Genomic DNA, 56,474 nt, shown 5'->3' with positions numbered 1-56,474 from the left:
TTGCGCTCATTGTACGGAGACCCTTTTCCAACTGGGTTTGTGCCTTTACTATGTGATTATCGTTTTGGAATCCCATCTTACATTCAATGATCTTAATGTGAATGTTCAGATTTTGTGCAGGGTCAAGATTATGCGCGGTTTTGGGAATTTCAATAAGCATAAAATCGGGACGCTTATTGTCCTTACTAAGTTCATCATCTTCGGCAAACCAGTGTTTATAAGAATCTAGACTTATAAGTGCTCTGACAGCATAATTATCATTGGCTTCTGTAAGGCCAAGCATCTGCATGGTGAGAATATACGCAAGGAAACTATGAATCTCGTAGTCATAGGGATTCAGCGCTTTGAGAATACGGCTACCGTCCATATACTTTGACAACTCTTCTACACAGTATTCTGCCGCCTTTTCCAGACGATCTTCATCCCAATTTGAAAACTTCTCTTTTATGCGCTTCTGAAGCATATGCTTAATATCAACAAGAATATCCTTTCTTGCAGAAACGGTTACATTCAGTTCGCCATAGTTTCCCTCACCAGTAGTGAAACCAATAATCCTACTTTTTGAGTTTTCGAGCATTTTCCGGTCAATTGCCGGGTCAACACACACAACCCATTTGCACGCATTGTGAGAAAGCTCAATAATGTGATTTTGAATATCCGTAAGTTCAAGTGTTCTGAAGGTGCGATATATACCTTCCTGGCTATAAGGATTCGTAACAATAAAGTTTGCTTGCGTCTGCTCCTTGGCTGCAAGGAATTGGAACTGCGAAATACTTACTTTTCGAGACATTCCATGTGTTGCAGATATCGTATCTGGCGTGAAGGTCATAGGGAATTTAGCTTGTTCCTTATCAATGATTTCGTCGCCAGTTCTGTCAAACCAAATATCCGCAGCTTTGAGAATATCGTAATTGAAACACAGATCACAATCTTGCAACACCTTTTCAAGTGCTTCTGTATCAGATTTGTCCGTAATTGTAATATTGCGCAAAAATGTGTTTACGGTTACACTGCGCTCATCGTCGAAATAACTATCCAGCCATCTTTTGAGATAAGTTGCAGAATTTTTCTTGCTATTTAAGCAAACGATTCTAAGGTTTATCGTTGCTGATGTGTCATTACTTTCTAACTGCTTTGCAATAGAGTGGATAGCCGCAACAATATGTTGCATATTAGATGGGGCAATGAATGCAACATTAAGACCGTCTACTCTTGCAGGGAAGGTTCGAATATAGTCCATCACATTGCGCACAACAATTCCAGAAATTGGTGTTGCATGAAGCATTGCAGATGCATCCTCATCATCTGTTACAATGTTGCTGCTGAAGGCATTTCCGGAAATCAGATCGCTGGATGTATCCGAACCAAAATAGACACCAAAATACTCCCACATGCTCTTACATGTGAGATTCTTAGAAGAACGCTTAATTACAAAATCTGCACCCTGAGTGATGGAGGACAACTGAACAAGGTTTGCGAGTTTACCAATAACTTTCTCATGCCGAGTATTGCTTTCTATTTTTGACGTTGCAAGTTCAGCAAAACCATCGCGAAGAAACAGCTGCTGTGCGTCAATCTTTTCAAGCATAACGGGATGATATGCAGGGAACAAGACTTCACCCATATCACATTTTTCAATCACATCTGAATTAGATGCAATTGTAAAACTATTAAGCAATAGAATGATTTTTTCCTTTTGGACATCAGTGAAGTTGCTATAGTTTGAATGGATATACTGCATTAAATCAGTATATGTTTTTACAAGTATGCGCAAGGAATCCAGCGCCGAGTACATTCCATGGTCTGTAAGTGTGATAGCAAAATTCTTAAAATCACTACACAGCTTGTCAAAGATTGCTTCGGCCTTATCGCCAGAGAAATACTTGTGAACCGCTCTGACATGTTCTTGCTGCCGCACTTCATCATCTATTTGATTCAGTTGCGCATAAAACTCGTCTTCGCTTTCACACCGCAAATAATCCTGAATGTTCTTACAGTGGACCAATGTTGGCAGAGTATAAATATCGCCCTGTCGGAACAAAACATCTCCAAGATAAGAAAAAGCGTTTAACCAGGGAGCATACGGAGAAAATGCCCACTTAAATTCGTAACTGTGAGCCTTATCGTCATTTGATGCCTTTACAGTAAAATGAATTTTGCAAGGGTCTCCCCATTTTCCGGTGCTACGAACCCTATCAATCACATACTTGTGATTAGTGAAATCAAAGGGATCCATATCATTTTCATATGAGAAGGTCACCTGGCTTCCTTCATTTACTAAATTGCAACTGTCAAAAAAAGCTAAGATACCCCCAAGGAAATTGCATACATTTCTAAATGTTTCTTCTTTTTGCTCATCAATGCAGTCAGACAGCGAAATTCTATCTACCCGAACACAGAAATGTGTAGGATATGAACTGTAGGTATTATGAAATAGATTTGCAATATCCAAAAAAATTCGAGAATACGCATCCATTGGAGCTCCGGTTACTACTGGAGCTTTTTCAGAAGTTTTTGCTGGCAATTTTGTTCCAATTATTTGTTCAATAATTGCATAATCAACAGCAAGTAACTTTGTACGGTTTGTCTTCAAATCCATTCCGCACATAAAATTAATAACGCAATCCTCAAAGTCGTTGTAATCGGGAAAAAGTGCTGTATCTGTTGGGAAAGGCGCGGTATAATCAATATCCTTGTCGAGTGCATACTTTTCAAACTTCTCTTTAATTTTTTTCAAAGCAGACGCTGAAGGTATGTCATCCGCTCTCTCAATAAACTTAATAGCACTTGTAATTATTTTTGCAGAAGTAAGGTTTCCTTTGCTAAGGTTACTCGCCTTTGGAACATATTTTGTAGAAACTATACTTGGTACGCCCCAGACTACATTAAGCGTTTCACAAATATAGCCGATCAGCTCCTGGCACGATGCAAAGCGCATGTTATGCAAGCTATCAATAAATTCGCTGAGCTTAAAAATGTTAATATTAATGCAGCTAAAAAGAGCGCGGTATAGCGTGTGAATCGCCTTACGAGATTCATCATTATCGAACGAGTTTTCAGCAAGAATGTCTGCAAACCAATCACTATAATTTGCGTTCAGCAGTGCAATGATTTCTCGAGGGGAAATAACAAAGGTTGTATCTTTCAAACTACCTGCATCGTCAGGTGCTGCCTCCGTGCCCATCAATAGGATAAGAGAAGTCTGATTTTCTGGCATGTTGGGAGATTCATTTCTCCATTTTGTAATTGCCTGCTCGAAATCCACATAACTATTTTGAGCGTAGATGGCCGGATGATTTTCATCGTAAACCATGTTTGTGCCCTTGTGGAGGTACATAAGCGCCTGCATCCAGTTTGCATTTTCAGCAGCTAAAAATTGATTATATTTTTCAAGTGTAAGCTTTGCCACAAAGTTAGAGACTTTGGCACTTACTCGAAGGGTATCACATACTGATTTATAAATAATTGGATTATCAAAGCTTTCCAAACGAACCATATTTATTTCGTTTGTTTTGATCTGATGGAGGATCTGATTTGTTATTACTGTAATCAACTGTCTCATTTAGCTGAATCCTCCTTTTCATAAGGATTTTCTACGATAGCTGTAGCATCAGATAAATCGCGTAAGAAGCCACAGTCTTTTAGTTTTTGCCCAAAAGCATCAAGGTTAGCTTTAAGGAATGAATAATCCCCCACATCCGCAACAGAACCTATTGTTATTTCGGCTTTATATTGTTCAGGCCCTATAACCATACCGAAATGGATATATAGTTGATGAACAAATTCATCTAATGTAATCATCTGCTTCGGTGGAATAATAGATAAAACCAAGAACTTAATGATGTCTTCCGACAAAGAGAATCGCATTCCTTTGCCGGTATTGGGAATAATGACTCCTATCATTTTGCCGAGTTTCCGGAACAGTCGGTAGGAATCGTTTGCAGCATCCTTTATAATAGCCTGGTCATCCTTTTTATCGTCCAAGAGATCTCGATATTCCTCAAGCCCATGGTACAGATAAGTGCTGATAACTTCCTCATTATGCTTGAATGCAGCGATAGCCCGTTTCTTTGCCTCGATGTTTTCGTGACCAGCGCAGTTGACATCAATCACCCAGCAGTTACTTTCGTTATCAGTGGCTGCAGCAAGGTACATCATTCTCATTATTTGTAAAATAATTCCATTTGCTAGGGTCTCCATTTTTTCAAATGGGTGGGACTTGCTGTTCAAGAAATTCTGGAGTTCGCTAAGTGTCTGCTCATTTCTTTTGGCAAACGAGGTAGGGATAATGCCAAGTCTTTTTTCAACTGTTTTTACCTCTTTGCTAGCCACATAGTATTCTTCCCAATTCCCTTGCACAAAATTACAAAGATAAGAGAATTGAGGAAAACTTGTGATCATTTCGTTTAAGCGTAATTCAATTACCGTTTTGTATTCAGGGTGCTCTGCAATAGCATTGAGAAGATGCAAGTAGTACACTTCTCCGCCACGGCACATATAGGTATATTTGTGATAATCAAATTTTTCGTCGACCTCTGGATCATTCACATTAAACTGCAGTTTCTGACGCCAACTTTTGATTCCCATTCCTTCGGGTAAAATTACTTCGGGACAAATTGGCAATACATTCTGATCAAACCATGACCGGCTTTGGTTGACTGCACTAAATCCAGTAAGCAAATTTTGAATAATAGTAATGCTATTTTTCTTTTTCGTAGCATTACCACCGGTTATTTGAGATTCGAGAACTTTTACGCATTCTTTGTAAGCGTCTTTGTCTACCTCAGCTTTACCATCAAGTTTGCTCTTAGGTAGGAAAATAAAGCGTTTCAAACCAATTCTTAACTTTGGTAGGTATCGAAACTGTCCATCTGCAGCCTGCGAAATGGGAAACATTTCTGTTGTGGTGAAGGTAGGAGCCTCTAATGGTTTGTTTGCTCCTCGCTTTTCAGCAATTGCAACCTGTAGAAATTCAATAAGATACTCGTACTTTGTCTGACTGGGCTGGATGCGATGTCCAAAGAGAATGCTTTGAAGAGGATATTCCTTTTTGCCAATTTTAACATCCGGATACATTTTCACACCCAATCCCTCCTTACTGAATGCTCAATTTTTTGTTTTCAAAGGCAAACCTCTCGATCTCTTGCCCCTTTGCTGTATTAATAATTACTGTCAATTCGCAATCTTCTTCTGTTTCTGGAGGTTCTTCACCAAATTGCTCAAGCAAAAGTGCATCAAGCTGGGCTATTCCGTGGGTAAGCGCTGGATTGTTATTTGAAGAAATTGCACCATCAATCAGATTATTAAAATATGTAATCATCGGAAGCGAAAGCTTAAATTTCTTGTCTCCAAGTTTCAAGTACAGATCAAACTTATTATCTACATCTTCAAATTGATTTGTTGACCGTTCTTGAATTACTTTTAGATCGCTTTTACCGACTTCTCCCAGGACAATCATAACATTTTGGAATACATCACCTTCTCGACGTAGGGTAAGTGGCAAATTAGTTTTACTCTCAGGTAAGTAACCTGTATTTTTAATATAAAGGGCTTCAAAAACAATTCCTTGCATGTTCCTAAGCGTGAGATTAGATTGTTTGCTTGAAATTAGTTTTCTATAATCGGCATAAGACTTGCCGAAAATTTGATTCATTACATGATCTACATCGTCATCTGATTCGCACAGACTGAAAAGAAGGTAAAATCGCCTAACAGCTCCACGAAGCCTGAGCTCTTCTTCGTGTTTCTTTTCATCAAGGAGTTGCTCTTCGTCAGTGATTTGATAGTGCTTTCGATATCTTTGCGTAAGAGCAGTTAACTCTTTTTGGATTTTAGGCATAAAACAGGAATAGTCATTGCGAACAAACAATGAATAATCTATATCAAGTGATATTCTATCCAATTCAAGGTTTTGAATCTGTTCAACACCTTTAATTTGAGCCGCATCCTTTGCTCTTTTGGAGCCGTTATACCCAAAGAACAGATTTGCAAAGTTATAGATAAAGAAAGGTTCTTTCAAGTGTCTACTTTCGATATAGTCACAAGTGAGGTTGCCAGTCAACGCATAACTAATTTGCCCTACCATCTGCCGAATCGTCATTCGCTTGTCATTTTCGTAAAGAAAACGATAATAATTTTCTATAAATTGAGCTACACGGTCAAATTGGGCGGTAATAAGTTCATAGTTGTTTTTGATTGGGCAATGATCAGCACACGAGCATATTGTGCAGGGAACCCACAGTTGAGGAGCAAGTATCTTCTTAAGAATGCGGACTGCAAAAGGTACATTATCTACCCGAGCAATATTTACAAGAACAAACTCATATCCCTCGATCTTGAGACTTTGGTCCTCGTTAATATCTAATTGAGTCAGAAGTTTCGACTGTAATTCCATACGGTCGCCATCAGAGAACTGCTGACCACTGGTTTCCTTTTTTTCCCGTATTAAGGCCTCAAACGCTTTCAATAACGGTCCAGTGTTACTAATTAACAGGCTGGTCATTCCTCTTTCAGGTGCTGTTACTGTCGCTTTGAGCGCTTCTACTTGCTTTTCTGCAGCAATTTCGCTCATATCTTTGTAGTACAGAAAATCATCATATTCTTTTTGTACACACAAACCTTCACATTCCTGTAACCGACCAAGACTTTTCAAAACTTGGACCAAAATACTGGTTTTTCCGTCACCTGCATGACCGGTAAGAATGAACGCCTTGTGATTCCCAGATTTCACACAATCAGTAATATAGATACCCAGTTTCCGGTCAACCTTCACAGCGTCATAATAGCTACTCTTGACTTGTGTTTCGGCGAGGGAGCCGGTGGAATTGCCGCCAACATTGTTTGTCGAGTTCAAATAATTTATAAAGTCATTCATATTTGATCCCCCATAATATCTGTTACAGCGGCTATAAGGGCGTCGATATCAGCCTCTGTGTTAAAGTATCCTACACTTACCCTTACAGTACCGTGAGTATTAAGTGTGCCTATCAACTCATGAATATAAGGGGCACAGTGAAAACCAGCACGTACCGCAATGTCAAAATCCTCGTTCAGGATTGACCCCACCTCATTGGGCTCATACCCGGGGATGTTGAACGAAACAACGCTGGTATGTTTTGCATCGCCAGATGGTAAATACACTGTTGCTCCTGCCTCAAGCAATCCACATTTCAACTTTTGGGTAAGACTGTTTTTCTTTTCTTCGATGCAATTGATGCCCACCTTGTTTAGCCATTTTAGTGACTCATTCAAACTTGCAATAGCAATAATATTAGGGCTGCCTAATTCAAATCCGTTTGGATAAGTGTTGGACATTTTGAGATTTAATGAATCCGATCCCGTTCCTCCTGCAAGGACAGGGTGAATCTTATAGTTTGTATTTGCAATAAAACCACCAATTCCCCAAGATGAATATAAGTTTTTATGCCCGGCAAAAATGAGAAAATCAATATCTGTTTCTTTTAAATTGAGCGGAAGGATACCAATAGATTGAGAACCATCGACAATAACCACAGATGAGTATTCTTTCGCTTTTTCTGCGATAGTTCTAATTGGTATAATCGCCCCCGTTACATTGCTAACATGATTTATAAAAACATAATCGGGAGGATTCAGAGCAAAAGTCTGCTCAAGAGCGACCATATCAATAGACTGTGTTTGAGAATCAAAAGGCAATAATCGAACTTTTACTCCGTACCGCTCACTTATCGTATTCAAAGGGCGTGCAATGGCATTGTGTTCAAAAGGGGTTATATAGACATTTTTGTACGAATCCCATTCCAGACCGTAAATTATTTCGTTTGCTGCAATAGTAGCAGATGGGGTGAAGACAACACATTCCGGACTCACTGCTCCCACAAACGTTGCCATAAGTACCCTGGTTTCATCTACGATGTGCATTGCTTCAGAGGCGACACTATACCCACCACGTCCGACATTGACGGCAATAGTGCGTTGAATAGTATTTACTTTGTCATACACACATTCTGGCTTTGGAAATGTGGTAGCAGCGTTGTCCAGATAAATCATATTGGGTACTCCTTAGTGGATTATTTCTCCGATTAACTTCGCAAGAATTGCAAGCTGCTCATCGGGTTCAAGGGCATCATTATACTCTTCGAAAATGGATTTCAAATTGTTAAATGCTGTTTTGCCAAGCGGGGAAATCGCCTCTGCTGTGAATGTTTTTTCGACTTGAACGCCATCTATAGTAATAAGTAGTCGGCTGTCGTCCTGGCCATTGCACTTGGATTCAACATACTCGTTAATCCGTCCGATGGCGTCAGAGATATTTTTAATAAAACCTTCTGCAGAATTATCATTCCAGTCCTCAATGGCGATAGCTGCAAAAATGGAAACGAGAGTGTCTAACAAGTCATCATCATTATAAGAATCTATCGTTCCAGCAGTGGTGAGTAGTGCGTTTGCATCCGCATCAAAAACATGTGTCTTGGTGGCTTCTGGCAATTTTTTATACCAAGCAATCATTGCACGAGAAAGCCCCCCTTGATACCCAGGCATGAACATTGCAGTTAGCTTTTTGTTGAGTTCCATTCTATACGTGCGTAGATGTGCGTCGAGCAACTCCTTTGCACCTTTAACCACTGCAAAACACTCATCTAAGTTTTCATTGGTGCTTAGTTTGGAAAGCCATGTTCCGAATATCAACTCTTGGGAATTGATCTCAAAGCGAAGCAGATCATTACGAACAGTTTCAATACCAGTGTCAAGTGTCTTCTCTTCACCATTATCTAGATAGTGCTTAAACTTTTTGGTGTATTCAGGAAGAGAACGTGCCCAATTTTGCATGCTCTTCACAATCGTATAAACACGATTGATGCTGGGAGTTCTGGCATCAGTGTGTTTTTCGAAAAGTTGCTGAAGCTTATTCAGATAGTTGTCTCGATCTTCCGTACCAGTTTCTATAAGAATCTCATAATCTGCAGGACTGTCATTTAGCCCGCTAAGGGCACTTGCAGAAAGTTCAATTTCCTTCCCTTTGAAGTACAAAACGATGCTTTCCTTGTATTGGCGCATAGTGTAGGCAATATATAGGGGAATGATGCCTCTACGCATACCATAGGGAGCAGACATCAGTATCTGATACAACATATGGAAATTACATTTCTTTTTCTCGCTTCCTCTAATGAACTCATCGATCTTTCTGAGGACTTCATTCATTCCGGGATCATCGACAGTCGCTGCAATATCTAATCCAGTTTTCTTAAAGGCAGACTTATAGATGCTAACCTCAGGGCCTGAACCTTCCATGCAAGGAATAAAATTATCGTCTGCATGTTGAAGAATCCATGCAATTACCAGATCCCTTGCTTTGGTGTTTTGCGTATTAAGTTTCCGTTTGTTAACCATTTCATTGTTTACAACCGGAGTCATGTTATAACATTTGCTACAAATATTGGAAATTGCGTGGTTTAACTCTACCTGTCGACTAATATCCAAACTACCATTACAAGTCCAGTACGTGCTGTATTCGCTGGACGGAGAATACATCGTATAAACAGCATTCTGAATGCGTTTTTGAATATCTTCTCCGAATATTTCCAATTCCTCAATAAAGTGAGGATCTTCGCTGTTTTCCAGCAGTTTCTTAACTGCTTCGTACTGCTTGAGAAGGCTCTCATACATAAATGGGTGAGTTGTAGTGCAAATTACAATCTGAGGAGTTGAAGCAAAACTTTGGATTCGTTTAATTGCTTTTTCCATTGCAGAAGATTCTGAGCTGACAATATTAATGATTAAACCGTCATACGGATTATCACTCAGCAAAGAATTCCCATTTTTACATTGAGCAAATGCATTGGCGTCCATGTAAATTGTCTTGAAGCAACGAAGCATACTGTACTTATCGTTATATTCACGAGGCATAACATAACCAAGTTCGCAGGCATTGGATAAGGTTTCGCAAACATTGATTTTGGATAAAAAAGAGGTCTTCACATAGTTGTCCACACTACGCTGGACGTCTACACCATTGGCAGTTAGAAGAACAAATTCAGATGAATCACGCTGTGACAGAATATGCTTCTTTAACAATTCACGAGTACCCTTTTCAAAGTCTTCGTCCTTTATGAGGAGCGCAGCTTTAATGTGGGCGGGAACCGGCTTGAGTCTTTCGTCGCCAATTATGTTGATTATAGCTATCGCTTTCAATATCCTAAGTTGAGTTTGATTGGATACTTGTCTAATGGCTGAATCCGTTTTTGCCCATACGCCATGCACGGAAGCGTTAAAGACTTCTTTTTTAAAAAGTTCCTCGAAATAGTCATAAATATAGTCAACAGTAATCCATTGAAGATTTTCGTGCTCTCTTCCGATAAAATCTCTGAATGTATACTTGTCCTGCTGCGCCAAAAACGTAAATAAAGTTCGTTCATTTTGTCCGACCAATTCGCTAACATGCAATAAAGCAAAGGAACTCAACGGAGACAATGGGAAGCATCCGTAAACTAATTTATCGTTATATGTTTCAGACGACAAGTCTGAAAAAAGGCTCGTCATAGCAGAACTGTCTGCCACATGCTTGAAGACGTCTGCGTGAACGGCTTTGAACTCTGTAAAAGGTTCTTTCTTAATGATAGCATTAGCAATAAGTTCGTAACTTTGCTCAGAAGAAGCTACAAAGCGAATCTTCTTAAAACGACCCTCAACTGTTTTGAAACTGTCACTCGAAGAATAGTCAAGGATATCTTTATGTGTAATACATGTAAAATGAAGTTGCGCTTCTTTGCTACGTGATGCAGCTTCAGCCATATCTTGGATGATTTTGAAATTAAGCATTTTGCTTTTTTCAAGGTTCGCTTCCAAAAACTTACTAAATTCGTCAAAGATAATCGTAATTCCACAATAAGAAGTTTGTTCATTAAGAGCCGTTGTTACAGCCATATAGAGCTTTACAACATCCATGTTCGTTAATGGATTAAATTCTGTTCCTGCAGCGACCTCAGGATAGCATTTGCAAAAAAGACGATACGACTTTTGATTAAATTGCTTAAGTCCAATACGAAGTTCTTCCACAGTAGTTTTTCTACGCTTAAGTTCTTTTTTGAGCTTTGTGTAAGCGTCAGGGAAACTAGTTGCCCATTTATCCATCATAGTAATAGCTGAGTCAAAATATGTGGTGGGCAGCAGTTGCTGCAAGTCCGCTTGGACAAGAGCGTCGTTAATCGCCACAAGGAACGACTGATTTATATCTGTAGAATTACTGTTAATAATTACGGGCAAAGTTCTAATTTTAGATTCGACAATTGCTTTTGATAGTGCGCCAACTTCTTTATCCACCCGCTCAATTTTTTCGCAGAGTTCCATCTGAATTTCATGTGCCTTTTTTCTTTCTTTAGCTGTACGGGCACGAAGATCCAAAGATGTTAGTGCAGATAGAACTAACAAAAGGTGCGATTTTCCCCTACCGTAAGGGCCAATCAGAACAGTTGCTCTATCTTGAGTTTCCGCATTAAAATAATACGAACGCAAGAAGGCTCCAAGAACTTTTACAGACTGCTCTGTAGGGATATAACTCTGGACTTTTCCGGTTTTATTAAGGTCATATTCAAGATTGACTGAAGCTTGAAAACCTTGTTTGACCTCAATTAATTCATCATATTTCATAGTTTATCGCACCTGTGCCTTCTTATAATACTCCGTTATAATGTCTTCAGGTTTCATCATGGTCTCAACATACACCATGTCCAATCCTGCAGTTCGGTTGATAGTGAGATAACCAGCAATCCGCAACTGATCCAAATACTCATTAATAGCAACTCTGGATAAGTTAAAAACTCTGCCAATATTGTTGGGAGCATTTAACAGATCATCAATGCTAACTGAGTTTTTTTCTTTGCTGATATTTTGAGCGATCACATATAACACTGCAAGTTTATCCAAAGCGCCATGTGTAGGCATAGACTTAACGAATGCTCCTTTAGTTTTTGTGCTTTTTTGGATCAAACCCAATTCGACCAAAGGGCAGTCAAGACTTTCCTCAGGATGTGTATCAACAATGCTGTTTTTAGAAATCTGTTCTCCAGCCCGAGAGTTCATGTACATTTTTATGATGCTTGAACAGTCGTCAATAAAGGAACTTTCGGAATAGGTACATCCTTCATCCATTTTTTTATCTAGGAACACCTTACAAGCATTAATCATGTCCTCTTTGGTAAAGTCCTGACCGTCGTACTCGTTGAAGAAAATATTCCACGCAATACACAATGATGCATTTGAAACAATGTGGTAATGTATGAGAAACAATGTAAATAGGTCATCAAAATATGGATCATATTTTGCGATAATGACTCCGAAGTCTTCTGTAATAAATTGAGAGCGACTTCTTCCAGAATTGGTGTATCGTTCTTCGGTAAGATGTGTTGCCTGAAGCCAAAATCGGATGGATTTCACCATTTTACTACCTACACCTAACCGCTCCATGACATCATCTTGAGAGAAAAGGTTCTCGTTTTCTGCAACACACCGCATACCTTTGCGCAGCCAGCCTTCCCGGAAATTAAATGACTCATTACCTTTTAGTTTGACTTTTTTCAATTTCTCATTCATTTTTCAGAATATCCTTTCCCTCTGGGCAGTAGAACTCTGCGCATATAGCAGCCACCAGTATAATGGTTGATACATTCAAAACAATGTACGCATTTTGACTCATCGATTTCGTAACGATAATCGGTATCTGATGGTCCAGATTTTATGAGTTTGATTGCATTATGCTTGCAAGCATTTTCACACGCATGGCAACCAGCACACAACTGATACTTTGTGATTTGACACTTAAATTTTAACTCAATTTCAACCGTTTTGGTTCTAGCTGCAATTGGTGTGTTGAGGATCGAAATTCGTAATTCTTTATTCCCAACGCGACCCTGTAATTTCATAATTGGTTGATTCGTTTTGCTATCTAAAATATAAACCTCCCCTAAGCGCGCCTTTCCCATATCAAAGTTGAGGATTCCAAACGGCTTAAAGAACTCATACATCTCCGGAGTAATAGGCTTGTTGAGCACATAGTTAAATGTCTTTGCATCTGTGGCGCAAGGCTTGAAATCTATAGCAACATTTTGGCTCAATTCCATACCAGCACCACCTTGACGTGCTTTCCAGCCTCCGTCCCTGACATATTCTTCAGGATCTTGTTTGCCCATTTTCTTTGCAAAATTCAGCAGAATCTCATTGAAACGTTTAGATAATTCAGGAATATATATTGCAGATAAAAACTGCGCCCAGTATGTATTGTTGGGACACAGCCAACATCCAACCCTCGTATAACCCAGACGATATGCGTAGTTGAAATCAATCCCTGTTGTCAGTAAATAAAGCCAAATATCATAATCAATCCAGTCGATAATCGGAGAGGCCACCAATTGTTTGCTGATTTTTCTTCCTTCCGAAGACCTTTCATAGGAATTTCGACTGGTTGATTCACTTCTACGAATACCATAAAAAGTTAAAACTGTTTTCTTGTCCCCAAAAGTGCGCTTAATTTTTTCTCCGATAAAACCTGTTTTGAAAATAGTACAACACCATCTCAATGATCTACTGGGCGGCCCAAATGTTTCGCAGAGATTAAAGAAGTCTTGCTCTTTATTTTCGGCGCGAAGCATAGGAGTTTTTCGATTGTCTTTTTTGAAACGCTCAATATATTTGTATGTTTCAGGAAACTCTAATGTGGTATTTCCGAATATGTGAATAATATCTGGTTTCGACAGTGCCTTTCTCACTAGATCACTTACAACCGTAGAGTCCTTGCCACCAGAAAAAGAAACAAACATTGCGCAAGTATCATCATTCTCATATCTTGCAGCTTTGTGCTGTATGTATTCTCGTGCTTCATCGTTAATGTGATGATACCGACCTTCGTTTGCCAAAACCCACCGAGACATTTCTTCATTAAAGACCCCATAGTAATCTTTCGGGTCATACTTATCCATCTCTGCTTTCACGGCTTCTGGATCCACTTTTTTTATAGACGTAAGCGAAAACGGAAGTCTCTTTCCATTAACATAGTAACGATTTCCGGTTCCATTCCAAACTGATTCCGTCATATACGCCAGCGGTTTCTTAAGAAGCACACCAAGTAGCAGTCTTTCTTCCGGAAATACGGGTCTTGCATCAGAGGTAAAAGTATTTCCATGTGTACCACAGTTGGGGCAAACACAATCGTATATAGGGACATTACAAGTGGGGCACCAAAATAATTCACTGTGCATTTCAGCTCTTTTCCCACAATATGGGCAGTTGCTGTCTCTACCTTGTAGATCATCCGGAGAGTATTCTTTTTGACACTCTTTACAAAAATATTTAATCATATGTATTCCTCGTGTCGATGCGTTGAAGTACTATTCATTTTCCCAAATCAATTCCATTATTTCGCCAATATCACAATGGAATACCTTACAAATTCTCATCAACGCCTCCAAAGGAACCGGTTCATTTTTATTAAGTTTTGTGGCGGTATATCCACTTATATCTGCAGCTTTATACAAATCACTCTTTTTCATTTGGTTATCCACAAGTAATTTCCAGAGTTTTTTGTAACTAATTTCCACAAAGCCGTCCCCCTTAGATCAAACGAACACTCTTGCAAATGAATATAACTATACTTACATAGCATAGCACATGTACTGTAGAATTTCAACGATTTATAGGTTCTTCATCTCGAATTTCAAATGCTTGTGTCGTTTTTTTGCTCATAAGATAGTGGGAAAGCATTTTAAAAATGCATCTTTGATTTGAAATATTTACCTTTACTGTTCAGCCACTTCCGCATATTACAAAGCAAAGTCTCATCTATGAGTAATGTGTAAACATAAAACTTGCCTGATTAGATATTTCTCGTTATAATAGCGGCAGGAAGGGGGGGTGATGGATGGCAAACATTCGATGCCCGTACTGCGGCAGTCCTGTGATGATCCAGGGCAGCCGGTGGGAGTGCGGCTGGTGCGGCGATTTTGGCAGCATCTCCTCGCTCCATCCCTCGGAGAAAGCCAAGTTGATACAGGCAGCCTCACCTACTATCCAGGTCACTGTTACGGTGACAGATACCTCCGCCGAGGAGGCTCTACGGAGTTTTTCCCGGACTGAGCTGGAGGATATGGTGCGCCGATGGGATTTTTCCGAAAATGAGTGGGCATGCCGGGATTTGCTCATTGCCGCCTTTCCGGAGGCGGTTAGGCATTGGTCAACAGAGGAACTGTCCGAGATGGATGCCATGGATCTTTTGGTGGAGACTTGTGAGCACGATCCAGAAACCGCGATTCAGATGATGAAACTCTTGCTGGACACAGCAGAGAGTCATCTTCAGGATCCAGAGGCAGCATATTTTCTACTGGGAAACGAACTGTATGATCTCTGCCTGTCCGGATACATTCGCCCCAGGCTGCTGGATCACCTTAAGACAGATGATCGTCTGGCTCGACAACTTTTTCAAAGTGCCTATGTGGGCAGCCCTCAGGAAGACATTCTCCTGTCCTGCTCTCAGATGGGTGAAAGGGACCTTCGACAGAAGCTATTGGATCTTCTGGCCTGCAATCCATTCCCCCATGACGAGATCGAGTTGGAGACAGACGAGGAATAACTGGGGCGATTCCTCCAGGCCGTATTCTTTGTATAGGCGTGTTAAAATTTGATACGCCTGACTCGAAAAAACCTCTTGCTTCTCGGCCTCTGCAGAGGTACAATACCCCAAACCTGAACATGAAAAAGAGCCCTTCTGAACAGGCTACGGCAGCTATGCCGCGCTTGGTCAAGAAGGGCTCTTTGACCACATGTTTGACCACAGACAGCGCCGGAGCACTCGGAAACAGTGGAATTAAGAGCGTCAAAGAGTGAGTGAAATGTAGCGGAAAGGGTTAAAACCAATTAGAAATAACTACAAAAAATTTAGTTCAACCGTTTGGGTTCAAGAGACCGGGCGTTCGAGTCGCCCCACTCGGACCAGTTTTCTTTGTTTAGCGCTCAGATTGGGACGCATTGTATCATGGAAATCCCACCTGCTGAGATCTATGGATTTCAGCAGGTGGGATTTTTTTCACCTATTGCTTTTGTCATATGTTAGATTTACTATATTAAAATCATAATGTTTTGTACTTCCCTCGGCTGGCTGGTACCAAAGGCTGCTTTGCCCCGGTAAAACAGCTGATCGACAGGGATGCGGAACGGAGGCTATGCCATGTTGCTTAGAGAAGCTTGAATATCAATTTGACCGAGGAAACATAACGTACTATCATTTATGGTGTACATTTACAAGCGCTCAGTAATATGCAAAGAGGAGAACTTGGATGAAGATTGTCTGTTTTGGCGATTCTAACACCTATGGCTATGATCCACGCTCTTGGTTGGCGGGCGGTATGATGTGGACAGCCGGTGGGTGGATATCCTGGCCTCAGAAACCGGTTGGGAAGTCTGCAACATGGGAGAGAATGGTCGGGAGATTCCCAGGTCAGCGCCTGACCTTCCAGCGGACACCGACCTGCTGATTTTCATGCTGGGTACCAACGATCTGCTCCAAGGATGCAGTCCTGAGCAGGCTGCCGGCAAACTGAAGCACGTCCTCTCCCAACTGTCGCTGAAACCGAATCAAATTTTGTTGATCGTACCGCCGCCCATGGCTCCGGGGCAGTGGGTGCCCAGTCAGCAGCTGATTGACCATTCCCGCACTTTTGCAGGGTGTTGCCGCAGACTTGCCCAGCAGCTTGGTATCCGCTTTGCCGATGCCGGGGAATGGAATATTTCCCTTGCTTATGATGGAGTCCATTTTACAGAGCAGGGCCACAGAGCCTTTGCAGCGAACCTTTTGGAGGTACTCAGATGAAACGAATTTTCTCGATCTGGGGCCGTTTTGCTCCCGGTACCAGTGCCTGCGCTGTATCAACGAATGCCCCCAGCAGGTGATCAGTCCACAACTGGGCGACGTCGCTACACCATCCGGGCGCATCTGCCCCGGAATGAGCAATGAGGTGATTCATCCATGCAAACAAAGCGAATGCCCCGACATAAAAAATGGCTCATCGCTGGAGGAATCGTTCTTCTGATCCTGGCCATTCTGACGGGGCTATTTTTCTGGTATGTGTCCGACTATTATCCAGCGGACGAAACTGCCCTGGAGGTGATGTCCCAGGACAGCGGCATCACGGTACAGGACAATCTGACGATCTTATCCCCGACTTATCCCACGGACACCGCCATCATTTTCTATCCCGGCGCCAAAGTGGAGGCAGAGGCTTACCTGCCTCTGCTGGATCAGATCCGACAGACCGGGGTTACTTGTATTTTGGTACATATGCCTTTTAATATGGCAATATTTGATGCCAATGCGGCAGAAGTGGTGATTGCCCAGTTTCCTGAGGTCCAGCACTGGTATATGGCCGGCCACTCTATGGGCGGCGCCATGGCGTCCAAGTATGCCTCGGACCATCCCGACCAGGTAGAAGGGCTTATCCTGATGGGTGCCTATATCTACGGTGATTATCCGGATGAAAAGACGCTCACCATCTACGGCTCCCTCAACCAGAGTGTGGAGGACCATATCGACTACACGGAGAACATTGTGGAGATCGAAGGGGGCAACCACGCTCAGTTCGGCAACTACGGACCCCAGAAAGGCGATCCCCCGGCCACTATTTCCGCCCAGGAGCAGCAGGCTCAGACGGTAGCTGCCATAAAAGCGTTTCTGTGGCCGGCTGATGCTCAGAATTGAGGAGGGGGCACCGGATGTTTTTCAAGAAAAAGCAGGAGAAGCGTACCTATGACCAGGAAAACCAGAAGCCGGTGATCCGCTCCAGCATCTGTACTGGGGAAAAGGTAGCAGGATTTCAGGACATCCACACCGGGAAATTTACCGAGGTCATGCTGATCCGCACCTCCGGCGACCTGGAGGAATTTTGCCGCCTCTATGGTATCGGTGCGGGTGAGATCTCTACGCACTATTGATTTTGAGCGGAAATACAGGGAGCTTCCCGGCAGAAAAGCAGAAATGCCTTGTCGGAATAGCGGTAAATAGAAAATGAGCATTTTACATTCCTGCGTGTCGGATTTACAATGAGGGCAGAAGATGCGTAAGGAGGTTGTTCGTATGAACGCATTGGTTGCTTATTTTTCCGCTACCGGCACTACCGCCAAAGCGGCAAAGGCTCTGGCAAACGCTGTGGGAGGGGAACTCTATGAGATCAAACCTGCTGTGCCCTACACCAGCGCCGATCTGAACTGGATGGACAAAGGTTCCCGCTCCAGCGTGGAGATGAAGGACACCCGTTCGCGCCCTGCTCTGGCCGACACCAACGCCCCGGTGGCAGAACACGATGTGATCTTCCTGGGCTTCCCCGTGTGGTGGTATGTGGCTCCCACCATTCTCAACACCTTCCTGGAGGCCTATGATTTCACCGGAAAAACCATTGTTCTCTTCGCCACCTCTGGCGGCAGTGGTTTGGGCAAGTCGGCGGCTGGGCTTCAGGTCAGCGCCCCCGGCGCCAAGATTATGGATGGCCGGATGCTCAATGGCCGCCTGAACGAGGCGGAGCTGAAGACCTGGGTGGACGGGCTGAAGCTGTAATACATCCCAAATGTTGAAAAAGTGGAGTGTCCCAATGGACACTCCACTTTTTATAGCTCTCTTTGAAGGTACACCATATCCACCAACTGAACACCGCACTCATAGATAGGGTGGTCGTAATAGTCGGTGAAAAAGTTCTTGACCAGGTGATGCCTGTAAAAGCCGCAGGATTCGTAAAACGGAACGGTGGAGGGGCTGTCCCCAGTACCCACCTGCAGCACCGTATACTGTCCTGTGTAGGTTCGGATGAGGAAGTCCACTATGGCCTTCCCATACCCCCTGCCCTGACAGTCCGGTTTTACGGCAATGTTTTTCAGTTCCAGAACCCCATCCCCCTCGTCGGCCACCACGCATTCAGCCTTGACCCCGCCGTCTTCCAGCACATACATGGTCCCACGCTCCAGATAGCGGTCAATCATGTCCTCCTGCTCGTCTGCCAGCAGCAGTAAATCCAGGTATCTCTTTTTGTCCGTTTCCACTTTTCTGATTTCCATGGGATGGTCCACCTTTGCCTGGCAGTCTTGATTGGACTTATGATACCACAACTATGTGTACCGCTGCAATGCGCTGAGAAACATGACAGACAGTTGTCGCGTTCCTATGATATAATGCAGGAAAAGAGGGAAGGGGAGTCCTGTATGAAAATGGAGCGGCTCATCGGCATCCTGTCCATCCTGCTCCAGCGGGAAAAGGTCACCGCTCCGGAGCTGGCGGAGCAGTTTGAGGTATCCCGCCGGACCATTCAGCGGGACATCGAGTCCTTGTGCCGGGCGGGAATTCCCATTTCCACTGTCCAGGGTGCGGGGGGAGGCATTTCCATTATGGAGGGCTACCGGGTGGACCGCACTGTGCTCACCGATCCGGAGATGCAGGCAATCCTGGCAGGACTGCGGAGCCTGGACAGTGTCAGCGGCACCCGGCGCTATGCCCAGCTGATGGAAAAGCTGTCCGCGGGAACGGGCGGACTGGTACCCGGCGGTGCCCATATGCTCATTGACCTCTCCTCCTGGTACAAAACCAGCCTGCCGCCCAAGATTGAGCTCATTCAGGGAGCCATCGAGCAGCACCGCACCATCCACTTTATCTATTACTCCCCCAAAGGAGAATCGGTGCGCACCGTAGAGCCCTATTATCTGGTGTTTCACTGGTCCACCTGGTATGTGTGGGGCTGGTGCCGGATGCGGAAGGATTTCCGCCTCTTTAAGCTCAACCGCATGACGGAGTTCACCACCGGAGAGCCGTTTGCCCCTCGTTCTGCGCCGCTGCCTGACTTGGAGCCAGAGCGGGTCTTTCCGGTAAAATATCAAGTCACCGTTCTCTTTGATCCCACCTGCCGCTGGCGGCTGGTGGAGGAGTACGGTGCGGACCGCTTTACCGTAGAGCCGGACGGCAAACTGTGCTTTACCGGCGGTTTCCCCGATGCGGACAGCGTCCTGAGCTGGATTTTGACCTTCGGAGACAAGGCGGAACTACTGGAACCGGAAGAATTACGGGAACAGTTGAGGAAACTGACCGAAACACTGGCCCGCCGTTACCGAAAGGGGGATTCGCATGGCCTCTCATAAGGATTTTGTGGACTATGTGGCCGAACAGCTGCGGGAGGCGGGGACTATCCGCAGCCGGAAGATGTTCGGTGAATACGGCCTCTATTGCGATGATGTGTTTTTTGCCGTCATCTGCGACGACCAGCTTTTTGTCAAGATCACCCCTCAGGGCGAAGCGGCCTTTCCCAACCTGCCCAAGGCCCCGCCCTACGAGGGAGCCAGGGACTACATCTGGGTGGAGGATGTGGACGACCGGGACACCATGACTGCCCTCACCCGCCTCACCTGTCTGGCCCTCCAGGCCCAGCCTAAAAAACGGAGGAAATGACCATGGCCTTTGATTATAAGAAAGAATACAAGGAATTTTATCTGCCGCCCAGGACGCCGGGCATCGTTACCGTGCCCGCCATGAACTTTCTGGCAGTGTGGGGCCATGGTGATCCCAACGAGGAGAATGGAGCCTACAAGCAGGCCCTGGGGATGCTCTACGCCGTAGCCTTCGCCATCAAAATGAGTAAGCTGGGCAAGCACAAGCTGGAGGGTTACTTTGACTATGTGGTGCCGCCCCTGGAGGGCCTGTGGTGGCAGGAGGGCATCCACGGGATGGATTATAGCCATAAGAAAGACTTCCAATGGATCTCCCTCATCCGCCTGCCGGAGTTTGTAACGAAAGAGGTGTTTGACTGGGCCATCCGGGAGGCCGCAGAAAAGAAGCAGCAAGACTTCTCCCCGGTGGAGTTTTTCTCCTGGGAGGAGGGCCTGTGCGTCCAGTGTATGCACATCGGCCCCTATGACGAAGAGCCTGCCACCGTGGCCGCCATGGAGGAATACGCCAAGGCTCAGGGCTACGAGGAGCACTTTGAGGAAGGACGGTTCCATCATGAGATCTATTTAAGCGATGTGCGGCGGTGCAAACCAGAGCGGTTGAAAACCGTCATCCGGCATCCAATCAGGAGGGTACCATGAAAGGTTTTACTCGTACAGAAACCCGTGCCTCCCTGTGCGGACTCAACTGTGCTCTGTGCTCCATGCACCTGGGCGGCTACTGTCCAGGCTGCGGCGGGGGAGCGGGGAACCAGAGCTGCGCGAAAGCCCGCTGTTCCCTGGAGCACGGCGGCGTTCCGTTCTGTTGGGAGTGCCCGGAGTATCCCTGCCCCCACTATGAGGGCTTCGACGATGGGGATTCCTTTGTCCCGCACCGGAACCGGCAGCAGGATATTGCTCAGGTCCAGGCGCTGGGTCTGGAAGCTTACCTTGTTCAGTTGGAGAAAAAACGGACGATTCTGGATGAACTTCTGGCCCATTACAACGATGGACGCCGTAAGACCCTTTTCAACACGGCGGTGTATCTCCTGCCTTTGGAGGATTTGCAATCTGTGATGACTTCGCTGGACAGCCGACCGGAACTGTGGCAGCAGGAGATCAAGGAATGGGCCCGCGTTGCTGTGGAATTGCTTCAGGAGGCGGCTGACCGCCGGAGCATCAGTCTGAAACTGAACAAGAAACCGAGGAAGGGGTGATCCTATGGCGACTTCCAGGTTAAAGGTTCATTTCCCATGCCCTGTGGAGCAGGTGTGGAACACAGTGACCGATCTTACCCATACCGCCTGGCGCAGTGATTTGGCCCGGGTGGAAGTCCTGGACGAAACCCACTTTGTGGAGCACACCCAAAGTGGCTATGCAACAGAATTTACCGTCACGTCCTGTGAGCCATTCCATTTTTTGGCTTTTACCATGGAGAACGGAAATATGTCCGGCGCTTGGGAGGGGGTCTTCCAGGCGGCAGAGGGCGGAACCTGGTTGACTTGTACCGAGACAGTTCGCGCCAAACGCTGGTGGATGGGCCCCTTTGTTCCCGGCTATCTGAAGCGGCAGCAGAAGCGGTATCTGGACGATTTGCGGAAGGAATTGCTGAAATAGACCATGTTAATCTGCGTTGCTTGCAGCAATGGGCCATTCTCTCTACAATGTGAACGAAAGGAGTGAGCCCATATGTTAAACGAAAACATAAAGGCAATCCGGAAATCCAGAGGACTTTCCCAACAAGAACTTGCCATGAAGCTGAATGTGGTGCGGCAGACCATCTCCAAGTGGGAGCAGGGACTGTCCGTCCCGGATTCTGATCTGTTGATTTCCCTGTCGGAAGCCCTCGAGACACCTGTGAGCACGTTGCTTGGAGAGACGGTGATGGAGGCGGAGGTGGATGAGGTCAAAGCGCTTTCCGAAAAGCTGGAGATCATTAATTTGCAGCTTGCGCGGAGAAAGGTGATGCGAAGAGCAATCCTCCATTGGCTGCTCATCACATTATGTACCGGCATTGTGATCATTGCCGCGATCTTGTTTGTGGGGAACAGTTTTTACCTGGGATGGGATTACAGTGCCCCGGAGACTGCCGTCATGGGCGTGGCCATTCACGCCTTTGAATGGGTCTTTGTCCGTCTGGCGCCCTTCGCCTTGATTGTGGCACCGGTGGGCGTGTTTCTGACGCGGAAAAAGGCTGGCTGAAATCAGCACGAAATCTCAATTGTGTCGTTCGCTTTTGGCCTTGTATCGGCATATTTTATCTCCTGCTTATGGCGATTCGGGGTATTGTCCTTCTGACAGAGCGGAGAAATCGGACACGGCTTGCGGCGGAACGAAGTGGCTGTCGTCGTCGGACCTTTCTGATCAGTTCCATACTGCTGCTGGTGCTGGATCTGTCGCTCATTCTGCCTATTTCCATGATGGCGGTGCTGGACAAGCCTGTATCCATCGGACTGATTCCGGCGATTGCCATGGCAGCCTACACAACCTGGAAGATCACCATGGCTTCTATTCACATTGGCCGGCAGAGGCGCAGGTCAGCAGGTAATATTCTGGTTGCGGAGCTGCGGACAGTCAATTTTATTGATGCGCTGGTGGCCATTCTGACGATGCAAAATACATTGATCATGGTGAACCGGACGGCGACAGATAAAAACGCCATGCTTCCGGTGTCCGCCGCCTCCAGTGCCGTGATCTATGTGGTGATCGTGGCCATCACTGTGCGGATGCTGTGGAAGGGCGTGCAGCAGACAAACAGTTCCTTTGTTCAAAAGCAAATATAAATCCTCCTATGCTGTGTTTTGTCAGAAGAACCACACAGCATAGGAGGATTTTGCTTTGGTTAGTTGCTCACCGGAAGAGCCTTATTTCGCCCAGTGGACGACGGCGTCCCGCAAAAAACGGACGCAGCCGGGAATGCGCTTATCATAGTAGGCGGTAAACCGCTCATCCATCACATATAGCTCCGCAATCCCACGGTGCCTGGCCGGGTCGTACCGGTTCCCAGTGATGGTAAGCCACCGGCGGTGGAGGGTGCAGATTTCTTTTCCCTCCTCGCTTTCCGGGGAGAGGTCAGCCTGGACAGCCGCTTCCAGCCGTTCTTGAATCTCTTGACCCAGGCCGGTCCATGCCTGATATTGCTCCTGGGTCAAATTAATCACCGCGGCGTTGGCCTCGTCTACTTCTTTGTCGCCGTACTTGGCCCGGATCTCGGCTCCGTAAACTTTCTCGTTATGGGCTACCGTGCGCCTCTTGAACGCCTCAAATTTCTGCTCGTCGCTCATAAATTCCTTCCTTTCTTCCGCTCCGATGGTCTCTTTTACCGACCGGATCAGTTTCCCCAGCCTTTCCTGCTCTGCCTCCAAAGCGGCAAGATGGTTTCGCAGGGCGGCCAGACGGTCAAAGGAGGGATCGTCCAGACATTTCTTGATCCGGGCCAGCTCCACCCCGAGGGCCCGGTAATAGAGAATGTCCTGCAGCCGGTCTACCTCTGCCTTGCCGTAATAGCGGTAGCCGCTCTCCGCTACCCGGCTGGGCTTCAGCAGCCCGATCTGGTCGTACCAGCGCAGAGTGCGGGTGGTTACCCCGGACAGGTGTGACAGTTCCTGAATGGAATACTCCATAAACATCCCTCCTGGGGATACTGTATCAGTTGACGGAGCGTCAGAGTCAAGGGGAAATGTTAGACTTGATGGATCTCCTGTTGCAGGCGCTCTAAAAATTCTGCCGCCGGAATTCCATCCATCTGGGTGTGGTGGAACTGGAAGGACACTGGCAGAATGGTACGCAGCCACTTTTTTCGATATTTACCCTAAATCCATACGGATAATCATAGCGCTTCCAATCTTTTTTAGAGAGAATCTGGGGCTATTTTGGCTTCTTGCCAAAATAGGCGTTTTGGTGGTACCAAAGACAACCCCCGGCTAAGCCGGGGGTAAAAAATAGCTTAAAGCGAGGAGAAGAGTAGAAAAAGAAAAAACTCCCTGATAAGGTAGAAGTGGTTTGCCGACCACACAACTACGATAACAGGGAGGTCTTCATCGTGAAAGACAAAGACATAAGTAGTTTAGAGCATACAAGTTGGAGATGTCAATATCACATCGTATTTGCTCCCAAATATCGAAGGATGGAGATATATGGACAGATAAAACAGGATATAGGAGTGATATTGAGAAAACTGTGTCAGCAAAAAGGTGTAGAAATCATAGAAGCCAGAGCGTGCCCAGACCATATACACATGCTGATAAGTATCCCACCCAAGTACAGTGTATCACAGATTATGGGGTACTTGAAAGGAAAAAGTAGTCTGATGATATTTGATCGGCATGCAAATCTGAAATATAAGTATGGAAATCGGCACTTTTGGGCCAGAGGATATTATGTGGATACAGTGGGGCGGAATAAAAAGCAGATAGCAGAGTATATCCGAAACCAACTGGCATCAGATCAAATCGCAGACCAGATAGGGCTGAAAGAGTTTGTTGACCCGTTTACGGGTCGCGAGAACAAGAAGGCGTAAAAAGAACCCCTTAAGGGGTAAGCCCGAGAAAGAAATGCAGTCGGCAAACCTTTCGGGGCCCCTTAAGGGGCTTCGTCCGTATCAGGCCCTTTTAGGGCCTACTCAAGCCTCCGGCTTAGCCGGAGGTTTTGACTAAAGCAAACAGCGCTCGTTCCGGTCCATATAGTGGGCGTCGGCCCGCAGAGTGAGGGGCCGGTCGATCCCTTCGGGCAGGTAGAAGCGCAGGCCGGTGAGCCTGAGATCGGCGGCGGCCGGTTCATGGTGGGGCGGGATGGTGAACAGCCGGGCCCCCAGACAGGTATCCCCGTCCATCAGTTCCGCCGCCAGGGCCACCCGCCGCTCCGGCAGCACCTGGGTCAGGGTCAGGGCACAGTCGATGATCTGACCGGCCTCCGGGCACAGCTTGCCCAGGTCGCAGTATACCATGCCGCCCTCCGGCTTGATCTGGCGTTCCAGCATGGAAGCACCCCCTACAAATTCATACGGCGGGCATTGCTGCCCGCCGTATGTAACAAGAATTCAGTATGGGGCCGCTCCATTCTATGCTCAGCGAATCTGGCCGGTACCGTAGATGACAAACTTGCTGGAGGTCAGTTCCTCCAGGCCCATGGGGCCCCGGGCGTGCATTTTCTGGGTAGAGATGCCGATCTCGGCGCCCAGGCCGAACTCGTTGCCGTCGGTGAAGCGGGTGGAGGCATTGACGTACACCGCCGCCGCGTCCACCTGGTCCAGGAACTGCTGGGCGGCAAAGTAGTTGTTGGTGACGATGGCCTCGGAGTGGCCGGTGCCGTGGGCGTGGATGAACTCCACCGCCTCGTCAAAGCCGCCCACCACCTTGACAGCCAGAATATAGTCGCCAAACTCGGTATCCCAATCCTCCTCGGTGGCGGGGACCACGAAGTCGCCCAGAATGGCCCGGGTCTCGGGACAGCCGCGCAGCTCCACGTTCTTGGTCTGGAGCAGCTGCCAGGCCATGGGCAGGAAATCACGGGCCACCGCTCGGTCCACCAGCAGGCACTCGGCGGCGTTGCACACCGAGGGCCGGGAGGTCTTGGCGTTGTGGATGATGCGGGCGGCCATGTCCAGGTCGGCCTCTCCGTGGACGTACACATGGCACACGCCCACGCCGGTCTGGATCACCGGTACCTTGGCGTTCTCCACCACATTTTTAATGAGACCGGCGCCGCCCCGGGGGATGAGCACGTCCAGGTACTCCGTCAGGTTCATCAGCTCGGTGGCGCTCTGGCGGGTGGTGTCGGTGACCAGGGCCACGCAGTCCCGGGGCAGGCCGGCGGACTCCAGGGCGTCCCGCATAATGGAGACAAAGGCCTGGTTGGAGTGGAAGGCCTCTTTGCCGCCCCGGAGAATGACGGCGTTGCCCGACTTCAGGCAGAGAGCGGCGGCGTCCACGGTGACGTTGGGCCGGGCCTCATAGATGATGCCGATGACGCCCAGAGGCACCCGGCGCTTGCCGATGACCAGGCCGTTGGGCCGGGTAGACATCTTGGTGGTCTCACCGATGGGGTCGGGGAGGGTGGCCACCTGCCGCACACCGTCCACGATACCTGCGATGCGGGAGCCGTCCAGCGCCAGCCGGTCCTGGAGGGAGGGGCGCATTCCGGCGGCTTTGGCGGCGGTCATATCTTCCTGGTTGGCGGCCAGAATCTCCTCCTGGCGGGCCTCCAGAGCGGAGGCGATGGCCTCCAGAGCGGCGTTCTTCTTGGCGGTGCCCGAAATGGAGAGCACCCGGCTGGCATTTTTGGCGGCCAGACCCTGCATTTCCAGCTGCGTCATAACTTGTCACTCCTTTTATGTATAAGGTTGGGCGAGGGAATTCAGAGGGCGGCGAAGCGGGTGCCGATGTCGGCGCCGTTTACAATATCATAAAGAGACTCGATATTGCTGCCATTGGCAATGACCATCTCGATACCGGCGTCCAGAGCGATCTGGGCGGCGTTGAGCTTGGTGGCCATGCCGCCGGTGCCCCGCCAGGTGCCGGCGCCGCCGGCCATGGCCCGCAGCTCCGGGGTGACAGCCTCCACATGGTGGATCAGCTGGGCTTCCGGATGGGTGCGGGGGTCGGCGTCGTACAGTCCGTCGATGTCGCTGAGCAGCACCAGCAGGTCGGCCCCGCACAGCCGGGCTACAATGGCGGACAGGGTGTCGTTGTCGCCCAGCACCTTGCACTGGCCGGTCTCGATCTCCGCTGAGGACACCGAGTCGTTCTCGTTGACCACCGGGATGACCCCCAGCTCCAGCAGGGCCTCAAAGGTGTTGTGCAGGTGCTCCGACCGGACGGGGGCGTCTACATCCTCGCCGGTGAGCAGGATCTGAGCCACGGTGCGGTTATACTCTGCGAAAAGCTTGTCGTAGATGTGCATCATTATGCACTGGCCCACGGCGGCGGTGGCCTGCTTCATCCGCAGCTCGGTGGGGCGGGCATCCAGCCGCAGCTTCTTGGTGCCGATGCCGATGGCGCCGGAGGAGACCAGCACCACCTGATAGCCCATCCCCTCCAGATCGGAGAGCACCCGGGCCAGTCGTTCCATATTTTGAAGATTGAGGCTCCCGGTGTCCCGGGTGAGGGTGGAAGTACCCACCTTGACCACCAATCGGCGTACCTGTTTCTTGCGCTGCAAAGCGTTCATCCTCCTTGCCTGATCTTGCGTCTGAGAGCATCATACCACAGTTTCGCAATGCAGTAAAGGAAAGAAGTGATGGTTTGCGCAAAGAAAACTATACGTTTTACCACTTTTTCATGCTTTTACGGTTGAAATCCACGGAATTTTGGAGTACAATAGCCTGCGCTGAACAGTGATAGAGGTGTAAAGAGGGAATAAAATGCTGAATATCGTGCTCTACGAACCGGAAATACCCCAAAACACCGGCAACATTGCGCGTACCTGCGCTGTTACCGGGATTCGACTCCACCTGATTAAGCCGTTAGGCTTTGATATCAGTGATAAAGCCGTAAAAAGGGCCGGCTTAGACTACTGGCATCTGGTGGATCTGCGGGTGTATGAAAATCTGGAGGACTTCTTTCAGAAAACCGGCGCAGAGGATATCTGGCTGGCCACCTCCAAAGCCCCGAGGCCCTATACAGAGGCCACGTTCCGGGATGGGTGCTATCTCATCTTCGGCAAGGAGACCGCCGGGCTGCCGGAGGCCTTCCGGGAGAAATACCGCCAGCGCTGTATTCGTATCCCAATCCGGGCGGAGGCCCGGTGCCTCAATCTTTCCAACTCAGCGGCGATCCTAGCGTACGAAGCCCTGCGACAACTGGATTTTCCCGGATTGACCGGGGAAGGCGAGATGAAAGGAGCTAGTATAGTATGAACTACAACAAGAAGACCGTGAAAGACATCGACGTAGCCGGCAAGAAGGTACTGCTTCGCTGCGACTTCAACGTGCCCCAGGACAAGGCTACCGGCGCCATCACCGATGACAAGCGCATCCGCGCGGCCCTGCCCACCATCCAGTACCTGCTGGATCAGAATGCCGCCGTCATCGCCTGCTCTCACCTGGGCAAGCCCGTGGCTACCTTTGACTCCTATGTGAAGAAGCAGGCCGAGAAAGGCAAGGACCCCGCCTCCATTACCGAGGAGGAGTGGAAGAAGTCTCTGGCCAAGCTGTCTCTGGCTCCCGTTGCCAAGCGCCTGAGCGAGCTGCTGGGCCGCGAGGTCATCATGGCCGCCGATGTGGTGGGCCCCGATGCCCAGGCCAAGGCCGCCGCTCTGAAGCCCGGCCAGATCATGCTGCTGGAGAACACCCGCTTTGAGAAGGGTGAGACCAAGAACGATCCCGCCTTGGCCAAGGCCATGGCTGATATGGCTGAGGTGTATGTGTCCGACGCCTTCGGCGCCGTTCACCGCGCCCACGCTTCCACCGCCGGTGTGGCTGCCTACCTGCCCGCTGTGTCCGGCTTCCTGATCCAGAAGGAGCTGGAGATCATCGGCGGCGCTCTGGCCAATCCCAAGCGTCCCCTGGTGGCTATTCTGGGCGGCTCCAAGGTGTCCTCCAAGATCGGCGTCATCAACAACCTGCTGGAGATCGCCGACACCATCATCATCGGCGGCGGCATGACCTATACCTTCCTCAAGGCTCAGGGCGGCTCTGTCGGCAAGTCCCTGCTGGAAGAGGACTGGCTGGACTACTGCAACGACATGATGAAGAAGGCCAAGGAGAAGGGCGTGAAGCTGCTCCTGCCCGAGGATACCATCTGCGCCAAGGAGTTCTCTGCCGACGCCGAGCCCATCCTGGTGGACAGCATGAATATCCCCGACGACTGCATGGGCATGGACATCGGCCCCAAGGCCATTGCCGCCTACGCGGACGCTGTGAAGGATGCGGGCACTGTGATCTGGAACGGCCCCATGGGCGTGTTTGAGTTCCCCGCCTTTGCCAAGGGCACCCAGGCTGTGGCCGAGGCCCTGAGCAACAGCAACGCCATCACCATCATCGGCGGCGGCGACTCCGCTGCCGCTGTGCAGCAGCTGGGCTATGCCGATAAGATGACCCACATCTCCACCGGCGGCGGCGCTTCCCTGGAGTTTATGGAGGGCAAGGAGCTGCCCGGCGTGGCTTGCCTGCTGGACGCTTAAATAGATAAGCGCTGCTACAGCGTGACATCAGGCCCAACCGGGTCAAAACCTAAGAGAGAAGATTTGAAGAAAGGGGCCCATTTACCCATGAACAGAAGATATCGCAAGACCATCATTGCCGGCAACTGGAAGATGAACAAGACCCTCTCCGAGACCCGCGCCTTTGCTGAGGAGCTCAAGCCCCTCATCGGCAAGCCCAAGTGGTGCGAGGTTGTGCTGTGCGTGCCCTCTGTGAACCTCCAGGCCGCTGTGCGCCTCTTCAAGGAGAGCCGCGTGGCCATCGGCGCCGAGACCTGCCACTATGAGTCCCACGGCGCCTTCACCGGCGAGGTTTCTCCTGAGATGCTCAAGGAGATCGGCGTGAAGTACGTCATCATCGGCCACTCCGAGCGCCGTCAGTACTACAATGAGACCGACTTCACCGTCAACAAGAAGGTCCACGCCGCCCTGGAGGCTGGCCTGTACCCCATCGTGTGCGTGGGCGAGAGCCTGGAGCAGCGTGAGCTGGGTGTCACCATGGACCTGATCTCCTATCAGGTGAAGGCCGCTCTGGCCGGTGTGCCCGCCGATAAGATGCGTCATGTGGTCATCGCCTATGAGCCCATCTGGGCCATTGGCACCGGCAAGACTGCCACCGCCGAGCAGGCCAACGAGGTGTGCGAGGCCATTCGTGCCGTCATCCGCAAGCTGTACGGCGCCCGCGTGGCCCGCTCCGTCACCATCCAGTACGGCGGCTCCATGAATGCCAAGAACGCCCAGGAGCTGCTGGCTCAGCCCGACGTGGACGGCGGCCTCATCGGCGGCGCTTCCCTGAAGGCCCCCGACTTCGTGCAGATCATCAACGCTGCCAATCAGGAATAAGCCCTCGCTTTTGTGCAGAGAACAGAGGTAAACTATGAGTAAAACACCGACTACCCTCATTATCATGGACGGCTTCGGCCTGCGGGGCGACAAGACCGGCAACGCCATTGCCGCCGCCCACACCCCCAATCTGGACAAGATCTTTGCCGAAAACCCCGGCTGCAAGCTGGCGGCCTCCGGCATGGATGTGGGCCTGCCTGAGGGACAGATGGGTAACTCCGAGGTGGGTCACACCAACATCGGCGCGGGCCGGGTGGTGTTCCAGGACCTGCCCCGGATCACCAAGTCCATTCAGGACGGCAGCTTCTTTGAGAATGAGGCCTATATCGAGGCCATGGACGACTGCAAGGAGCGGGACGGCGCGCTGCACGTGTTCGGCCTGCTGTCCGACGGCGGCGTCCACAGCCACATCACCCACATCTTTGCCCTGCTGGAGATGGCCAAGAAGCGGGGCCTGCACAAGGTGTTCGTCCACTGCTTCCTGGACGGCCGCGACGTGCCCCCCGCCTCCGGCAAGGAGTATGTGCAGCAGCTGGTGAACAAGTGCAAGGAGCTGGGCGTGGGCCAGGTGGCCACCGTCATGGGCCGCTTCTATGCCATGGACCGTGACAAGCGCTGGGACCGCCTGCAGCGGGCCTATGACGCCATCGTGCTGGGCGTGGGCACCGAGAACGCCGATCCTGTGGACGCCGTTCAGAAGTCCTATGACGCCGGTGTCACCGACGAGTTTGTGGAGCCTGTGGTGTGCACCAAGGAGGGCAAGGTGAAGGAGGGCGACTCCATCATCTTCATGAACTTCCGCCCCGACCGGGCCCGGGAGATCACCCGCTGCTTTGTGGACCCCGCCTTTACCGACGTGGAGCGGAAGAAGGGCTATTTCCCCGTCACCTACGTCTGCACCACCGAGTACGACGCCACCATGCCCAATGTGCTGATTGCCTTCCCTCACCGTGAGCTGGTCAACATCTTCGGTGAGTATATTGCCCGCCAGGGCTACACCCAGCTGCGCATCGCCGAGACTGAGAAGTATGCCCATGTGACCTTCTTCTTCAACGGCGGCGCCGAGCAGGTGTTCCCCGGCGAGGACCGGTGCCTGATCCCCTCTCCCAAAGTGGCTACCTACGACCTGCAGCCCGAGATGAGCGCCCCCGAGGTCACTGAGGAGGCCGTCAAGCGCATCGAGAGCGGCAAGTACGACGTCATCATCCTCAACTTCGCCAACTGCGACATGGTGGGTCACACCGGCGTGTTTGACGCCGCTGTGAAGGCCGTGGAGGCTGTGGACGAGGGCGTGGGCAAGGTGGTGGAGGCCACCACCAAGATGGGCGGCGTGACCCTCATCACCGCTGACCACGGCAACGCTGACCGGATGCTGGACGACGACGGGGTCACTCCCTACACCGCCCACACCACCAACCTGGTGCCCTTCTACATCGTGGGCGCCGATGTAAAGCTGCGGGACGGCCGTCTGGCCGACATCGCCCCCACCATGCTGGATCTGATGGGCCTTGAAAAGCCCGCAGAGATGGATGGCGAAACTCTGATCCTCAACTAAGCGGTATCCGGCGGAAGTTCCGCCGTACCAAATATTGACCCGGCGGGCCGAAGGCCCGCCCCCCACAATCCGATACCCCTGTATGGCGGGGGTCATCCCCCGCCGCCAATACGAAAGGAGTTTTTTACCATGAAGCAGATCATCGAGATCGTTGACGTTCTGGGCCGTGAGATCCTGGACAGCCGCGGCAACCCCACCGTTGAGGTTGAGGTTTATCTGGAAGACGGCACCGTGGGCCGCGCTGCTGTGCCCTCCGGCGCTTCTACCGGCATCTATGAAGCCTGTGAGCTCCGCGACGGCGACAAGAGCCGTTACCTGGGCAAGGGCGTGCTCACCGCTGTGAAGAACGTCAACACCGAGATTGCCGAGTGCCTGGTGGGCATGAACGTGCTGGATCAGACCGCCATCGATAAGGCCCTCATCGCTCTGGACGGTACCCCCAACAAGACCAAGCTGGGCGCCAACGCCATCCTGGGCGCCTCCCTGGCCTGCGCCAAGGCCGCTGCCGAGAGCCTGGGCACCTCCCTGTACAACTACATTGGCGGCGTCAACGCCAAGGTCCTGCCCGTGCCCATGATGAACATCCTCAACGGCGGCGCTCACGCCACCAACAACGTGGAGATCCAGGAGTTCATGATCATGCCCGTGGGCGCCTGCTGCTTCCGTGAGGCTCTGCGGATGTGCGCCGAGGTCTTCCACAAGCTGAAGACCACCCTGAAGGAGAACGGCACTCCCGCCGCCGGCGTGGGCGACGAGGGCGGCTACGCTCCCAACCTGAAGAAGGACGAGGACGCTCTGAAGGTTATCGTGAAGGCCATCGAGGAGGCCGGCTTCAAGCCCGGCGAGGACTTCATGATCGCCATCGACGCCGCTTCTTCCGAGTGGTGGAACGAGGAAGAGAAGTGCTATATCCAGCCCAAGTCCGGCAAGAAGATGACTCAGCAGCAGCTGGTCAATATGTGGAAGAAGTTCGTGGAGACCTACCCCATCATCTCCCTGGAGGACGGCATGGCCGAGACCGACTGGGAAGGCTGGGCTATGCTGACCAAGGCCATCGGCGACAAGGTGCAGCTGGTGGGCGACGACCTGTTCGTCACCAACGTGGAGCGCCTCTCCACCGGCATTGAGAAGAAGGTGGCCAACGCCATCCTGATCAAGGTCAACCAGATCGGCACCCTGACCGAGACTCTGGACGCCATCCAGATGGCCAACCGGGCCGGCTACACCGCCATCGTGTCTCACCGCTCCGGCGAGACCGAGGACGCCACCATTGCCGACATCGCTGTGGCTCTGAACGCTGGCCAGATCAAGACCGGCGCTCCCAGCCGTACCGACCGCGTGGCCAAGTACAACCAGCTGCTCCGCATCGAGGAGGAGCTGGGCGATGTGGCTCAGTACCTGGGCAAGGACGCTTTCTTCAACCTGAAGTAAGTTTCGATAAGCACAAGGGGCCGCTGCCAATGGCAGCGGCCCCGTTTTTTGTATCGCCCGGCTCCTCCACCCCATCAAAGTTGGGGCGGCGCTTTGCGCCGTACAAGCGTTTTGGGCTTGCCCAAAACCTTGGCGCAGGGGCAATTCATTTGCCCCGAGCAAGTAAAATCAATTTGGGCCCCCGCAGAAAGCTACAGCTTTCTGTGGGATTGCTGGGCGATGTGGCTCAGTACCTGGGCAAGGACGCTTTCTTCAACCTGAAGTAAGTTTTGACAAGCACAAGGGGCCGCTGCCAATGGCAGCGGCCCCGTTTTTTATATAAAAAAGCGGCTGCCGCATCTGCGGCAGCCGCTTTCATTGTTTGCATCAGACCTCCATAATGACCGGGAGGATCATGGGGTTGCGCTTGGTTTTCTTGTACAGGAAGTTGGACATGGAGTTTTTGATCTCCGACTTGATGGCGGCCCAGTCGGTGAGGCTATCCCGCTGGCAATTCTCCAGGGCGGTGACGGCCACCTTCCGCAGTTCCTCCATCAGACCCTCGGACTCCTTCACATAGACAAAGCCGCGGGTAATGATATCGGGGCCGGACACCACAGTGCCGTCCTCCCCGGACATGGACACCACCACCACGATCATGCCGTCCTCGGCCAGATGCTTGCGGTCCCGCAGCACCACGCTGCCCACATCGCCTACGCCGTAGCCGTCCACAAATACACGGCCGGCGGGCACAGTGCCGTTGATCTTGGCTGAGTTGGGAGTCAGCTCGATCACCTTGCCGATGTCGCTGATGATGATATTCTTGGGGTTCATGCCCATCTGCTGGGCCAGCTTGGCGTGGATCTTCAGCATCCGCTGCTCGCCGTGAACGGGGATAAAGAACTTGGGCTTCACCAGAGCGTGGATGATCTTCAGCTCCTCCTGACAGGCGTGGCCGGAAACATGGAGGGCACGCTCACGCTCGTTCACCACTTCGGCATCCTTGCGGTAGAGCTCATTGATCACGCTGCCAATGGCATTTTCATTGCCGGGAATGGCGGAGGCGGAGAGGATCACCCGGTCACCGGCCTGGATATCCACCTGGCGGTGGGTGTTGAAGGCCATACGGGTGAGGGCCGACATGGTCTCGCCCTGGCTGCCGGTGGTGATGATGCAGATTTTGTTCTTAGGCAGGCTCTTGATATGAGCCAGATCCACCAGAACCCCGTCGGGGATCTTCATATAGCCCAGCTCGGTGGACACCTTCATGGCGTTCTCCATGGAGCGGCCGGTCACGGCAACCTTGCGGCCATACCGGGCGGCCACATCGATGATTTGCTGGATGCGGTCCACATTGGAGGCGAAGGTGGTGATAATGATGCGCTGCTCACAGCCCCGGAACAGGGCGTCGAAGGAGTCGCCTACGCTGCGCTCGCTCTTGGTGAAGCCGGGACGCTCCACATTGGTGGAGTCGGCCAACAGGGCCAGAACGCCCTCCTTGCCCAACTGTCCCAGACGGCCCAGGTCGATCATACCGCCCTGGATGGGGGTGGGATCGATCTTGAAGTCGCCGGTATGGATGACAGTACCCACGGCGCACTTGATGGCAAAACCGCAGGCGTCGGCAATGGAGTGGTTCACATGGATGAACTCCACGGTGAACTTGCCCGCCTTCACGGTCTCTCCAGCCTCACAGGTGATGAGCTTGGTCTTGTTCACCAGACGGTGCTCCTCCAGCTTCAGCTTCACCAGGCCGGCCGTCATCCGGGTGGCGTAGATGGGTACGTTCACATCCCGCAGAAGGTAGGGGATGGAGCCGATGTGGTCCTCGTGACCGTGGGTCAGGAAGATACCCCGAATACGGTCCTTGTTCTTGATCAGGTAGGAAAAGTCGGGGATGACCACGTCAATGCCGTACATATCGTCATCCGGGAAGCCCATACCTACGTCCACGATGATCATATCCCCGCCGTACTCATAGACGGTCAGGTTCTTGCCGATCTCGTTCAGACCACCCAGAGAAATGATTTTCAGTTTTTCAGCCATAAAAGTCTTACTACACTCCTTTACAATCAATCCGTTTTCCGTATTTATTAGTGGGCACGGTCCGGATCTGAGCGCACAAAAAGAAAAGCGGTGGTATTCCGCTCTTTCCGGCCCTGCCTCGCCGGAAAAAGGGAACGGCCATGCACCGCTTGGCGCCTCTATCCATGCTGTGTCCTTGCCTTATTCAAAGCGCAATATTGCGCATAAAGCCATAATTAGCATCTGTATTATACCACGCAAACCGGGGAAAGTATACCATTATTTTGCGACAGGGTTCCCCTTGGTTGTTCTGGAGGTGCGGATATGATACAATACCGAAGAAAATGGAAAGGAGCGTGGAATGAATGGAAGAGGCGCAGCTGCGGCCTGGCCGTTACCGCCACTTTACGGGCAACGAATATCAGCTGCTCTATGTGGCCCGCCATTCGGAGACTCTGGAGCCCATGGTGGTCTATCAGGCCCTCTATGGGGAGCGGGGCATCTGGGTGCGGCCGGCGGCCATGTGGAATGAGATTGTGGAGCGGGACGGCTATCAGGGCCCCCGGTTCACCTATATAGGAGAGTAAGCCATGAACATTCAGATTTTTGGAAAGAACAAATGCTTTGACACGAAAAAAGCGGAGCGCTGGTTCAAGGAGCGACGCATCAAGTTCCAGGCGGTGGATCTGGGTAAGTACGGTATGAGCGCCGGGGAGCTCAAAAGCGTGGTCAATGCGGTGGGACTGAATAACCTCATTGATCAGAAGCATCCGGACGCCGCCCTGCTCAACTACCTGGCCTATGACTCTGACAAGCTGGAGAAGCTGCTGGACAATCCCAAGCTGCTCAAGACCCCCATCGTCCGCAACGGCAGGCAGGCCACCGTGGGCTACTGCCCGGAGGTATGGGAGAGCTGGAGCTGAGTCAGCTCTGGTACAGTCCGGTTACCGCAGACAGCTGCTGCTGAAGGGCCTCCACCGCCCACTGGGGCCGGAGCAGCTGCACCCCATCCCCCAGGCCGAAGAGCCAGCCTAAAAACTGGGGGCTGACCACAGCAGAGACGGTAACGGTAAAATGATCCTCTCCGTCGGGCACCAGCATGGCCTCCATGCCGAACCGGTCCAGCACCACGCCCACCAGGCTGGAGCGGCAGCGGAGCGTGACCTGTCCCTCCCGGCCGGAGAACATACCGAAGTGTTTTCCCGCATAGGCTGCCATATCAAAGTGTTCCGGCACCCCGGTGAGGGGCAGGCAGGTGACGGCCAGATCGGCCATTTTGTCTACCCGGTAGTGGCGCAGCTCCTTTGAGCGGTGGTCATAGCCGGCCAGATAGTAATTCTCGTTGTCCCAGATCAGACCGGCGGGGGAGACGGTATACCGGCGGCCATCATGGCGGAACACCTTTTCCTTGCGGACGTTATACTCAAAGTAGAGAAAAGTCACAGTTTTCCGGTTTGCAATGGCGGTATGGAGCTTGTCAATGGTGTAGTAGATGCTCTCGTTCATGGTCTTTACCCGACGGTCCACATAGACCTGGCGCTGGAGCTGGCGGGCCTGGTGGATGCTGGCCTGGGACTCCAGCTTGTGGATCAGCTGGCTGCTCTTCCGCTGGGTGATGAAGCGGGAGGATTGGACCGCGTCCACCAGCAGCTTCAGCTCCGCCAGCTGGAAGGGGCGCTCCCCCAAAAACCAGCCCGGCGAGCGGCCCTTCCGGCACTGCACATCCAGCCCAAACTGACGCAGGGCTTCCATATCGGAGTAGATGCTCTTCCGTTCGGCCTTGATGTCCCACTCCTCCAGACGGGAGATGATTTCAGGGACGGTAAGGGTGTGCTCCTCGTCGGTGCTCTCCCACAACAGCTTGCACAGACAGAGTAGTTTCAACTTTTGATTGGCGCTTTTCGGCATGGAAGCGACCCCCTTTATTACCGTGTTACCGGTTAGACTATCACATTTACTGTCCCATAAACCGTACATTCAGCATACCACAAATAGGTGGAGATTGCGAGGGCCTATGATATATGTTGCAGCAGTTCCCCTCTGCCCCCTTCATGCGGGACCGGGTGGGGAGAAAGAACGGGTGGACGAGATCCTGATGGGTTGGCCGGTCTATGGACCGGAGGAAGCCCAGGGGGATTGGTGGCGGGTCCGTACCCACTACGGCTATTCCGGCTGGGTGCGGCGGGAGCAGCTGGCCCCGGCGGGGGAATGGCCCCTTCAGGGGAAAATGGTGGTGACCGCTCCCTTTGCCGATGTACTGGCTGGGCCGGAGGTGGAGCGGCCGGTGCTGACTACCCTGCCCCGGGGCAGTCTGACCGCTGCCATAGAGGAAGCTGTTCCGGAGGGCTGGCGGCTGATCGAACTGCCAGATAGACGGAAAGGCTATACAAAAGGTAGTTTCCTGGAGGAATATTGCGCTAAACCCTGTGATTTGCCGGAGGAACAGCTCCGGGCCAGGGTGGTGGAGCGGGCCAGGAGCTATCTGGGCACCCAGTACCGCTGGGGCGGAAAGTCCCCCATGGGAATCGACTGTTCGGGGCTTACTTTTATGTCCTGGTTTTTCAGTGGAGTGCTCCTCTACCGGGATGCTCGCATTGTGCCGGGGTACCCGGTCCGGCCCATTCCTCTGGAGGCCTGCCGGCCTGCCGATCTGCTCTATTTTCCGGGGCACATCGCCCTCTATCTGGGGGAGGGAAGGTATATCCACTCCACTGCCCGAGCGGGCAGCGACGGGGTGGTGGTCAACAGCCTGGACCCGGCACAGCCTGACTACCGGGCGGATCTGCGGGAAAAGCTGCTGACGGCGGGCACTGTCTTTCCACTGGGAGGGGAGAATCTGACAACTTGATAAAAATTTGCGGCAAACACTTGCCAGATGGGCCATTCTCCTCTATACTGATACTGTTTGTTGACATAATGCGATTGGAGAAAGGGGCGCGCCTCAGTGGCCCAGACACACCGAAAGAAACGTCGCCGCCGGACTTCCCCGGCACGGCGGGCGGCGAAGATTTTTTATGGAATCCTTGTGGTCATCTCAGCTTTGATTGTAACGCTGTTCTGCGTCTACAAGCTGCTGGCCAAGGAGCCGGAAATGGCGGCGGAGCCTACGCCGGAACCTGCTCAGCCGGGGACCAGTGCCGAGCCCACCACAGGCCGGCAGAGGAAACTTTATACTTATACCTTTCTGCTGGTGGCCAAGGACCAGGTGGGCAGCAATGCCGATACCATGATTGTCTGCACCTATGATACGGTGGCGCAGACGGTGGGCATGGTGTCCATCCCCAGAGATACCCTGGTGGAGAGCGGCAAGCTGAACGCGGTCTACCAGCAGGGGATCGAGGTTCTGCGGGATACCATTTCCGATATGCTGGGTATCCCCATTGACTTCTATGTGGGCATCAACATGGATGGCTTCAAAGAGCTGGTGGATGAGTTGGGTGGCATTGAGTTCAATGTGCCCGTCCATATGTCCTACGACGATCCCGCCCAGGATCTGCACATCCACTATGAGCCGGGGCTCCAGCACCTGGACGGACAGGATGTGCTCAACGTGGCCCGGTGCCGGAAAAACTCCGATGGACCTGGTACCTATCCCAACAATATCTACTCCGCCTATCCGGACAACGACATCGGACGCACCAGGACCCAGCAGCAGCTGATCGGCACCATTCTGAAAAAGGCGCTGTCCAATCCTCAGAAGATCAACCGCTATATCGAGATCTTCCTGGAGTATGTGAACACCAACCTGGAGTTCGGTGAGATGCTGTGGTTTGCGGAGCCTGCCCTGGGCTTTGACTTTGAAAACGGCATGACCAGCGCCACCCTTACCGGAGACGGAAACACCTACTATCCCGGCTGGGGCCAATACTGCTACCAGCTCTACCCGGAGGAGACCCTGGAGACCGTCAACCAGCTCATCAATCCCTACGACCAGGATCTGACTCTGGATGATATGAATATCTTCCAATACCAATAATCAAAAAGGACGTGCTTCAAAGGCACGTCCTTTTGATTTACTCCAGCAGATCGGGGCCGGGCAGGTCCATCTGCCGCTTGCGGGCGGCGGAGAAGGCCAGCTTCTCTGCCAGGGCCTTCCGGTCGCCGGTGGCCAGCACCTCCCGGTAGGACTGGAGGTTGCCGATGAGCCGGTCCAGCACCTCCAGCAGAGCGGGCTGGTTGAGGGAGAAAAGCTGGGTCCACAGTCCCACATCCAGAGCGGCCACCCGGGTACAGCCACGGAAGGAGGAGCCTTCGTAGCCCTTGCAGTCAAAGAGGGTAGGGTCATCACACACCGCCACGGCGATAATGTGCATCACCTGGCTGGTATAGGCGATGAGGGCGTCGTGGGCCTGGGCGGTGGTGCGATGCACGTCCTTGCAGCCCATATAGGCGGCCAGACGTTCCAACAGGGCCAGGTGCTCCGGCTGGCTGGTTTCCCGGGGGATCAGCAGGAAGTGAGAGCCCTGAAACAGCTCGGCAAAGGCGTGTTCCACGCCGGAGAACTCAGTACCAGCCATAGGATGGCAGCCAATGAAGTCCACCGTGTCGGGCAGACAGTTTGCTCCCTCCAGAATGGCCGACTTAACGCCGCACACGTCCCACACCAGTGCGCCGGGCTTGAACTGGTCTTTGTAGGTGTTCAGAAAGTCCAGAATACCCTGGGGGTGGAGGGCCAGGGCCACCACGTCGGCCTGGGGGATCACATCGGCGGCGTACTCGGTGACCCGGTCGCCCACGCCGTGTTCGCTGGCGTAGCGCAGGGTGGGCTGGGACACGTCCACGCCTACGATCTCATAGTCCTCAAAGCCCTTTAGGGCCAGAGCCATGGAGCCGCCGATTAAACCGAGGCCTACGATAACAAGTGTTTTTTTCATGTTGCGGCCTCCTTTTACAGGGTGCGGCCCACGCAGGGGGCCAGAATACGCAGCTTGTCCATCAGAGCGTCAAACTGGGCGGGGGTGATGGACTGAGCTCCATCGCACAGGGCATGGGGAGGATCGTTATGGACCTCCACAATGAGGCCGTCGGCCCCGGCAGCCAGGGCTGCCATGCTCATCCGCTCCACCATCCAAGCCTTGCCGCAGGCGTGGGAGGGGTCCACCACAACCGGCAGGTGGGACAGCTGCTTTACCGCCAGCACCGCCGACAGGTCCAGAGTGTTGCGGGTAAAGGTCTCAAAGGTGCGGATGCCACGCTCACACAGGATGACCTTTTCGTTGCCGCCGGCCATGATGTACTCGGCGCTCATGAGCCACTCCTCAATGGTGGAGGAGAGGCCCCGCTTGAGCAGGATGGGCTTGGTGGTCTTGCCCAGCTGCTTCAGAAGGTCGAAGTTCTGCATATTCCGGGCCCCTACCTGAATCACGTCCACGCACATCTCGAACATCTCCACGTTGTCGGTGGACATGATCTCGGTGACGATGGGCAGGCCGGTGACTGCACGGGCCTCCTGGAGCAGCCGGATGCCGTCGTTGCCCATGCCCTGGAAGGCATAGGGGGAGGTGCGGGGCTTGAAGGCGCCTCCCCGCAGGGCGGCGGCTCCGGCGGCCTGGACGGCCTGGGCCACGCCCACGATCTGCTCCTCGCTCTCCACCGAACAGGGACCGGCAATGACGGCCAGCTTCTCGCCGCCCACCAGAGCGCCGCCCCCCAGGTCAATGATCGTATCCTCCGGGTGGTACTTCCGGTTGGCCTTCTTATAGGGCTCGGTGACCCGCATCACCCGGTCCACGCCGGGCAGCAGGGACAGCTTCTCCTGGTCAATGCCGTCGGCATTGCCTTCGGCACCCAAAATGGTGGTCTCAGCGCCCTTGGACACCATGACCTTGACGCCGCCCTCCTCCATGGTATGGATGGCTTTTTCCAGTTCCTCGGGGGTAAAGCCCCGTTTCATAATAACGACCATATGTGTTCTCCTTTCCAAATACAAAAGATCCGCAGCCGCCCAAAGGCAGCTGCGGATCTTTTCCGTCCGTTATCAGAACGAAACCCGGTCAGCCGGTTATGGGCAGGCAGAAACACCGCTGGCAAAATAGCAGCGGTAATAGCCGTATCCATAACCGGTACGCTTCAGCATAACGGGCACGCTCCTTCCTTTGAAAGAGACTTTAGCACTTTTTGGTGCGAAAGTCAAGGGGAAATTTTGCTTGAAATCCTACCAGTATTATGGTATTATATTTGAAAAGTCAGGAGGGATCGTATGAAAATTTCTACCAAGGGACGATATGCCCTGCGGCTGATGCTGGACGTGGCGCTCCATAGCCACGGTACTGCGGTGCCTCTGCGGGATGTGGCCCAGCGGCAGGATATTTCCGACAAATATTTGGAGCAGATTGTGACCCAGCTTTCTCGGGCTGGTCTGGTGCGCTCGGTGCGGGGCGCCGGCGGCGGCTACCTGCTGACCCGGGAGCCGGAGGAATACACGGTAGGCGAGATCCTGCGGGTGCTGGAGGGCAATCTGGCTCCGGTGAGTTGTGCCGACGCCGACGATGTGTGCCGGTGCGGACGGGCAGACAGGTGCGTTACCGTGGAGATTTGGAGGGAGATCCAGGCCGCGGTATCCGGGGTGGTGGATCATGTGACCCTGGCCGATCTGGTCCGCCGGCATCAGGAGAAGTGTCCGGAGAGTTGCGAAAACGCCGACTGAGTTCCTATGTAAAAGGTTCTTTGCGTGACAAATCCGAAGGTCCGGCTTATCCTGTAGACGAGGTGAGCGGATATGCGGGATATTGGAAAGAACATCAGGACGCTGCGGGAGAAAAAGGGCATGACCCAGGAGGAACTGGCGCAAGCTCTATTTGTTACCCGACAGACGGTGTCTAACTACGAGACGGGCAGGAGCAGGCCGGATATTGAGATGCTGGCCAGGATCGCCCAGGCGCTGGAGGCCGATGTAAACCAGGTGCTGTACGGCCTGCCTGTGGACCAGGACAAGCAGCGGGAGGCCAAGCGGCTGGCAGTGGGCTGTCTGACCCTGGCGGCGATTTTTCTGCTGCTGATGCTTCCTGCACCGCTGCTGAATGAGATGCTAAAGCGTGGCAATGTAGGGGCGGTGCTGGTGACCGCCCTTACCAACGGTTTGCTGAGGCCCGCCTTATGGCTGATATTGGGCTGGTGCGCCCTTCAGGGGCTGTGGCTGCTACGAGTGATCCGGCCGCCGGAAGAGCGGACGTGGATGGCCTGGGCCCGGCGGGGTGTGTTGCTTCTGATGGCGGTATATGTGGTGCTGCTGCTTCCGCCGCTGGTGGTGGGACTGATCCAGGTGATCCAGACCGCATTGGGCGTGCCCTATGATGCGCTGGTAGAAGTTCCTCAGATCCCGGCGTATATATGGCTCATGAATCGCCAGTTGGTATTCCTTGTGCTCCGCCCTCAGATATGCGCCATCCCTGGCGCAGCCCTGTGGCTGCTGGGGGTTCCAAAACGCTGAGAAAAAGAAAAAGACGCTGCTTACGCAGCGCCTTTTTTCTTATGCGTAGATGCCGGTGGAGAGGTAGCGCTCGCCGGTGTCGGGCAGAACGGCTACGATGGTCTTGCCCTGGAAGTCGGGCCGCTTGGACAGCTCCCGGGCCGCCCAGGCGGCGGCACCGGAGGAGATGCCCACCAGAATACCCTCGGCCCGGCCAAGTTCCTTGGCGGAGGCAATGGCTTCTGCGCCGGGGACGGGGAGGACCTCGTCTATCACCCCCATATCCAGAGTACCAGGGACGAAGCCGGCGCCGATGCCCTGGATCTTGTGGGGGCCGGGCTTACCGCCGGACAGGACAGGGGATTCAGCGGGCTCTACCGCCACTACCTTGATGTTGGGGTTCTGTTCCTTCAGGAAGCGGCCCGCGCCGGTGATGGTGCCGCCGGAACCTACGCCGGCCACCAACACGTCCACCATGCCGTCGGTATCCCGCCAGATCTCAGGGCCGGTGGTCTCATAATGGGCCTTGGCGTTGGCGGGGTTGTTAAACTGGTCGGGCATCCAGGCGGAGGGGTCGGCCTCCAGCAGCTCCTTGGCCTTGGCAATGGCACCGCTCATGCCCTTAGCGCCCTCCGTGAGCACCAGCTCCGCCCCCAGGGCGGACAGCAGGGAGCGGCGCTCCTGGCTCATGGTCTCAGGCATGGTGAGCACCACCCGATAGCCCCGCTGGCGGCCGATATAGGCCAGGGCCACGCCGGTATTTCCGCTGGTGGGCTCCACGATGGTGGCACCCGGCTTCAGCAGGCCGGCTTCCTCAGCGGCCCGGATCATATACAGTCCCGCACGGTCCTTGGCGGAGGACAGGGGATTAAAGCTTTCCAGTTTGCCCAGGATACCGCCGCCGGGGGCAAAGCGCTCCAGACGGAGCAGGGGGGTATTGCCAATCAATTCAGGAATGGAATGGGCGATTTTCATGGTAGATTGCCTCCCATCATTTTTCTCAGGTTGCTATCAGCATACCACATAAATCCCACGAATTCAATAGGAATTTTGGACAATAAGCAAGGCCCGCCATCCGGCGGGCCTTGCTTAGATGCTGGAAAGATTAGAACATGGGGACAACGGCGCCCTCGTAGGTCTCATCCATAAAGGTCTTGACCTCGTCGCTCTTGAGGGCCTCCACCAGGGCCTGGATGGCGGGATCGTTCTCGTGGCCCTCCTTGACGGCCAGCACGTTGACGTAAGCCTGGGCGGCCTCGCCGTCGGCGGACTCAACGGCCAGAGCGTCGGAAACCTTCAGGCCGGCGTCGATGGCATAGTTGCCGTTGATGACGGCCATATCCACATCGCCCAGACGGACGGGCAGCTGGCTGGCTTCCAGCTCCACGATGTCCAGATTCTTGGGGTTCTCAGCGATGTCGGCCTTGGTAGCGGTGATGCCGGCACCCTCCTTCAGGGTGATCAGGCCCTCCTGCTGGAGCAGGAGCAGGGCGCGGGCCTCATTGGTGGTGTCGTTGGGCACGGCGATCTGAGCGCCGTCAGCCAGCTCGTCGATGCTGGCGGTCTTGCCGGCATACAGGCCGAAGGGCTCGTAGTGGATCTCGGCGGCGCTGACCAGGTGGGTACCGTCGCTGACGTTAAACTCGTTCATGTAGGTGATGTGCTGGAAGTAGTTGGCGTCCAGCTCACCGCTCTCCACTGCCAGGTTGGGCTGGATGTAGTCGTTGAACTCCACGATCTCCAGGGTGATGCCCTGCTCAGCCAGGATGCCCTTGGCTACCTCCAGAATCTCAGCGTGGGGGGCGGGAGTGGCGCCGACCTTGATGGTGGTGCCCTCCAGAGAGGCGGTGTTCTCCACAGCGGGGGTCTCGGAGTTGCCGGAGGGGGTCTCGGAATTACCGGCGGGGGTGTTGGCGGAGCCGGAGTTACCGCCGCCGCAGCCGGCCAGCAGGCCGAAAGACAGAGCGCCGGTCAGGAGCAGAGAGACAAGCTTCTTCATGGTACATTTCTCCTTTTCATTTTGACAGGTGTTACCCAAATCAGAGTACAAAAAAACGCCCTTGAAGAATGTTCAAGGACGAGAGCTTTCCGCTTCGTGGTACCACCTTGTTTCACCTCTGCCTCACGACAGGGGCCTTATGGAGTACAGTCATACTCCTGCGCGCTGACGGGCGCACCCGTCGCAGCCTATACCAAACGGTAGTCGGTGCGCCGCTCCAAGACCATCTTCACCAAAACCTTCCGTACCCGTTCCCACCATACCGGGCTCTCTGTGCCGTATCTTTCTGGTTACTCTTCTCTTCATTGCGTTTGAGGGGCGTTATTCAGTTCCCTTTGGGTTGCATTTAGTATATGCCTCCCTCACTCATTCGTCAAGTAGACAGTTTCGACAAAAGAACGGGGTGCGCATACCAAAAAGTTTGCGCACCCCGTCCAAACAGATGATTAATGGATTCCGGACTTTTCTGCCCGGTTGGTCTTGAGCTTCTTCTTCCGGTCTGTGCTGCGAATCCGCTTATCCAGACGGACCGAGGCCCGGGTACCAATGGACTGGAAGATCTGTACCAGAATGACCAGCACCACCACAGACACCCACAGGATGATATTCATCCGGCGCTGGTAGCCCAGATTGAGGGCCATGGAGCCCAGGCCGCCGCCGCCGATGGCGCCCGCCATGGCGCCGTAGCTGAGGATGGTGATGAAGGCGGTGGTGAAGCCGGAGATCAGGGAGGGACGGCTCTCAGGCAGGATCACCTTGGTGATGATCTGGAAGGGAGAGCAGCCCATGGACTGGGCGGCCTCCACCACGCCGCTGTCCACCTCACGGAGAGAGGCCTCCACCAGACGTGCTACAAAGGGGAAGGCAGCCACGATCAGAGGCACAATGGTGGCCACCGTGCCGATAGAGGTGCCCAGGATCAGCCGGGACAGAGGGATAACCACCACCATCAGGATGAGGAAGGGCACCGAACGCAGAATGTTGATCACAAAATTCAGCACCGCCATCACCGGACGGGGCAGGGGCAGCACGCCATTGGGCTCACCCACCACGGCAATGACACCCAGGGGCAGACCGATGACATAGGCAAAGAAGGTGGAGATCACCGTTACATACAGGGTCTCCCAGATGGCGAAGAGCAGGCCGTTTTTGCTCAGCTCCAGCAGACGGAGGACCTCTTCATTTTGCAGCAGATCAGCCATGGTAATCAGGCACCTCCTCCACAGTCACGTCCTTCTGGGCGCGCAGATAGTTCATGGCCTTAGCGGCCTCGGTCTTGTCCTCAGGCAGGCCAAGCAGCATGGAGCCGAAGGCCTTGCCGTTCACGTTGCGGGTATCGGCACCCAGAATGTTGACCTTGACCCCACAGTCGATGGCCAGAGAGGCGATGAGAGGCTCATAGGAGGAGCCGCCGTTGAACACCACCCGCACCACGCTGGCCACGGGGAACTGGTCAATATGGGCGCCCTCGGGGAACACCAGCTTGCGGCCGGCCTCGGTCTTGGGGTTGGAGAAAACCTCCTCCACCGTGCCGGTCTCCACCATATGGCCGTGGTCCAGAATGGCTACATGGGTGCAGATTTCCTCCACCACCGCCATTTCGTGGGTGATGACCACCACAGTGATGCCAAGGCGCTTATTGATGTCCTGGATCAGCTTCAGGATGGAGCGGGTGGTGGTGGGGTCCAGAGCGGAGGTGGCCTCATCACACAGCAGCATCTTGGGGTTGGAAGCCAGAGCACGGGCGATGGCAATGCGCTGCTTCTGGCCGCCGGACAGCTGAGCGGGGTAGGCATTGGCCTTGTCAGGCAGGCCCACGATATCCAGGTACTCCAGAGCCCGCTTTTTGGCCTCCGCCGCCGGAACACCGGCGATCTCCATGGGGAAGCAGATGTTCTTCAGGCAGGTCCGCTGCATCAGCAGGTTAAACTGCTGGAAGATCATGCTGATGGACCGGCGGGTCTGGCGCAGACGGGCAGGGGAGAGTTCCATCAGGTTCTCTCCGTCGATGAGGACCTCTCCCTGGGTGGGCCGCTCCAGCAGGTTGATGCAGCGCACCAGGGTGGATTTACCCGCGCCGCTCATGCCGACGATACCAAAGATATCCCCATCCCCAATGGTCAGGTTGATATCTGACAGGGCCTCAAAGTCCCCGTCCGCCGTGGGAAAGACCTTGGATAAGTGTTTCAGTTCGATCACAGGTCTGTTCTCCTTCGTCTGATTTGTATGTAATACCTCCGGTTTTGACAAAACACCGGGATGTTTGCATCGGGAATATTCTATGACAACCGGGACGGGCTGTCAAGGTGTTTCGGGAGGGAAGAGACGGGCCGATGTGGGCATCGGCCCCTACAGAGGTACTGGAGGATGGTCAGAGCAAAAAGAAACAGCCGGGCCATTGGCCCGGCTGTTCAATGACGCTATTAGTCGGTCACGAAGGGCAGCAGCGCGATCTGACGAGCACGCTTGATGGCCTCAGTGAGCTGACGCTGATGCATGGCGCAGGTGCCGGTGGTGCGGCGGGGCAGGATCTTGCTCCGCTCGGACAGGAACCGACGCAGCTTCACGGCGTCCTTATAGTCGATGTGCTCCACCTTGTCCACACAGAAGGTGCAGACCTTGCGGCGCTTGCGGCCGCGGGGGCGCTCTCTATCCATAGCCATAACTGGAAAACCTCCCTTGTTCCGGGCCTATAGTCCGGCTTGTTTTATGATGCGGCATCCGCCGCTGTGTTCGGTTTAGAAGGGCAATTCGCCGTCATCCTCAGTGAGTTCGGCAAACTGGTCGCCGCCGGCAGGGGCGGAATAGCCGCCGCCAACAGGGGCCGCGGGGGGCGCATAGCCGCCGGGCGTGCCGTAGCCGCCGGAGGGTGCGCTGTATCCGCCGCCCTCGGCGTCCCGCTTGGAGTCGCCAAAATACACGTTGTCGGCCACCACCTCGGCAGTGCGGCGCTTGTTGCCGTCCCGGTCGGTCCAGTCACGCAGCTGGAGCCGGCCCTCTACCACGGCCATACGGCCCTTGGTGAGAAAACGGGAGACAAATTCCGCCGTCTGACGCCAAGCCACGATATCAATGAAATCGGTGGCCTTTTCGCCGGTGGTCTTGTCCTTAAAGTCCCGGTCCACAGCCAGAGAGAAGGAGGCCACAGCCGTCCCGGTCTGAGTGTGCCGGAGTTCAGGGTCACGGGTCAGACGACCCATGAGAATAATACGGTTCAGCATGAAGCCTCTCCTCTCTTACTCGTCCTTGCAGACGATCAGGGAGCGCATCACGCCGTCAGTGATCCGCAGGATACGATCCAGCTCGCGGGGGAACTCGGGCTTGGACTCGAAAGTCATCAGCACGTAGTAGCCCTCAGTCAGGTCATTGATGGGATAGGCCAGGTGGCGCTTGCCCCACTCGTCGACCTCAGCCAGGGTGCCGTTCTGCTCCACCAGAGTCTTGAACTTCTCCACCATGGCAGCAGTGGCCTCCTCACCCAGGTTGGGATTGAGGATGTAGACCACCTCGTAGTTACCGCTGAGTTTTGCCATTTTCTTTGCACCTCCTTATGGACATATGGCCCCCGCCCTTTGCGGGAGCAAGGATGGCTTGTCACAAACAAGCCCTATTATTATATAAGATATTTGGAAAAAGTCAAGATTTTTTCGCGGGAAAATAAAAAATAAAAAACTTTCAGATTCTGTGCAATATTTGGGCGGGCTGCACCATTGTATAGGCAGAAGGGCCGGTGAGGCCCATGAAGTAAATCATAAATTTCATTGTAAAGGAGTTTTTCAGATGAAAAGAGGTTTTGGAAAAGGTTTTGTGTCCGGTATGTTGGTTGTGTCTCTGGCAGTGGGATTGGGAGTTACCGCCATGGCGGCTACCAGAACCATCAAGGTTGAGGATGATATTCAGGTGACCCTGAACGGCGCACGGTTCCAGCCCAAGGACGCCGATGGAAATGAGGTACCCCTCTTCTCCTATAACGGTACTACCTACGCCCCCGTTCGGGCCATCTGCGAGGCCGCCGGTCTGAAGGTGGATTACGATTCCGCCACCTATACTGCTGTGCTTACCACGCAGGACCAGTATATTGCATCCACTCCCGGCGCCTCCAACTATATTACCGTGGAACAGGCCAAGAATGCGGCCCTCAATCATGCGGGCGTGAAGGCCAGCGACGCCATCTTCGTGAAGGCCGGTCTGGATTGGGATGACGGTCGGGTACACTATGAGGTGGAGTTCTACGCCGGCAACACGGAGTACGACTACGATATCGACGCCACCAGCGGCGCGGTGCTCTCCTATGACCGGGAGTGGGATGACTTTTCCCTGAAGGGCAGCGGCAGCAGCACCGCCACCCAGGACGACCTCATCACTGAGGCCAAGGCCAAGGAGATCGCCCTGGCCAAGGCTCCTGCCGGCACCACCGTGGTCAAGTGCGAACTGGACCGGGACGACGGCCGGTATGTGTACGAAGTGGAGATGCGCAACGGCAACATGGAGTACGACTGCGACATCAACGCGGTTACCGGTGTAATCATCGACTGGGATGCCGACCGGGACGACTGATCCGGTAACACAGACAAGTAAATAAACCAAAATTTGGGGCTGCTCCGGGATGACCGGAGCGGTTCCAAATTTTTTTTGACTTTTTTTCTCCTTCGGTGTACGCAAACATCCAACTTTTGGCCCTGGGACGCCAAGGGTGAGGAGTGAGTGCGGTGGACAGTGAGAGGGGCAGGCTGTTAAAGCAAATAGAAAGATTGGCCAGATGCAAGGCAAACGACGTGGTCAAACTGGCCTTTTTAAAAGAAGGAGAAGCGAAGGAGATCGATAGCCTGGACTTGACAGCGCTCACCGGATTCAAACGTACCGACAAAGGAGCTGTGGAAATTCAGTTGGTGGACCGGTTGACGGTGTTTAGATTGTTGATGGAATTGGCTGGAGGGCAGGAGGAACAGGCAGTGGAGTTCTTTCGGACGTGGGAGCGGAAGGCGGAAGAAGGGATACAGGAGGAGACATGAAGTTTCGGACGTTTTCCCCCAAGCAGAAGCAGGTACTCACCTGGTGGTGCGACCCGGAAGTGCGGGACAGGGAAGCATTGATTTGCGACGGGGCGGTACGCAGCGGCAAGACCATGTGTATGGGGCTGTCTTTCTTCTGTTGGGCCATGCGGACCTTCCATGGTCAGGCCTTCGGCCTGTGCGGCAAGACGGTCACCGGTCTGCGGCGCAATCTGCTGGGCGGGCTGCTGCCGGTACTGAAGGAGCTGGGCTTTCAGTGGGAGGAGAAGGTGTCCAAAAATTTGATCATCGTCCGCTTCGGCGGGCGGGAGAATACCTTCTACCTCTTCGGCGGAAAGGACGAGGGAAGTGCCGCCCTCATCCAGGGCATCACCCTGGCGGGGGTGCTGCTGGACGAGGTGGCCCTGATGCCCCGGTCCTTTGTGGAGCAGGCCTGCGCCCGGTGCTCGGTAGAGGGGAGCCGGATGTGGTTTTCCTGCAACCCGGAGGGGCCGGAGCACTGGTTCTACAAGGAGTGGATCCAGAAGAAGGAGGAACACAATGCCCTCTACCTCCACTTTACCATGCAGGACAACCCAGCCCTCTCCCCCAGAGTCATCCGGCGGTATACCCGCAACTTCAGCGGGACCTTCTACCGGCGGTTCGTGCTGGGAGAGTGGGCGGCGGCAGAGGGGCGGGTATACGACTTTTTTGATGAGAGCTATGTGAAGCCTGTGCCCCAGGGGGAGATGGAACAGTGGTGCATCTCCTGCGACTACGGGACGGTGAATCCCTCTTCCTTCGGCCTGTGGGGTCTGCGGGATGGCGTGTGGTACCGGGTCAAGGAGTTTTACTACGACTCCCGGCGGGAGGGCAGGCAGAAAACCGACGGAGAGTATGCCCACGATCTGGAACAGCTGGCAGGAGGAAGGACCATCCGGCGGGTGGTGATCGACCCCTCCGCCGCCAGTTTTATCGAGCTGCTGCGGCGGCAGGGCTGGCGGGTAGAAAAGGCCAATAACGACGTGCTGGCCGGTATCCGCGTGACCGCCGATCTGTTACGGCAGGGCAAGTTGGTGATCTGCACGCCCTGCGCCGACGCCATCCGGGAATTTTCCCTCTATTGCTGGGATGAGAAGGCTGTGGGGGACCGGGTACAAAAGGTTCACGACCACGCCATGGACGACATCCGGTATTTCGCCGCCTCGGTGACGGCGGGAGGCGAGGGCGGATTTTTCGGAGGGCTGTGCGTGGAGCGGGAGCGGTTTTGAGAAAAAGGAGTGTGGTTATGGGACTGTTCCATAAGAAAAGTGGGCCGGAGGGCGGTGGACTGGCGGTCCAGATCCGGGAGGGCGGCAGGCATCCCTTTGGCGTATTGGACGGCTATGTGCCCCTGCAGCAGGGAGAGATTGCCCTCTACCGCAGTATTCGGGAGGCGGTGCCCATTGTGGATGCCGCCATCTGGAAGCTGATTCGGCTGGCGGGCGGTGTAAAGGTGGAGTGCGGAGACAAACGGGCTCAGAAGGAGCTGGATTGGTTTCTCCAGCACGTGAACACAGGCCGGGGCCAGCGGGGCATCCAGTCCTTCCTGGACTGCTATCTGGACTCCATGCTCACCTGCGGCCGGGCGGTAGGGGAGATCGTGCCCGACCGCAGGCGGAGAGACATTGCCGCTCTGCTCTGCGGCAATGTGGCTGACATTGAAATCAAGGAGGGGGCCACCCCCATGGAGTTTGCCATCTGGGGCCGGGGGACCGACGGTACCATGCGGGAACTGCCCCGGCAGGAGCTGCTCCTCTTCACCCCCTTTCAGCCTGAGACGGACAGCCCCTATGGGGTGAGCCTGCTGCGGTCCATGCCCTTCCTGACTGAAATTTTGCTCAAAATTTATCAGGCCATGGGCATGAACTGGGAGCGGATGGGCAATGTCCGTTTTGCGGTGGTATACAAGCCGGGGGACAATCCCCTGGATCAGAGCATGGTGCAGGAGCGCAGCCGCCAGATCGCCCGGGAGTGGTCCGCCGCCATGCAGGCGGGCAAGCACGGCAATGTCCGGGACTTTGTGGCGGTAGGCGATGTGGACATCAAAGTGATCGGCGCGGACAACCAGGTGCTGGACAGCGAGGTGCCGGTACGGCAGATCCTGGAACAGCTGGTATCCCGCACCGGCATCCCGCCCTTCCTGCTGGGATTGTCCTGGTCCTCCACCGAGCGGATGAGTACCCAGCAGGCTGATATGATGACCAGCGAGATCACCGCCATCCGCCGGGGACTGGAGCCGGTGGTGGAGCGGATCTGTGAATTATGGCTCACCCTCCACGGTTACCGGCCTCAGGTAAGTGTGGACTGGGAGGATGTGAACCTCCAGGACCTGGTGGAGGAGGCTCGGGCAGAGCTTTACCGCCAGCAGGCCAGGACCGTGGAGATGGACAACGAGGCCAGAGAGAAGGGAGAGACGGTATGAACATCAACAAGCAGGCGGGGGTGGATCAGGGTACCGCCCTGGATCAGACTGAACTGGGGCTCATCAACGCCATGAGCCGCAAAAAGCTGACAGAGGAGGAGGTATACACCTTCGCCGTGCGGCTGTGCGACAATGAGGTGGATCGGGACGGGGAGCGGTTCCCGGCGGAGACTCTGGAGGAGCTGGCCCCCCTCTTTGTGGGTAAGAGCGGTATTTTCGACCACCAGTGGAGCGCCGCCGGACAGACCGCCCGCATCTACCGCACCGAACTGGTGCGGGATGAGAGCGTCCTCACGGCGGCGGGGGACGCTCTGTGTTACCTGAAAGGTTACGCCTATATGCTGCGGACCGAGAGCAACAAGGACCTGATTGCTGAGATCGAGGGCGGCATCAAGAAGGAAGTGAGCGTGGGCTGCGCGGTGGAGGAGGCCAGATGCTCCATCTGCGGGGAGAACATTCATGACAGAAGCCGGTGCGCCCATGAGAAGGGCAGGGAGTACGGCGGCAAGCTGTGCTGGGCCGATCTGGTCCACGCCACCGACGCCTACGAGTGGTCCTTTGTGGCGGTGCCGGCCCAGAAAAACGCGGGGGTGATGAAGAGCATGAGACAGGATATGGAACAGCTGGAGCGGGAGGCCGCCCTGGGGCGCAAGTACCTCCAGCAGCTCAAGGATGAGGTGGTGCGCCTGGGCGGCGTGGCCGGGCTGGCCCTGGAGCAGGAGACGCTGAAGGGCATTGTCCGGAAGCTGGAGGAGCCGGAACTGGACGCGCTGAAGAAGGCCTTTGAGGTCCAGGTGGACAAGGCCTGGGGCGTGGAGACCCAGCTGCCCGCCTGGGAGCGGCAGGTCCCGGCGGAGGGACGGGACGGGGCATTTTTGATCTGAAACCGACGATAACGGATTGCCGCGCCAGTGTGCGCACTGGCGCGCAATGACGGGGATTGGCCCCGACAAAAAGAAAGGAGTAGAAACATGAGCAGCAAGATTTCCTTTGAAGGCATTGGCGAAGTGGTGGCTACCTTTGCCTGCGGCGAGGGTGTGGCCGCCGGTCAGGTGGTCAAGGTAACGGAGGACGGCACGGTGGGTGCCTGCTCCGCAAGCGAGAAGTTCTGCGGCGTGGCCCTGTCCGCGGAGGACGGCTATGCCGCCGTCCAGCTGGGCGGACTGGTAAAGGTGCCTACCAGCGGCGGCAGCATTACCGCCGGCTGGTGCAAGCTGTCCGCGGACGGCTCCGGCGGCGTGAAGCTGGACACCTCTACCGGGACCGAGTATCTGGTGGTGCGGGTAGAGACTGACGCGGCCGTGATCTGTCTGTAAGAAAGGGAGGATGGGAATATGAGCTATCGGTTTGACAATCTGAGACTGGAAAAGGGTATGTACAACGAGGCGGGCCGCACCTTTACCCAGGTGCTGGAGCGGGAGGATCCCTCGGAGCAGTACAAGGGCACTCCTCTGGAAGGCCTGGACGCCTATCAGCGTCAGCTCAAGCGCTTTGACATCAAGGTGAAGGGCGCGGGCAGTGACGTGGTGGAAAAGTTCTTCTCCACCAGCCAGTCCGCCGTCCTCTTCCCCGAGTACATCGCCCGGTCGGTGCGCCAGGGTATGGAGGAGGCCGACCTGCTGCCCCACATCACCGCAGCCGTCACCCGCTTCGATGGCATGGACTACCGCTCCATTGCCTCTGTGCCCGAGGATGACCAGAAGGCCCTGCGCCATGTGGAGGAGGGCGCCACCATCCCCCAGACCCAGGTCAAGACCCAGGAGAACCTGGTCAAGCTCCACAAGCGGGGCCGGATGCTGGTGGCCTCCTACGAGGCTATCCGCTATCAGAAGCTGGACCTGTTCTCCGTCACCCTGCGGCAGATCGGCGCCCACATCAACCGGATGCACCTGGAGGACGCCATCGATGTGCTGCTCCACGGCGACGGCAACGAGAACCCCGCCAAGGAGTATACCGTGGGCTCCGACCCCATCGGTGGCTCCTCCGGTACCCTGACCTACGACGATCTGGTGGACTTCTGGGCCCAGTTTGACCCCTACGAGATGAACACCCTGCTGGTGTCCGGCGACATGATGCGCCAGCTGCTCAAGATGGACGAGTTCCAGAATCCTCTTACCGGCCTTAATTTCCAGGGCACCGGCAAGCTGGCCACCCCCCTGGGGGCTACCCTGCTGCGCACCTCCGCTCTGGAGAGCGGCAAGCTCATTGGCCTGGACAAGAACTACGCTCTGGAGATGGTGCAGGGCTCCGACGTGATGGTGGAGTATGACAAGCTTATTGACCGCCAGCTGGAGCGGGCTGCCATCACCAGCATCTCCGGCTTTGCCAAGCTGTTCACCGACGCCGCCAAGGTGCTGAAGCTGAAATGATTGAGGAGATCATGGCGATGGCCCAGACCCTGGGTCATGTAGAGGACAGCCAGGGTCCGGCGCTGGAGGCTCTGTGCCGCATTGCGGCGGAGGAGATGACTGGGCGGCTGCGGGAGGGCGTGACGCCGGAAGACTGCGGCCCGGCCTTCGTGCTGGGGTGCGCCTGGGTGGCGCTGGCAGGGCTGGCCGGAGGCCAGTACGGCGGCGGGACCGAGTTTACCGCCGGAAGCGTCACCATCCGAGAGGCAGACTGCGTTCAGGATCGGGAGCGCTCCGCCGCCCTCCGGCTCCAGGGCGAGACGGTGCTGGGGCCCTATCTGAAGGACCGGGGATTTCTGTTTCAGGGGGTGGAGGGATGACTGACCGCTGGAGACAGATTTTATCCAGATATGGTCAGACCGTCACCCTCTACCGGCAGGGACAGGAGGAGGGCACGGTGTGCCGGGCCTTCCTCCAGCCCGTTCAGGAGAAGGGGGCAGATTTCTTCCAGCGGCAGCCTACCCCTCTGGGGCTGGTGCGGCAGGACCGATGGATCTGCCTGGGCGGACCGGACATGGCTCTGGATGAGCTGGGCGATGGATACCTTGCCTGGGGAGACCAGACCTTTACGGTACGCAGTGCCCAGCCGGTATACCTGGGGGAGGAACTGGTGTACTGGTGGGGACTGCTGGCGGTCAGGGACTGAGCGTAACTTGGAGTGTTTTTGACGAGCGGAAAGACTGTGGGAAGCGGGGGAGAGCAATGGAGTTTGGAACCATCCGGGAGCGGATGGCGGACTATTTGCAGGAGCAGGGCATTGATGCCCAATGCGCCTACCCGGAGATGAGGCGGGCCCGGAGAGATGGGGTGGTGGCTGCTGTCTCCCTCCGGGCCTGCCAGGGGGGACCGGAGGGATTCCGGGACTACCTGGGAGAACGGTACGACCAGGAGAGCGGACAGTGGCAGGAGCTGTACGGGAGGAAGATCGTCCTCACCTTCGGGCTGGACCTGTACGCTCCCCAGGGCTGCGGCGCGGCGGGCATTCAGGAGACCTTTGACCGGATGGCTGAGGCCTTGCAGCGGGAGGGACCACCCGGCCTCACCCTACAGGAGCTCTCCTGCGGAGAGACGGAATTTGACCAGAGGGCCGGCCTCTACCACCGGACGGTGGAGGCGGTATGCCGGGGCTACCTGTACGCGGTGGCCCAGGAGGGCGGCACCTTCCTGGACTTTATTGTGAGAGGAGAGAGCCGGATTTGAGTATGACGATCCATGAACGGCCTGGAGTATACTCCAGCTACGACGCATCCACTGTGATCAGCGGCAGCGGCGGCAGCAGCACCGTAGGCTTGGTGGGCCTGGTCAGTGAGGGGGAGAGCGGCAAGCTGTACACCCTTAACCGCTATGAGGACGCGGTCACCCAGTTTGGTCAGGAGGAGAACCTGACCAAACTGGTGCAGGTGTTGTTCCGCAACGGCGCGGCCAAGGTGGTGGCAGTGCCGGTGAGCGGAGAGGAGGACTATCAGGGGGCCTTTGACCTGCTGGCGGCAGAGGGGGATATCTCTGTGGTGGTGTGCGACAGCACCCAGCTGACCGTCCAGCAAGCCCTGCGGCAGAGCGTCTGCGACGCGTCCCAGGCCAGACGGGAGCGCATTGCCGTGGTAGGCGGCGCCCAGAACGAGAATGTGGAGGCCCTGGTCCAGCGGGCGGAAGGGCTCAACAGCGAGCGGGTGGTGCTGGTGGCCCCCGGCGACGACACCGGCCTGGCAGCCGCAGCGGTGGCGGGGGCCATTGCCGGGGAGAGCGACCCCGCCATCCCTCTGGGGGGCGCGGAATTGAGGGGCCTGGAGGGGATGGAGGCCCGGTACGCCGACACCG

General features: G+C 53.7%; 60 protein-coding genes, 1 pseudogene and 1 other annotated feature (1 of these 62 running past the window's edge). Of the genes and pseudogenes, 36 read left to right on the top strand and 25 right to left on the bottom strand.

Annotated features, from left to right (window positions below; translation table 11 throughout):
- The 8 genes in view from B5E56_RS00305 to B5E56_RS00270 are tightly spaced (at most 30 nt apart) and all read right to left on the bottom strand, a layout consistent with a single transcriptional unit that may run on beyond the window.
- Positions 1-3,562, bottom strand: the 5' portion of a protein-coding gene (locus B5E56_RS00305) for a helicase HerA domain-containing protein (RefSeq protein ID WP_087387658.1). It extends 2,042 nt beyond the left edge of the window; the window shows 3,562 of its 5,604 coding nt (coding positions 1-3,562); it begins with the start codon at positions 3,560-3,562; the stop codon falls past the left edge of the window.
- The gene (locus tag B5E56_RS00300; RefSeq protein WP_087387655.1) at positions 3,559-5,082 is read right to left on the bottom strand and encodes a hypothetical protein; all 1,524 of its coding nucleotides are present in this window, start codon (positions 5,080-5,082) and stop codon (positions 3,559-3,561) included. Before B5E56_RS00300 ends, B5E56_RS00305 begins: the two co-directional genes overlap by 4 nt.
- Positions 5,083-5,095: 13 nt before the next feature.
- On the bottom strand, positions 5,096-6,874 hold the full coding sequence (locus tag B5E56_RS00295) for a hypothetical protein (RefSeq protein ID WP_087387652.1): 1,779 nt from the start codon (positions 6,872-6,874) through the stop codon (positions 5,096-5,098).
- Positions 6,871-8,028 (bottom strand): aminotransferase class V-fold PLP-dependent enzyme, encoded by a 1,158-nt coding sequence (locus B5E56_RS00290; protein WP_087387649.1) that lies wholly within the window; start codon positions 8,026-8,028, stop codon positions 6,871-6,873. The genes B5E56_RS00295 and B5E56_RS00290 overlap by 4 nt, the downstream gene beginning before the upstream one ends.
- A gap of 12 nt (positions 8,029-8,040) precedes the next feature.
- On the bottom strand, positions 8,041-11,625 hold the full coding sequence (locus B5E56_RS00285) for a hypothetical protein (RefSeq protein WP_087387646.1): 3,585 nt from the start codon (positions 11,623-11,625) through the stop codon (positions 8,041-8,043).
- Positions 11,626-11,628: 3 nt separating this feature from the next.
- Positions 11,629-12,567 (bottom strand): DUF4007 family protein, encoded by a 939-nt coding sequence (locus B5E56_RS00280; RefSeq protein ID WP_087387643.1) that lies wholly within the window; start codon positions 12,565-12,567, stop codon positions 11,629-11,631.
- Complete coding sequence (locus B5E56_RS00275; RefSeq protein WP_242958694.1) at positions 12,564-14,327, bottom strand: phosphoadenosine phosphosulfate reductase family protein; 1,764 nt, start codon at positions 14,325-14,327, stop codon at positions 12,564-12,566. Before B5E56_RS00275 ends, B5E56_RS00280 begins: the two co-directional genes overlap by 4 nt.
- Before the next feature lie 30 nt (positions 14,328-14,357).
- Positions 14,358-14,567 carry a helix-turn-helix domain-containing protein gene (locus B5E56_RS00270; RefSeq protein WP_087387637.1) on the bottom strand — a complete coding sequence of 70 codons (210 nt, stop codon included), beginning with the start codon at positions 14,565-14,567 and terminating at the stop codon, positions 14,358-14,360.
- Positions 14,568-14,887: 320 nt separating this feature from the next.
- On the opposite strand from B5E56_RS00270, the gene B5E56_RS00265 reads away from it, so the two are divergent.
- The 5 genes from B5E56_RS00265 to B5E56_RS00245 all read left to right on the top strand — a co-directional run bounded on the left by B5E56_RS00265 (position 14,888) and on the right by B5E56_RS00245 (position 18,568).
- Positions 14,888-15,595, top strand: a complete 708-nt coding sequence (locus B5E56_RS00265; RefSeq protein ID WP_087387634.1) for a hypothetical protein — start codon at positions 14,888-14,890, stop codon at positions 15,593-15,595.
- Between the two features lie 777 nt (positions 15,596-16,372).
- Entirely contained in the window at positions 16,373-16,831 is a 459-nt protein-coding gene (locus B5E56_RS00260) for an SGNH/GDSL hydrolase family protein (protein ID WP_343214212.1), read from the top strand.
- Between the two features lie 156 nt (positions 16,832-16,987).
- Positions 16,988-17,716 (top strand): alpha/beta fold hydrolase, encoded by a 729-nt coding sequence (locus tag B5E56_RS00255; RefSeq protein ID WP_087387631.1) that lies wholly within the window; start codon positions 16,988-16,990, stop codon positions 17,714-17,716.
- A 14-nt stretch (positions 17,717-17,730) separates the two neighbouring features.
- Positions 17,731-17,949, top strand: coding sequence for an aspartate dehydrogenase (locus B5E56_RS00250; RefSeq protein ID WP_087265818.1), 219 nt, complete (start codon positions 17,731-17,733; stop codon positions 17,947-17,949).
- Between the two features lie 142 nt (positions 17,950-18,091).
- Positions 18,092-18,568, top strand: a complete 477-nt coding sequence (locus tag B5E56_RS00245) for a flavodoxin (protein ID WP_087387628.1) — start codon at positions 18,092-18,094, stop codon at positions 18,566-18,568.
- A 50-nt stretch (positions 18,569-18,618) separates the two neighbouring features.
- Here B5E56_RS00245 and B5E56_RS00240 read toward each other — a convergent pair whose 3' ends face one another.
- A complete protein-coding gene (locus tag B5E56_RS00240; RefSeq protein WP_087387625.1) occupies positions 18,619-19,062 on the bottom strand; it encodes a GNAT family N-acetyltransferase in 444 nt (147 codons plus the stop codon).
- A gap of 144 nt (positions 19,063-19,206) precedes the next feature.
- Here B5E56_RS00240 and B5E56_RS00235 point away from each other — a divergent pair, with 144 nt between their 5' ends.
- The 7 genes from B5E56_RS00235 (at position 19,207) to B5E56_RS00205 (ending at position 23,198) form a co-directional block, all read left to right on the top strand.
- Positions 19,207-20,133 (top strand): helix-turn-helix transcriptional regulator, encoded by a 927-nt coding sequence (locus B5E56_RS00235; RefSeq protein ID WP_087387622.1) that lies wholly within the window; start codon positions 19,207-19,209, stop codon positions 20,131-20,133.
- A complete protein-coding gene (locus B5E56_RS00230; RefSeq protein WP_087387619.1) occupies positions 20,120-20,440 on the top strand; it encodes a TfoX/Sxy family protein in 321 nt (106 codons plus the stop codon). The genes B5E56_RS00235 and B5E56_RS00230 overlap by 14 nt, the downstream gene beginning before the upstream one ends.
- A gap of 2 nt (positions 20,441-20,442) precedes the next feature.
- Positions 20,443-21,078: a GyrI-like domain-containing protein gene (locus B5E56_RS00225; RefSeq protein WP_087387616.1), complete on the top strand. Its 636-nt coding sequence runs from the start codon at positions 20,443-20,445 to the stop codon at positions 21,076-21,078.
- The gene (locus tag B5E56_RS00220) at positions 21,075-21,632 is read left to right on the top strand and encodes a DUF3795 domain-containing protein (RefSeq protein ID WP_087387612.1); all 558 of its coding nucleotides are present in this window, start codon (positions 21,075-21,077) and stop codon (positions 21,630-21,632) included. The genes B5E56_RS00225 and B5E56_RS00220 overlap by 4 nt, the downstream gene beginning before the upstream one ends.
- 4 nt (positions 21,633-21,636) lie before the next feature.
- Positions 21,637-22,032 carry an SRPBCC family protein gene (locus B5E56_RS00215; RefSeq protein WP_087387609.1) on the top strand — a complete coding sequence of 132 codons (396 nt, stop codon included), beginning with the start codon at positions 21,637-21,639 and terminating at the stop codon, positions 22,030-22,032.
- A gap of 72 nt (positions 22,033-22,104) precedes the next feature.
- Entirely contained in the window at positions 22,105-22,617 is a 513-nt protein-coding gene (locus tag B5E56_RS00210; RefSeq protein WP_087387606.1) for a helix-turn-helix domain-containing protein, read from the top strand.
- 182 nt (positions 22,618-22,799) lie between these two features.
- Positions 22,800-23,198, top strand: coding sequence for a hypothetical protein (locus tag B5E56_RS00205; protein ID WP_158098620.1), 399 nt, complete (start codon positions 22,800-22,802; stop codon positions 23,196-23,198).
- 81 nt (positions 23,199-23,279) lie between these two features.
- Here B5E56_RS00205 and B5E56_RS00200 read toward each other — a convergent pair whose 3' ends face one another.
- Together B5E56_RS00200 and B5E56_RS15045 are read right to left on the bottom strand one after the other, a co-directional pair.
- Positions 23,280-24,038, bottom strand: a complete 759-nt coding sequence (locus B5E56_RS00200) for a MerR family transcriptional regulator (RefSeq protein ID WP_087387602.1) — start codon at positions 24,036-24,038, stop codon at positions 23,280-23,282.
- A 59-nt stretch (positions 24,039-24,097) separates the two neighbouring features.
- Positions 24,098-24,214, bottom strand: a pseudogene (locus B5E56_RS15045) (chloramphenicol acetyltransferase); the annotation flags it as partial.
- A 243-nt stretch (positions 24,215-24,457) separates the two neighbouring features.
- On the opposite strand from B5E56_RS15045, the gene tnpA reads away from it, so the two are divergent.
- Positions 24,458-24,934, top strand: coding sequence for an IS200/IS605 family transposase (tnpA, locus tag B5E56_RS00190; protein ID WP_206404945.1), 477 nt, complete (start codon positions 24,458-24,460; stop codon positions 24,932-24,934).
- Positions 24,935-25,066: 132 nt separating this feature from the next.
- Here tnpA and B5E56_RS00185 read toward each other — a convergent pair whose 3' ends face one another.
- From B5E56_RS00185 to proB, 3 genes are all read right to left on the bottom strand, one after another.
- Positions 25,067-25,393, bottom strand: coding sequence for a hypothetical protein (locus B5E56_RS00185; protein WP_087387599.1), 327 nt, complete (start codon positions 25,391-25,393; stop codon positions 25,067-25,069).
- 87 nt (positions 25,394-25,480) lie between these two features.
- A complete protein-coding gene (locus tag B5E56_RS00180) occupies positions 25,481-26,728 on the bottom strand; it encodes a glutamate-5-semialdehyde dehydrogenase (protein ID WP_087387597.1) in 1,248 nt (415 codons plus the stop codon).
- Between the two features lie 41 nt (positions 26,729-26,769).
- Positions 26,770-27,582: a glutamate 5-kinase gene (gene proB, locus B5E56_RS00175; RefSeq protein WP_087187858.1), complete on the bottom strand. Its 813-nt coding sequence runs from the start codon at positions 27,580-27,582 to the stop codon at positions 26,770-26,772.
- Between the two features lie 193 nt (positions 27,583-27,775).
- On the opposite strand from proB, the gene B5E56_RS00170 reads away from it, so the two are divergent.
- The 6 genes from B5E56_RS00170 to B5E56_RS00145 all read left to right on the top strand — a co-directional run bounded on the left by B5E56_RS00170 (position 27,776) and on the right by B5E56_RS00145 (position 33,648).
- Entirely contained in the window at positions 27,776-28,270 is a 495-nt protein-coding gene (locus B5E56_RS00170) for a tRNA (cytidine(34)-2'-O)-methyltransferase (RefSeq protein WP_087269297.1), read from the top strand.
- Entirely contained in the window at positions 28,267-29,535 is a 1,269-nt protein-coding gene (locus B5E56_RS00165) for a phosphoglycerate kinase (protein WP_087387594.1), read from the top strand. The genes B5E56_RS00170 and B5E56_RS00165 overlap by 4 nt, the downstream gene beginning before the upstream one ends.
- Positions 29,536-29,622: 87 nt before the next feature.
- The gene (gene tpiA, locus B5E56_RS00160; protein WP_087187861.1) at positions 29,623-30,396 is read left to right on the top strand and encodes a triose-phosphate isomerase; all 774 of its coding nucleotides are present in this window, start codon (positions 29,623-29,625) and stop codon (positions 30,394-30,396) included.
- 34 nt (positions 30,397-30,430) lie between these two features.
- Positions 30,431-31,951 carry a 2,3-bisphosphoglycerate-independent phosphoglycerate mutase gene (gpmI, locus tag B5E56_RS00155; protein WP_087387591.1) on the top strand — a complete coding sequence of 507 codons (1,521 nt, stop codon included), beginning with the start codon at positions 30,431-30,433 and terminating at the stop codon, positions 31,949-31,951.
- Between the two features lie 129 nt (positions 31,952-32,080).
- Entirely contained in the window at positions 32,081-33,382 is a 1,302-nt protein-coding gene (gene eno / locus B5E56_RS00150; protein WP_087387588.1) for a phosphopyruvate hydratase, read from the top strand.
- A 29-nt stretch (positions 33,383-33,411) separates the two neighbouring features.
- Positions 33,412-33,648, top strand: coding sequence for a hypothetical protein (locus B5E56_RS00145; RefSeq protein WP_087387584.1), 237 nt, complete (start codon positions 33,412-33,414; stop codon positions 33,646-33,648).
- A 100-nt stretch (positions 33,649-33,748) separates the two neighbouring features.
- Here B5E56_RS00145 and B5E56_RS00140 read toward each other — a convergent pair whose 3' ends face one another.
- Positions 33,749-35,407 (bottom strand): ribonuclease J, encoded by a 1,659-nt coding sequence (locus tag B5E56_RS00140; RefSeq protein WP_164475018.1) that lies wholly within the window; start codon positions 35,405-35,407, stop codon positions 33,749-33,751.
- Between the two features lie 344 nt (positions 35,408-35,751).
- Between B5E56_RS00140 and B5E56_RS00135 the strand changes: the two genes are divergently transcribed.
- On the top strand, positions 35,752-35,973 hold the full coding sequence (locus B5E56_RS00135; RefSeq protein ID WP_087387578.1) for a DUF1653 domain-containing protein: 222 nt from the start codon (positions 35,752-35,754) through the stop codon (positions 35,971-35,973).
- A gap of 3 nt (positions 35,974-35,976) precedes the next feature.
- Complete coding sequence (locus tag B5E56_RS00130) at positions 35,977-36,309, top strand: arsenate reductase family protein (RefSeq protein ID WP_087269316.1); 333 nt, start codon at positions 35,977-35,979, stop codon at positions 36,307-36,309.
- A gap of 1 nt (position 36,310) precedes the next feature.
- On the opposite strand, the gene B5E56_RS00125 is transcribed toward B5E56_RS00130, so the two are convergent.
- Positions 36,311-37,294, bottom strand: coding sequence for a helix-turn-helix transcriptional regulator (locus B5E56_RS00125; RefSeq protein WP_087387576.1), 984 nt, complete (start codon positions 37,292-37,294; stop codon positions 36,311-36,313).
- Positions 37,295-37,466: 172 nt separating this feature from the next.
- Here B5E56_RS00125 and B5E56_RS00120 point away from each other — a divergent pair, with 172 nt between their 5' ends.
- Together B5E56_RS00120 and B5E56_RS00115 are read left to right on the top strand one after the other, a co-directional pair.
- Positions 37,467-38,234, top strand: coding sequence for a C40 family peptidase (locus tag B5E56_RS00120; protein ID WP_242958692.1), 768 nt, complete (start codon positions 37,467-37,469; stop codon positions 38,232-38,234).
- 192 nt (positions 38,235-38,426) lie between these two features.
- Positions 38,427-39,362: an LCP family protein gene (locus B5E56_RS00115; protein WP_242958691.1), complete on the top strand. Its 936-nt coding sequence runs from the start codon at positions 38,427-38,429 to the stop codon at positions 39,360-39,362.
- Between the two features lie 37 nt (positions 39,363-39,399).
- Here the strand turns inward: B5E56_RS00115 and B5E56_RS00110 are convergent, their stop codons facing one another.
- On the bottom strand, positions 39,400-40,260 hold the full coding sequence (locus B5E56_RS00110; protein ID WP_087387566.1) for a prephenate dehydrogenase: 861 nt from the start codon (positions 40,258-40,260) through the stop codon (positions 39,400-39,402).
- 14 nt (positions 40,261-40,274) lie between these two features.
- Positions 40,275-41,291: a 3-deoxy-7-phosphoheptulonate synthase gene (aroF, locus tag B5E56_RS00105; protein WP_087387563.1), complete on the bottom strand. Its 1,017-nt coding sequence runs from the start codon at positions 41,289-41,291 to the stop codon at positions 40,275-40,277.
- A 294-nt stretch (positions 41,292-41,585) separates the two neighbouring features.
- Here aroF and B5E56_RS00100 point away from each other — a divergent pair, with 294 nt between their 5' ends.
- Together B5E56_RS00100 and B5E56_RS00095 are read left to right on the top strand one after the other, a co-directional pair.
- A complete protein-coding gene (locus tag B5E56_RS00100; protein WP_087189295.1) occupies positions 41,586-42,032 on the top strand; it encodes an RrF2 family transcriptional regulator in 447 nt (148 codons plus the stop codon).
- Between the two features lie 72 nt (positions 42,033-42,104).
- A complete protein-coding gene (locus B5E56_RS00095; RefSeq protein WP_087387560.1) occupies positions 42,105-42,815 on the top strand; it encodes a helix-turn-helix domain-containing protein in 711 nt (236 codons plus the stop codon).
- Between the two features lie 39 nt (positions 42,816-42,854).
- Here the strand turns inward: B5E56_RS00095 and cysK are convergent, their stop codons facing one another.
- The 7 genes from cysK to rpsF form a co-directional block, all read right to left on the bottom strand.
- Positions 42,855-43,769, bottom strand: coding sequence for a cysteine synthase A (gene cysK, locus B5E56_RS00090; RefSeq protein ID WP_087387557.1), 915 nt, complete (start codon positions 43,767-43,769; stop codon positions 42,855-42,857).
- 130 nt (positions 43,770-43,899) lie between these two features.
- Complete coding sequence (locus B5E56_RS00085; RefSeq protein ID WP_087387554.1) at positions 43,900-44,793, bottom strand: MetQ/NlpA family ABC transporter substrate-binding protein; 894 nt, start codon at positions 44,791-44,793, stop codon at positions 43,900-43,902.
- A gap of 71 nt (positions 44,794-44,864) precedes the next feature.
- Positions 44,865-45,108 (bottom strand) — a binding site (T-box leader).
- Between the two features lie 131 nt (positions 45,109-45,239).
- Positions 45,240-45,995 carry a methionine ABC transporter permease gene (locus tag B5E56_RS00080; RefSeq protein WP_087189291.1) on the bottom strand — a complete coding sequence of 252 codons (756 nt, stop codon included), beginning with the start codon at positions 45,993-45,995 and terminating at the stop codon, positions 45,240-45,242.
- Positions 45,988-46,992, bottom strand: coding sequence for a methionine ABC transporter ATP-binding protein (locus tag B5E56_RS00075; protein WP_087189290.1), 1,005 nt, complete (start codon positions 46,990-46,992; stop codon positions 45,988-45,990). The genes B5E56_RS00080 and B5E56_RS00075 overlap by 8 nt, the downstream gene beginning before the upstream one ends.
- Positions 46,993-47,216: 224 nt before the next feature.
- Positions 47,217-47,456, bottom strand: a complete 240-nt coding sequence (gene rpsR / locus B5E56_RS00070; protein ID WP_007490771.1) for a 30S ribosomal protein S18 — start codon at positions 47,454-47,456, stop codon at positions 47,217-47,219.
- A gap of 75 nt (positions 47,457-47,531) precedes the next feature.
- Positions 47,532-48,014, bottom strand: a complete 483-nt coding sequence (ssb, locus tag B5E56_RS00065; RefSeq protein WP_087269348.1) for a single-stranded DNA-binding protein — start codon at positions 48,012-48,014, stop codon at positions 47,532-47,534.
- A 15-nt stretch (positions 48,015-48,029) separates the two neighbouring features.
- On the bottom strand, positions 48,030-48,326 hold the full coding sequence (rpsF, locus tag B5E56_RS00060; protein ID WP_087189288.1) for a 30S ribosomal protein S6: 297 nt from the start codon (positions 48,324-48,326) through the stop codon (positions 48,030-48,032).
- A gap of 247 nt (positions 48,327-48,573) precedes the next feature.
- Here rpsF and B5E56_RS00055 point away from each other — a divergent pair, with 247 nt between their 5' ends.
- The 11 genes from B5E56_RS00055 to B5E56_RS00005 form a co-directional block, all read left to right on the top strand.
- Positions 48,574-49,350, top strand: coding sequence for a PepSY domain-containing protein (locus B5E56_RS00055; protein WP_087387551.1), 777 nt, complete (start codon positions 48,574-48,576; stop codon positions 49,348-49,350).
- 152 nt (positions 49,351-49,502) lie between these two features.
- The gene (locus B5E56_RS00050) at positions 49,503-49,805 is read left to right on the top strand and encodes a hypothetical protein (RefSeq protein ID WP_087387548.1); all 303 of its coding nucleotides are present in this window, start codon (positions 49,503-49,505) and stop codon (positions 49,803-49,805) included.
- Positions 49,802-51,055, top strand: coding sequence for a PBSX family phage terminase large subunit (locus B5E56_RS00045; protein ID WP_087387545.1), 1,254 nt, complete (start codon positions 49,802-49,804; stop codon positions 51,053-51,055). The genes B5E56_RS00050 and B5E56_RS00045 overlap by 4 nt, the downstream gene beginning before the upstream one ends.
- Before the next feature lie 17 nt (positions 51,056-51,072).
- Positions 51,073-52,248, top strand: coding sequence for a phage portal protein (locus tag B5E56_RS00040; RefSeq protein WP_087387541.1), 1,176 nt, complete (start codon positions 51,073-51,075; stop codon positions 52,246-52,248).
- Positions 52,245-53,132: a hypothetical protein gene (locus tag B5E56_RS00035; protein ID WP_087387538.1), complete on the top strand. Its 888-nt coding sequence runs from the start codon at positions 52,245-52,247 to the stop codon at positions 53,130-53,132. Before B5E56_RS00040 ends, B5E56_RS00035 begins: the two co-directional genes overlap by 4 nt.
- 87 nt (positions 53,133-53,219) lie before the next feature.
- Positions 53,220-53,564, top strand: a complete 345-nt coding sequence (locus tag B5E56_RS00030; protein WP_087387535.1) for a hypothetical protein — start codon at positions 53,220-53,222, stop codon at positions 53,562-53,564.
- 18 nt (positions 53,565-53,582) lie between these two features.
- Entirely contained in the window at positions 53,583-54,617 is a 1,035-nt protein-coding gene (locus B5E56_RS00025; RefSeq protein WP_087269366.1) for a phage major capsid protein, read from the top strand.
- Positions 54,614-54,976, top strand: a complete 363-nt coding sequence (locus B5E56_RS00020) for a hypothetical protein (protein ID WP_087387531.1) — start codon at positions 54,614-54,616, stop codon at positions 54,974-54,976. The genes B5E56_RS00025 and B5E56_RS00020 overlap by 4 nt, the downstream gene beginning before the upstream one ends.
- Complete coding sequence (locus B5E56_RS00015) at positions 54,973-55,302, top strand: hypothetical protein (RefSeq protein WP_087387528.1); 330 nt, start codon at positions 54,973-54,975, stop codon at positions 55,300-55,302. Before B5E56_RS00020 ends, B5E56_RS00015 begins: the two co-directional genes overlap by 4 nt.
- A 56-nt stretch (positions 55,303-55,358) precedes the next feature.
- The gene (locus tag B5E56_RS00010; protein ID WP_087387525.1) at positions 55,359-55,856 is read left to right on the top strand and encodes a hypothetical protein; all 498 of its coding nucleotides are present in this window, start codon (positions 55,359-55,361) and stop codon (positions 55,854-55,856) included.
- 2 nt (positions 55,857-55,858) lie between these two features.
- On the top strand, positions 55,859-56,474 hold a 616-nt coding region (locus tag B5E56_RS00005), incomplete at its 3' end, for a DUF2586 family protein (protein ID WP_343214218.1).

It is taken from the genome of Flavonifractor sp. An112 (genome assembly GCF_002161085.1).
Taxonomy (GTDB): domain Bacteria; phylum Bacillota; class Clostridia; order Oscillospirales; family Oscillospiraceae; genus Flavonifractor; species Flavonifractor avicola.
This window is presented reverse-complemented; position numbering and strand designations above follow the sequence as displayed.

Excerpts from the sequence above, each read along its gene's own strand:
- B5E56_RS00295 (WP_087387652.1), bottom strand. The coding sequence starts at position 6,874 with ATGAATGACTTTATAAATTATTTGAACTCGACAAACAATGTTGGCGGC.
- B5E56_RS00290 (WP_087387649.1), bottom strand. The coding sequence starts at position 8,028 with ATGATTTATCTGGACAACGCTGCTACCACATTTCCAAAGCCAGAATGT.
- B5E56_RS00285 (WP_087387646.1), bottom strand. The coding sequence starts at position 11,625 with ATGAAATATGATGAATTAATTGAGGTCAAACAAGGTTTTCAAGCTTCA.
- B5E56_RS00280 (WP_087387643.1), bottom strand. The coding sequence starts at position 12,567 with ATGAATGAGAAATTGAAAAAAGTCAAACTAAAAGGTAATGAGTCATTT.
- B5E56_RS00275 (WP_242958694.1), bottom strand. The coding sequence starts at position 14,327 with ATGATTAAATATTTTTGTAAAGAGTGTCAAAAAGAATACTCTCCGGAT.
- B5E56_RS00265 (WP_087387634.1), top strand. The coding sequence starts at position 14,888 with ATGGCAAACATTCGATGCCCGTACTGCGGCAGTCCTGTGATGATCCAG.
- B5E56_RS00255 (WP_087387631.1), top strand. The coding sequence starts at position 16,988 with ATGCAAACAAAGCGAATGCCCCGACATAAAAAATGGCTCATCGCTGGA.
- B5E56_RS00250 (WP_087265818.1), top strand. The coding sequence starts at position 17,731 with ATGTTTTTCAAGAAAAAGCAGGAGAAGCGTACCTATGACCAGGAAAAC.
- B5E56_RS00245 (WP_087387628.1), top strand. The coding sequence starts at position 18,092 with ATGAACGCATTGGTTGCTTATTTTTCCGCTACCGGCACTACCGCCAAA.
- B5E56_RS00240 (WP_087387625.1), bottom strand. The coding sequence starts at position 19,062 with ATGGAAATCAGAAAAGTGGAAACGGACAAAAAGAGATACCTGGATTTA.
- B5E56_RS00235 (WP_087387622.1), top strand. The coding sequence starts at position 19,207 with ATGAAAATGGAGCGGCTCATCGGCATCCTGTCCATCCTGCTCCAGCGG.
- B5E56_RS00230 (WP_087387619.1), top strand. The coding sequence starts at position 20,120 with ATGGCCTCTCATAAGGATTTTGTGGACTATGTGGCCGAACAGCTGCGG.
- B5E56_RS00225 (WP_087387616.1), top strand. The coding sequence starts at position 20,443 with ATGGCCTTTGATTATAAGAAAGAATACAAGGAATTTTATCTGCCGCCC.
- B5E56_RS00220 (WP_087387612.1), top strand. The coding sequence starts at position 21,075 with ATGAAAGGTTTTACTCGTACAGAAACCCGTGCCTCCCTGTGCGGACTC.
- B5E56_RS00215 (WP_087387609.1), top strand. The coding sequence starts at position 21,637 with ATGGCGACTTCCAGGTTAAAGGTTCATTTCCCATGCCCTGTGGAGCAG.
- B5E56_RS00210 (WP_087387606.1), top strand. The coding sequence starts at position 22,105 with ATGTTAAACGAAAACATAAAGGCAATCCGGAAATCCAGAGGACTTTCC.
- B5E56_RS00200 (WP_087387602.1), bottom strand. The coding sequence starts at position 24,038 with ATGGAGTATTCCATTCAGGAACTGTCACACCTGTCCGGGGTAACCACC.
- B5E56_RS00185 (WP_087387599.1), bottom strand. The coding sequence starts at position 25,393 with ATGCTGGAACGCCAGATCAAGCCGGAGGGCGGCATGGTATACTGCGAC.
- B5E56_RS00180 (WP_087387597.1), bottom strand. The coding sequence starts at position 26,728 with ATGACGCAGCTGGAAATGCAGGGTCTGGCCGCCAAAAATGCCAGCCGG.
- proB (WP_087187858.1), bottom strand. The coding sequence starts at position 27,582 with ATGAACGCTTTGCAGCGCAAGAAACAGGTACGCCGATTGGTGGTCAAG.
- B5E56_RS00170 (WP_087269297.1), top strand. The coding sequence starts at position 27,776 with ATGCTGAATATCGTGCTCTACGAACCGGAAATACCCCAAAACACCGGC.
- B5E56_RS00165 (WP_087387594.1), top strand. The coding sequence starts at position 28,267 with ATGAACTACAACAAGAAGACCGTGAAAGACATCGACGTAGCCGGCAAG.
- tpiA (WP_087187861.1), top strand. The coding sequence starts at position 29,623 with ATGAACAGAAGATATCGCAAGACCATCATTGCCGGCAACTGGAAGATG.
- gpmI (WP_087387591.1), top strand. The coding sequence starts at position 30,431 with ATGAGTAAAACACCGACTACCCTCATTATCATGGACGGCTTCGGCCTG.
- eno (WP_087387588.1), top strand. The coding sequence starts at position 32,081 with ATGAAGCAGATCATCGAGATCGTTGACGTTCTGGGCCGTGAGATCCTG.
- B5E56_RS00145 (WP_087387584.1), top strand. The coding sequence starts at position 33,412 with ATGGCAGCGGCCCCGTTTTTTGTATCGCCCGGCTCCTCCACCCCATCA.
- B5E56_RS00140 (WP_164475018.1), bottom strand. The coding sequence starts at position 35,407 with ATGGCTGAAAAACTGAAAATCATTTCTCTGGGTGGTCTGAACGAGATC.
- B5E56_RS00135 (WP_087387578.1), top strand. The coding sequence starts at position 35,752 with ATGGAAGAGGCGCAGCTGCGGCCTGGCCGTTACCGCCACTTTACGGGC.
- B5E56_RS00130 (WP_087269316.1), top strand. The coding sequence starts at position 35,977 with ATGAACATTCAGATTTTTGGAAAGAACAAATGCTTTGACACGAAAAAA.
- B5E56_RS00125 (WP_087387576.1), bottom strand. The coding sequence starts at position 37,294 with ATGCCGAAAAGCGCCAATCAAAAGTTGAAACTACTCTGTCTGTGCAAG.
- B5E56_RS00110 (WP_087387566.1), bottom strand. The coding sequence starts at position 40,260 with ATGAAAAAAACACTTGTTATCGTAGGCCTCGGTTTAATCGGCGGCTCC.
- aroF (WP_087387563.1), bottom strand. The coding sequence starts at position 41,291 with ATGGTCGTTATTATGAAACGGGGCTTTACCCCCGAGGAACTGGAAAAA.
- B5E56_RS00100 (WP_087189295.1), top strand. The coding sequence starts at position 41,586 with ATGAAAATTTCTACCAAGGGACGATATGCCCTGCGGCTGATGCTGGAC.
- B5E56_RS00095 (WP_087387560.1), top strand. The coding sequence starts at position 42,105 with ATGCGGGATATTGGAAAGAACATCAGGACGCTGCGGGAGAAAAAGGGC.
- cysK (WP_087387557.1), bottom strand. The coding sequence starts at position 43,769 with ATGAAAATCGCCCATTCCATTCCTGAATTGATTGGCAATACCCCCCTG.
- B5E56_RS00085 (WP_087387554.1), bottom strand. The coding sequence starts at position 44,793 with ATGAAGAAGCTTGTCTCTCTGCTCCTGACCGGCGCTCTGTCTTTCGGC.
- B5E56_RS00080 (WP_087189291.1), bottom strand. The coding sequence starts at position 45,995 with ATGGCTGATCTGCTGCAAAATGAAGAGGTCCTCCGTCTGCTGGAGCTG.
- rpsR (WP_007490771.1), bottom strand. The coding sequence starts at position 47,456 with ATGGCTATGGATAGAGAGCGCCCCCGCGGCCGCAAGCGCCGCAAGGTC.
- ssb (WP_087269348.1), bottom strand. The coding sequence starts at position 48,014 with ATGCTGAACCGTATTATTCTCATGGGTCGTCTGACCCGTGACCCTGAA.
- rpsF (WP_087189288.1), bottom strand. The coding sequence starts at position 48,326 with ATGGCAAAACTCAGCGGTAACTACGAGGTGGTCTACATCCTCAATCCC.
- B5E56_RS00055 (WP_087387551.1), top strand. The coding sequence starts at position 48,574 with ATGAAAAGAGGTTTTGGAAAAGGTTTTGTGTCCGGTATGTTGGTTGTG.
- B5E56_RS00045 (WP_087387545.1), top strand. The coding sequence starts at position 49,802 with ATGAAGTTTCGGACGTTTTCCCCCAAGCAGAAGCAGGTACTCACCTGG.
- B5E56_RS00040 (WP_087387541.1), top strand. The coding sequence starts at position 51,073 with ATGGGACTGTTCCATAAGAAAAGTGGGCCGGAGGGCGGTGGACTGGCG.
- B5E56_RS00035 (WP_087387538.1), top strand. The coding sequence starts at position 52,245 with ATGAACATCAACAAGCAGGCGGGGGTGGATCAGGGTACCGCCCTGGAT.
- B5E56_RS00030 (WP_087387535.1), top strand. The coding sequence starts at position 53,220 with ATGAGCAGCAAGATTTCCTTTGAAGGCATTGGCGAAGTGGTGGCTACC.
- B5E56_RS00025 (WP_087269366.1), top strand. The coding sequence starts at position 53,583 with ATGAGCTATCGGTTTGACAATCTGAGACTGGAAAAGGGTATGTACAAC.
- B5E56_RS00020 (WP_087387531.1), top strand. The coding sequence starts at position 54,614 with ATGATTGAGGAGATCATGGCGATGGCCCAGACCCTGGGTCATGTAGAG.
- B5E56_RS00015 (WP_087387528.1), top strand. The coding sequence starts at position 54,973 with ATGACTGACCGCTGGAGACAGATTTTATCCAGATATGGTCAGACCGTC.
- B5E56_RS00010 (WP_087387525.1), top strand. The coding sequence starts at position 55,359 with ATGGAGTTTGGAACCATCCGGGAGCGGATGGCGGACTATTTGCAGGAG.